At 41.4% G+C, this 43,466-nt stretch carries 34 protein-coding genes; 12 read left to right on the forward strand and 22 right to left on the reverse strand.

Annotated features, from left to right (window positions below):
* Positions 1-419: 419 nt before the first annotated feature.
* The 11 genes from ACEYW6_RS20525 to ACEYW6_RS20575 form a co-directional block, all read right to left on the reverse strand.
* On the reverse strand, positions 420-881 hold the full coding sequence (locus tag ACEYW6_RS20525; RefSeq protein ID WP_412981192.1) for a tRNA (cytidine(34)-2'-O)-methyltransferase: 462 nt from the start codon (positions 879-881) through the stop codon (positions 420-422).
* 339 nt (positions 882-1,220) lie between these two features.
* On the reverse strand, positions 1,221-2,360 hold the full coding sequence (gshA, locus tag ACEYW6_RS20530; RefSeq protein WP_412981193.1) for a glutamate--cysteine ligase: 1,140 nt from the start codon (positions 2,358-2,360) through the stop codon (positions 1,221-1,223).
* A gap of 257 nt (positions 2,361-2,617) precedes the next feature.
* Complete coding sequence (locus ACEYW6_RS20535) at positions 2,618-4,450, reverse strand: phospholipase D-like domain-containing protein (RefSeq protein WP_412981194.1); 1,833 nt, start codon at positions 4,448-4,450, stop codon at positions 2,618-2,620.
* A 298-nt stretch (positions 4,451-4,748) separates the two neighbouring features.
* A complete protein-coding gene (locus tag ACEYW6_RS20540; RefSeq protein WP_190889702.1) occupies positions 4,749-5,267 on the reverse strand; it encodes an META domain-containing protein in 519 nt (172 codons plus the stop codon).
* Positions 5,268-5,729: 462 nt separating this feature from the next.
* On the reverse strand, positions 5,730-6,968 hold the full coding sequence (locus ACEYW6_RS20545) for a trypsin-like serine peptidase (RefSeq protein WP_412981195.1): 1,239 nt from the start codon (positions 6,966-6,968) through the stop codon (positions 5,730-5,732).
* Positions 6,969-7,242: 274 nt separating this feature from the next.
* A complete protein-coding gene (locus tag ACEYW6_RS20550; RefSeq protein ID WP_412981196.1) occupies positions 7,243-7,452 on the reverse strand; it encodes a hypothetical protein in 210 nt (69 codons plus the stop codon).
* A 399-nt stretch (positions 7,453-7,851) separates the two neighbouring features.
* Entirely contained in the window at positions 7,852-8,730 is an 879-nt protein-coding gene (locus ACEYW6_RS20555) for a bile acid:sodium symporter family protein (protein ID WP_412981197.1), read from the reverse strand.
* A gap of 55 nt (positions 8,731-8,785) precedes the next feature.
* Complete coding sequence (locus ACEYW6_RS20560; RefSeq protein WP_412981198.1) at positions 8,786-11,422, reverse strand: carboxypeptidase-like regulatory domain-containing protein; 2,637 nt, start codon at positions 11,420-11,422, stop codon at positions 8,786-8,788.
* A gap of 212 nt (positions 11,423-11,634) precedes the next feature.
* Entirely contained in the window at positions 11,635-12,462 is an 828-nt protein-coding gene (locus ACEYW6_RS20565) for a P pilus assembly protein, chaperone PapD (RefSeq protein ID WP_412981199.1), read from the reverse strand.
* Positions 12,463-12,643: 181 nt separating this feature from the next.
* Positions 12,644-13,117, reverse strand: a complete 474-nt coding sequence (locus ACEYW6_RS20570; protein ID WP_412981200.1) for a hypothetical protein — start codon at positions 13,115-13,117, stop codon at positions 12,644-12,646.
* A 41-nt stretch (positions 13,118-13,158) separates the two neighbouring features.
* Positions 13,159-13,653 (reverse strand): hypothetical protein, encoded by a 495-nt coding sequence (locus ACEYW6_RS20575; protein WP_412981201.1) that lies wholly within the window; start codon positions 13,651-13,653, stop codon positions 13,159-13,161.
* A gap of 559 nt (positions 13,654-14,212) precedes the next feature.
* Here ACEYW6_RS20575 and ACEYW6_RS20580 point away from each other — a divergent pair.
* Entirely contained in the window at positions 14,213-15,091 is an 879-nt protein-coding gene (locus ACEYW6_RS20580) for an N-acetylmuramoyl-L-alanine amidase (RefSeq protein ID WP_190889682.1), read from the forward strand.
* 61 nt (positions 15,092-15,152) lie between these two features.
* Here ACEYW6_RS20580 and ribBA read toward each other — a convergent pair whose 3' ends face one another.
* Positions 15,153-16,826, reverse strand: coding sequence for a bifunctional 3,4-dihydroxy-2-butanone-4-phosphate synthase/GTP cyclohydrolase II (ribBA, locus tag ACEYW6_RS20585; RefSeq protein WP_412981202.1), 1,674 nt, complete (start codon positions 16,824-16,826; stop codon positions 15,153-15,155).
* A gap of 321 nt (positions 16,827-17,147) precedes the next feature.
* On the opposite strand from ribBA, the gene argC reads away from it, so the two are divergent.
* The gene (gene argC, locus ACEYW6_RS20590; protein WP_190889677.1) at positions 17,148-18,206 is read left to right on the forward strand and encodes an N-acetyl-gamma-glutamyl-phosphate reductase; all 1,059 of its coding nucleotides are present in this window, start codon (positions 17,148-17,150) and stop codon (positions 18,204-18,206) included.
* A gap of 86 nt (positions 18,207-18,292) precedes the next feature.
* On the opposite strand, the gene eno is transcribed toward argC, so the two are convergent.
* Positions 18,293-19,582: a phosphopyruvate hydratase gene (gene eno / locus ACEYW6_RS20595; protein ID WP_196514015.1), complete on the reverse strand. Its 1,290-nt coding sequence runs from the start codon at positions 19,580-19,582 to the stop codon at positions 18,293-18,295.
* Positions 19,583-19,854: 272 nt separating this feature from the next.
* Here eno and gloA point away from each other — a divergent pair, with 272 nt between their 5' ends.
* Positions 19,855-20,289: a lactoylglutathione lyase gene (gene gloA, locus ACEYW6_RS20600; RefSeq protein ID WP_196514013.1), complete on the forward strand. Its 435-nt coding sequence runs from the start codon at positions 19,855-19,857 to the stop codon at positions 20,287-20,289.
* 624 nt (positions 20,290-20,913) lie between these two features.
* The gene (gene clpB, locus ACEYW6_RS20605; RefSeq protein WP_412981203.1) at positions 20,914-23,556 is read left to right on the forward strand and encodes an ATP-dependent chaperone ClpB; all 2,643 of its coding nucleotides are present in this window, start codon (positions 20,914-20,916) and stop codon (positions 23,554-23,556) included.
* Positions 23,557-23,736: 180 nt separating this feature from the next.
* Here clpB and ACEYW6_RS20610 read toward each other — a convergent pair whose 3' ends face one another.
* The 3 genes from ACEYW6_RS20610 to ACEYW6_RS20620 all read right to left on the reverse strand — a co-directional run bounded on the left by ACEYW6_RS20610 (position 23,737) and on the right by ACEYW6_RS20620 (position 27,221).
* Positions 23,737-24,039 (reverse strand): hypothetical protein, encoded by a 303-nt coding sequence (locus ACEYW6_RS20610; RefSeq protein WP_412981204.1) that lies wholly within the window; start codon positions 24,037-24,039, stop codon positions 23,737-23,739.
* Between the two features lie 93 nt (positions 24,040-24,132).
* Entirely contained in the window at positions 24,133-25,899 is a 1,767-nt protein-coding gene (locus ACEYW6_RS20615) for a tetratricopeptide repeat protein (protein WP_412981205.1), read from the reverse strand.
* Positions 25,896-27,221 carry an ATP-binding protein gene (locus tag ACEYW6_RS20620; protein ID WP_412981206.1) on the reverse strand — a complete coding sequence of 442 codons (1,326 nt, stop codon included), beginning with the start codon at positions 27,219-27,221 and terminating at the stop codon, positions 25,896-25,898. The genes ACEYW6_RS20615 and ACEYW6_RS20620 overlap by 4 nt, the downstream gene beginning before the upstream one ends.
* A 213-nt stretch (positions 27,222-27,434) precedes the next feature.
* Here ACEYW6_RS20620 and ACEYW6_RS20625 point away from each other — a divergent pair, with 213 nt between their 5' ends.
* The 3 genes from ACEYW6_RS20625 to rpmB all read left to right on the forward strand — a co-directional run bounded on the left by ACEYW6_RS20625 (position 27,435) and on the right by rpmB (position 30,671).
* Positions 27,435-28,076: a class I SAM-dependent methyltransferase gene (locus tag ACEYW6_RS20625; protein ID WP_412981207.1), complete on the forward strand. Its 642-nt coding sequence runs from the start codon at positions 27,435-27,437 to the stop codon at positions 28,074-28,076.
* Between the two features lie 236 nt (positions 28,077-28,312).
* Positions 28,313-30,301: a molecular chaperone HtpG gene (htpG, locus tag ACEYW6_RS20630; RefSeq protein ID WP_412981208.1), complete on the forward strand. Its 1,989-nt coding sequence runs from the start codon at positions 28,313-28,315 to the stop codon at positions 30,299-30,301.
* Between the two features lie 133 nt (positions 30,302-30,434).
* Positions 30,435-30,671 carry a 50S ribosomal protein L28 gene (gene rpmB / locus ACEYW6_RS20635; RefSeq protein ID WP_100900070.1) on the forward strand — a complete coding sequence of 79 codons (237 nt, stop codon included), beginning with the start codon at positions 30,435-30,437 and terminating at the stop codon, positions 30,669-30,671.
* A 505-nt stretch (positions 30,672-31,176) separates the two neighbouring features.
* Here rpmB and ACEYW6_RS20640 read toward each other — a convergent pair.
* Entirely contained in the window at positions 31,177-31,362 is a 186-nt protein-coding gene (locus tag ACEYW6_RS20640) for a hypothetical protein (RefSeq protein ID WP_412981209.1), read from the reverse strand.
* A 1,232-nt stretch (positions 31,363-32,594) separates the two neighbouring features.
* On the opposite strand from ACEYW6_RS20640, the gene ACEYW6_RS20645 reads away from it, so the two are divergent.
* From ACEYW6_RS20645 to ACEYW6_RS20665, 5 genes are all read left to right on the forward strand, one after another.
* Positions 32,595-33,194 (forward strand): helix-turn-helix domain-containing protein, encoded by a 600-nt coding sequence (locus ACEYW6_RS20645; protein WP_190890099.1) that lies wholly within the window; start codon positions 32,595-32,597, stop codon positions 33,192-33,194.
* Positions 33,195-33,215: 21 nt separating this feature from the next.
* The gene (locus ACEYW6_RS20650; RefSeq protein ID WP_412981210.1) at positions 33,216-36,290 is read left to right on the forward strand and encodes a peptidase domain-containing ABC transporter; all 3,075 of its coding nucleotides are present in this window, start codon (positions 33,216-33,218) and stop codon (positions 36,288-36,290) included.
* A 20-nt stretch (positions 36,291-36,310) separates the two neighbouring features.
* Entirely contained in the window at positions 36,311-36,478 is a 168-nt protein-coding gene (locus ACEYW6_RS20655; RefSeq protein WP_412981211.1) for a hypothetical protein, read from the forward strand.
* A gap of 74 nt (positions 36,479-36,552) precedes the next feature.
* Positions 36,553-38,100 (forward strand): HlyD family efflux transporter periplasmic adaptor subunit, encoded by a 1,548-nt coding sequence (locus ACEYW6_RS20660; RefSeq protein WP_412981212.1) that lies wholly within the window; start codon positions 36,553-36,555, stop codon positions 38,098-38,100.
* A gap of 532 nt (positions 38,101-38,632) precedes the next feature.
* Positions 38,633-39,415: a peptidylprolyl isomerase gene (locus tag ACEYW6_RS20665; RefSeq protein WP_412981213.1), complete on the forward strand. Its 783-nt coding sequence runs from the start codon at positions 38,633-38,635 to the stop codon at positions 39,413-39,415.
* Positions 39,416-39,757: 342 nt separating this feature from the next.
* On the opposite strand, the gene ACEYW6_RS20670 is transcribed toward ACEYW6_RS20665, so the two are convergent.
* From ACEYW6_RS20670 to ACEYW6_RS20690, 5 genes are all read right to left on the reverse strand, one after another.
* A complete protein-coding gene (locus tag ACEYW6_RS20670) occupies positions 39,758-40,060 on the reverse strand; it encodes a HetP family heterocyst commitment protein (RefSeq protein ID WP_412981214.1) in 303 nt (100 codons plus the stop codon).
* Positions 40,061-40,124: 64 nt separating this feature from the next.
* Complete coding sequence (locus ACEYW6_RS20675) at positions 40,125-41,216, reverse strand: T3SS effector HopA1 family protein (protein ID WP_412981215.1); 1,092 nt, start codon at positions 41,214-41,216, stop codon at positions 40,125-40,127.
* Between the two features lie 78 nt (positions 41,217-41,294).
* Complete coding sequence (locus ACEYW6_RS20680) at positions 41,295-42,485, reverse strand: phosphotransferase family protein (RefSeq protein ID WP_412981216.1); 1,191 nt, start codon at positions 42,483-42,485, stop codon at positions 41,295-41,297.
* Between the two features lie 202 nt (positions 42,486-42,687).
* On the reverse strand, positions 42,688-42,900 hold the full coding sequence (locus ACEYW6_RS20685; protein ID WP_412981217.1) for a hypothetical protein: 213 nt from the start codon (positions 42,898-42,900) through the stop codon (positions 42,688-42,690).
* A gap of 317 nt (positions 42,901-43,217) precedes the next feature.
* A partial coding sequence (locus ACEYW6_RS20690; RefSeq protein ID WP_412981218.1) for a hypothetical protein occupies positions 43,218-43,466 on the reverse strand: 249 nt, incomplete at its 5' end.

A 43,466-nucleotide genomic window follows, 5' to 3' on the forward strand; every position in this document is an offset into this window, starting at 1 on the left:
TCTACCCAATCAGCCTTCTCAACACGAGACTTTACGTTGATTATTCCCTAAAAAACAACCGTATGAACTATTGGCTACTTTGGGGTTGCTTTCTAGAGTTCATTGAGTTGAAATCGCTCAAATTCATGACATGACAGGATTATAGCGGTTTTTACCCCCAATTTAGGATGTTTCAAATTCATCAAAATCTATCATTCAAATTTGGCAATATTCCAAGTTTTATATACAAATTTCTTATAATAACCTTCCTCTCCTTGTAAGTATCTTCCACTACAATTTAGGAAAAAAAACAATTTTAGGTATATTGTTTTACATATTATTGCAGTAATCAAGAAATTTTTTGCTGCCATAAATCATTCGTCTAATAGATATCTGGAGATACAATAAGTATATTTACTTATAACTGTGAAGGTAAACAACTATTGTAGATAGCCTAACTGACGACGGGTTTCAAATAATCCAATTGCTACACTCACTGACAGATTCAAGCTGCGAACCCCCGGTTGGCTCATGGGAATATACAGAGTAGCATCGCAATCAGACAGAATTTCTGGTGGTAAGCCCGTGGTTTCACTACCAAACAGCAGCCAATCATCAGATTGAAACTGAAAGCTTACATAATTACAATTTCCACCAACAGTAAAACCTAACCATCTGCCTCCACGCTCCTGATGTACGTTTTTAAAGGCTTCTAGCGATTTGTGATAGTGTAGCTTGACATAAGGCCAGTAATCCAAGCCAGCTCTTTTGAGGTAGCGATCGCTAATTTCAAATCCTAAAGGCCCCACCAAATGCAACTCTGTACCCGTAGCTGCACAAGTACGGGCAATATTACCTGTATTAGGAGGAATTTGCGGGTTAACTAAAACTACCTGAGGCATTGTCCGTATAATTTACGTATGGTATAAAAAAAATTATTGTCAATGTTAAATCTACCAAAAGGTAGAGGCTATTCATAGGTTTTGTTAATAATAATCAAGCATCCTCCATCGATTAGATTTTTAAAACGAAGCGTAAACCCTCCCAGAGCAATGCCTGAGAAGATATTTGGCTAAAATTGGAAAATATTAAGTTTTATGTAGAAAAAGTAAGTGTTTGTGTCTTTTAGGGGTGGTAGCATCTCCAAGAAAATTGTCTAAAGACGGGAGATGTGGGTAGGGGAGGGAGACTGGGCATTAATTTTTCTCCTTCACCCTCCCCTACCTTTCTGCTCCTTAAGACTATGCCAGTAGGAACGAACACAATTTGTCTTCGAGTTCGATTTCGCGCTCTTGAGTAGCGACAATAGCTTGAGTGATAACGCGCTGGCTGTCAAAACCGACTGCGTGTAATTGCAACCACTGTTGAGCTTCATTGCCTTCGCGGAGGATTTTGTGCAAGGGGGAGAGGAAACAGCCAAAACCTCGTTGTTTAGCGATCGCCCAAACATCTTGGTACATTTCAGAAATCCAATCTCTGGCTAGGATACTTCTACCATCTTGCCAATGCCTCAGATGAGCATCGAGACTACCAGCAGCAACAGCAGCTTCGTTGTCAGCAGTCAGGGTAACGAGTTCTTCAGCAGAGAAAGTACTTTGGGTTAATGGATCGATGCTTGGATTTTCGATTATTTGCAATAAACGCGCTTCTAATAAGGCAGTAATGGCTAGCAAGGCAATGGGATCTGTGACTAAATCGCAAATTCGCAATTCTAGGCGATTCAAGTCATAGGGACGGCGATCGCCATTTGGTCGCACTGATGCCCATAAATGCCGCACGTTTTGCATGGTTCCTGCAACGAGTTGAGCTTCCACCCACTGGATATGATCTGCGTGGCTGGCAAATAACGGTACATGGCTAGGCGTTTGCGGAAATACGCCCCAACGGGTGGAGTGATAGCCAGTAGCTTTGCCATCGAGGAAGGGAGATGAGGCGCTGAGGGCGAGAAATAGAGGTGCTTCCATACGGATCACCCGACATGCCCGCATTAATACTTCTGGGTCGCTGATGCCTACATTGATGTGTACGCTGGCGGTGACTACTTTTGTCCCGTAGGTGTTTTCAATGTAGTCATGATAGGGGTTTGCTGGATCGGAACGCAGAAAGCGATCGCCTCCACCCAAAGATAAAGTACTCCCCGGTATCAAGGTATAATCGCCCAAACGATTGAGGTAGTTTCGCAACTCCCGCCGGGGACGCAGCAAGGCACACAATAAATTCTCGTAATTATGGGATGGTTGGGTTATATATTCGACGTTGCGGCTATCTGGCTCTCGCATAAATCCATCCAAAGCCGCAACGATTTTGTCGGAGAGACCGACGATTTCACCTTGAGGTGTGCCAGTGTACATCTCAATCTCAAAGCCTTTTAATAAGACCACCTTGTTCTCCTCGGCTCTCTCTACCTATAAATTGTATCGAATAAGACGAATCTCTGGATCTATCTTTAAGTCAATCAAAGGTTAAGAATCATTTAATTGATAATTCATACCAAATCAGGACGACGAATTTATTGGCTATCTTTCGGATAATTATTAATACTGAAGCTAAAAAATACACTAGTTGAATTTACGCACTGTATAGTTCGGCAAAAAGAGCTAATTTAAACTGAAAAGCTCCGTACTGGGTTTGTTTTATTTTAGGTATATTGCGAAATAAAATTCTCAGGTGAATCACTCTTTTGGGCAATATTGAGGCGTAGAAACTGCGCCCATACTTCATCACTAAGTAAGTGTAAAGCAGTTTTGGGATTGTTAATTGCGATCGCGCCGATAACTTTACACCATCCCTGCTGCAATAACTCAATAAATTCCTCTTCAGTAGAAACTTGACTCAGCAACGAAAGTGCACTTTTAAAACTTGCTGAATCACATGATAAGTTTTTCGATTTCAATCCCTGTAGTGCTACATTTAACCATACAGGCAGAAGCTCAAACCATTTATTTTTCTGTATTTCTTTGAGTGCAATATCTTCCATACCTAGCACACCCCACACACATAAAGACTCTATAGCCAGTTTAGAGTCGCGGTTTTCTAGAGCATTTTTCCATAATTTTTGAGCATGATTTTGGAAGCGATTAGCGAGAAATTCATAAGCTTCCTGGACTTGATGCGGAATTGTAACTTTATAAACTGACTCGCCTTGTGGTAGATAATCGCCGCGATAAGATAGCCAGTTATGAGATCCGCAAAGATAGATTTCTTTATCAACTATTACTTCTTTGACATGGGAATCTCCCAACCAAAAAACCTGTGCAGATGGTAAACCATGAGGTGTTTTGATCGCTCGAAGTTTTTTCCCTACTTCTGGTGGAATTGGTTTATCTTCATCTTCTTGTAGCCGTGCAATTCCATATCCAATTAAAATCCGAACTCCACGATTAGCTAATTTCTGTAATAAATTTAGAAATTTTTCATTGACAACTGCCTGATTAACCAAAGGAGAATAGATTAGAATCTGACTTTTAGCTGAATTTAAAACTTCTGAAAAAACTAGGCTAATTTGTCCATCGCGTAACTGTACAGCTTCACCTAATGCTTTATAGTTATCTACTTTTTCACCAGCTTTTGTGGCAGATTCTAGCGCCTTTTGGCGAATCTTTTCGAGTCTAGCTTCTATTTCAGTATTTTTCTGCTTGAGAATGGCTTCACATTGAAAATTGATGGTTTCGATTGACAATTTGCATAATGTTTGCAAGGATATTTTACCTTCAGCATGTAACAGTTCTAAGCAATTTGATGCTGGCTCTAAAATTTGCTTTCCATTTTTTATTTGAATGCTCAATTTATCTTCAAGAGAATCGAAGATAATGAAAAGCGATATTTTTCTCCAAATTTTTTGAGTCGAAGCTAGTACCTTACAGGAAGTGACGATTTTTCCCTCTTCTGGGATATGAAGTGCTAAACCTGAAGTTTGAATACTTTTTTGGATTTCCTCAAGCGGTAAGGAAGCAATATCAGCAATTGTATTATCAATAGTTATAAAGTCTGCCAAATCAGGCAAATTTATCACTGTCTCATTTAAGGATTCAGATTGAAATGTGATTTTGTCGCTTAAGGGGTCTGTAATAGCATTAATTTGTACAGCATATGGCGGCTGTGGTACAGACCCTTTTTCATAAAATGAGCGGCCTTCAGAAGTGACTGTAATTGGCGATGTTGCTGATAGAGTTTGTAATGAACGAAGAGTTGCAGTAGTAGTTTTAATAAATACAGAATCAAGCCCAAGTACAGAGGCTAATTCATCCTCTGTTGGTGGTGGTTGAAATTCAATCGCAGCGCGGATGATAAATTCTTCGAGGACGTTAAACTGGCGTGGTTCCTTAATATTTATTTCTACAGGAGTTTGACGTAAGCTATAGCGAAATTGACGCGCTGCTAAAACTGACAAACTAGGACTTTGCGCTTCAATTTCGTCTACAAAATTCTTAAGGTTGTCATCAATTGGTTTAGCAGAAGAAGCGAGAAACATCAACGAAATCTCCATGTAGATGCACTATGTTGGAAACATTGGAGTACATACTCCCGATTTGTCCACGCTGCTGAGTAAATAGCGAATGAGAGCTACCCTGCTTTTGTTATTAACCGAGAAGTATTGCCTTTCAGATCAGAACTATAGATGCAGGCGTTTCATAGTGTATCAACATTCTTACCCGTAAAAATCTCCGAAACTTAGCAATGTGTAGAGGTTATGATGAATGCGTAGGCGTAGCCTGCCGCAGACATCGCAAGACTTGTGACAAATGCGAGTTAAGCTGTCGTTTGTGAGCCTACTTCATAGGGACAAAATACAGCACTCCCTCATCTGCATTCAGTGCATAAAACAATACCAGACGACCCGAAGCATCTGAGTCAATGCGACGTACCGATTGGAGGGCGGATAAGAATTGGACTTCTTGATTCATCACGACTGGATCACAACCCTTTTGAGTTGCATCTAATGTTCCTAAGGAAAGTTGGTCATCAACCAGCTTAAAGGAGCCACCGAAACGATTACATCCCCCAAACCCATTCACCTGATTGTCCTCAAAATGCAGAGACACTTCTGTTTGGGGCACAAGTGCAACAGCAGAGCCTTTACGCTCCCAACGCTCAAGTCGCCAAGAAGAATTTTTCAAAGCAACACGAGACTGCGGAGGGCGTTCGGAGGACATAGTAGGTAATTGAGTTGAAGAAGACTTTGTACAGGCCAATAAAGCAAGGTTGAAGGTCAGGGCAACCCCCACAATGCTTAAAACAAAACCCACCTGAATTAAGATAACTTTGAGCGAAACCATCTTCGTTTGCATAATGTGTAATCGCTTACTCTAGATGGATCAGGAAATGTTATGAACATTATTATAGTGAAATTAATATTTTCACGGGCAATCTGAGGCATTCTTTTATAAACTTAGAAACCCGCACTCGTCTTACAGAGGTTACGATGTATACACAAGTCAAGTCTTTGGTGAGGCCATTTACGGTTAAGTCTCATAGCCCCTGATATACCTCACCCTGGTTTTACTACGTCAAATCTGTCCGTATCCTTAGTAAGGAGAGGGATTAAAGATAGGATAGGGTAAGGTTTTGGAGGACTTTTGGGTAATTCTATGGTTAACTTGACAGTTTTAGAAATCGATTTATCTTGGTGCCTTTGTGCTTTAAGGGTAAAAAATTCTTTCTTCAACACTTAGACACCAAGAGGACAATAGCTTTATCTGCTACAATTCTAGTTCGCTTTCTACTTACCTGAATGAGGGTAGCCTAACTACTTATCTGCAACGCCCCTTACTTTGAAGTTTCCAAGCGCTTAATGCAGGGTTATCGCAAGCGTCATAAACTAGTTTTCCAATGTTGCCCGCTCCACGCGTACCATAAGCAGCGTTGGGAAATTGTTGGTTTTGTCCAAACCAAGACGAACCCATTCGCTGCTCGTCATTACCATAGCTTGTAACTCCGACAACAGCATTACGGACGTTTGAAGAGCCATAATTTCCTCCTACCGCATCGGCACCAAAGTTGACAAGCCAAGGACCACCGCTAGATCCGCCAGTCATAGCTGAACCTAACCAAGTATTCTTTAGATTGCCGGTAGCGTAGTATGCGCCATAGGCAGTGTTGATTTGCATCCTCAAACCTGAGTCAAAAGAGGCAGGATATCCGAGCTGAGTGATAGACGCAAATAGCTTATTGCCGAAGACGCCTTGATAGGCTGCGGCTGGCACAGTATAACTGTAGCCATTCCAGGCATAACCGAAGTAACCGGTAAGATTGCCTGCCTGTTGTCCTGAACTATTATTGTTTAGTGCAACAAGCGCAATGTCATTGTTGCAAACAACGCCAGTCTGTGTACAGGTATCAGTTCCATTAAAGTAGGCGGTAGGAATCAGGTACTGTGTGCTTTCAAATGATAGATAGGGTTCAGAAGAGTTGTTTTTTGCAGGAACAAACTTCACCTTTTTCGCCCAGCCGTTGCTTCCTTTTCCATAATCATGGACACAGTGTGCAGCCGTAATCAGAAGACTTTTCCCAATCATTGAAGCTGAACAAACACTGTTGTAAGTGGTTCCCCCAAAAGCCATATATAACTTTCCGGCTCGACGGTATGTATCGGCCTGGGCAGGATTAGTAGTGCCCCCTAAAACACGGGAAGTAGAGTAAGGTACTTTAGAAGTTCCAAAAGATAATGGGGAATCTATTGGTAAATCTAGTTGCTCATTTGTGTTGGAGTTACTTGGATCTGAAGCTGAAGGTCTTACTGCACCCGATGTACCACTGATAATACCCGTGCTGAAAGCAGCGTTAGCTGGAGCCTTAACCGAATCTCTTGGCATCCGCGATTTAAGGTCTTTTTCAGGTAGAGTCTTGAACTGTTGAGTTCTGTATGACTGATTGACGCTATCAGATGAGACGGTTAAAGAGCGATTTTGCGCGATCGCCTCATAACTTTGTAAACTCAGTAAAAATCCAGTCGAGACAATAGCTAATGACTGTCTAACAAATACTTGCATTTGGTTCCTCTTTGGTGTGCGAAATTATTGGGTTATCTGCTTGCTGAAACTTTTGTAAATACATCAATACAAGTATTTGCGAGATGGCTAGACAAGCAGCAAAAATACAGCCTATTAACACATAAATAGACTAATGCATACTGTAAATCTGCCTGTTAAAGCAAGTTTGCCTTATACTTGTAATTTCAAGTAGTATGCGGGTTTTTATGTAGATTAATTATGAAGTAATTAATAAGATGTGAGGTTATTTTGTTAAATTTATATTAACCTATTCTTAATCTATTTTTTTAAGTACTAAAAACAAAAAATCAACAATTTTGCCGTATAATGGCGAATTTTTGACCGTATAAGCCCCTGCTTTTAGGCGCTCAATATTAATGCGTAGGCGTAGTCTGTCGTAGACATCGCTAAAAAATAGACCTAAAAATTTAGCTGAAAAAAGGTGTTTTAGCTTATTTAATATAATTCCCTTTTTGTCAATCATTATTACTTGACCGACTTTCTAGCATTCCCAAATGCTGGCAAGGAACAACATTTTTAAATTCTGCTACTTTGCTGATTTTGGGTAGTATTGCCACCAATAATAAAATTCCCGACTTATTAGAGAAGTTGGGAATTTAAGCCTTTCAATTTTCACAAATCAAATAGAATTGCTATATAGTCTGTGTTATAAATACTACACAGTCACTCAAAACCGAAATTTTACAACGAAAAATGTCAGCTTTAGTGATCGCTAATTTGCCAAGTATATCGCCTCAATTAGTCTACAAAACTATTAAGATTATCATCAATCGGTTTAGCATGAGAGGCGAGAAACATCAACAACACAAGATTGAATAATTGAATTTGTACAAATACTTTTAACCGATGAGGCAAATTATCTTTATGCTTTCAACAAGCCTTGACGACGACTAGCCCACCAAGCAAATCCAGCACCAGTCACAAACATTAGCAGACCATAAATTGCCCCAGGAATGGCCATTGTGGGAGTATTCAGCAGTGTAGGCGTAGAAGCGATCGCGATCGCCAGTGTCCCATTTTGAATTCCTACTTCTACTGTAATTGCCGTAACGCGTTTTTCTCCTAATCGGGTTAAAGTAGCGATCGCAAAACCTAAAGCCATTGCAACCACATTCAAAACCAGAGTTGCCAAGCCCACATCTATTACGTAAGAAACAAAATTATTCCGTTCTCGCAGCAGCACTCCAGTAATTACCACCGCCAGGAAAAATAAAGACAGCCACTTCACAGGTTTATCTGCCTTGTCTGCCAATCCGGGTGCATACCGCTTGGCTATCATCCCAATTGCTATAGGTAGAAGTGTAATCACCGCAATCTGCAAAACAGTGTTTAAGAAAGGTAACTGTAGCGTTGTTCCTTCCCCCAAAAATCTCTGCATTGACAAATTTACTACCAGAGGAATCGTAAAAACCGTAATAAAACTACTAATAGCTGTTAGCGTCACAGAAAGAGCAACATCACCCCCGGCCAAAAACGTAATCATATTAGAAGTAGCGCCGCCGGGACAGGCTGCTAAAATCATCACACCTACTGCTAATTGTGGGTCAAGGGGAAACACCGACGCAATGCCAAAGCCCACAATCGGCAACATGATCAACTGCGCCACCAAGCCAATCACCACTGCTTTGGGATAGATTACAACTCGCTTAAAGTCTTCTAAGGTCAAGGTTAAACCCATGCCTAGCATGATTATAAATAGAGCTAGGGGCAGAAAAACAGCCGTCAGAAAATTTGCTTCCATCCTTAACCCGCGTTGGTAACAATAAAAGTGCCTTTGGATTGTACCGTGTTTCCCCTTAGGGAATTGATGGCTGTTGCAAATTAAGCTCTTGAAATGGTTCAGAAGACTCTTCTAATTTCAAGCTACCAGCAGATTTACCGTTGATTTGTAGAGTATATTTTCCCTGTGGTAAGCCTTCTAAATAATAGACTCCAGCACCGTTGGTAACAGAAAAACGCCGAGTTCCTTGATCTGGTTGTATGGCTTCTACCCGTGCGCCTGCGATCGCTTGGCCTTGAGCATCCGTGACTACCCCCGATCGCGTGTAAGAACGAATTAGCGGAATCATCACAGGGGTATAACTCCCAGCAATCACATCAACAGCTAAGGATTCAGCCGCAGCCTGCCAATCAGGAGGTAAACCTGCTGGATCGAGGTCAAGGCGATAAACGCCAGGAGACATCCTTACCAAAGTGTGATTGCCCTGGATTTGTGGTAAAAATGACTTAAGCGGTTTATTGTTCAAAGTCAACAATAAATCAGCGTTATCTGTATAAGATTCTTTCTCTCCATCCAGTTTGCCGTTATTGTTCCCGTCAAAAAATGGCTTAATCAAAAGTCCGCCTTGTGTACGGAAGTAATTAGAACGGCGATCGCCTGGACTAATACCCCCTTGTAAATTCAGGCTAGAAGCTAAATCTATGCTGAAAGTTGCTTCATCGGAACTCGGCGATACTCCTTGATAACGCGCCCGTAATAGCAAACCCGGTAAAACTGTTGTTGATAATGTGGCTAGTAGTCCGCTACCCTGAGAACCAATACCATAGCCCAACTGTGCTTCCCACTGATAGCTACCATCAATCGCCTGTTGTTGTGAACGATACCGCCAACTCACACTTAGCAAGCTGTCGCTACGATTTTGATTCTGTGTTTCATAATTTAACAGCAGTGTGCTGCCACTATTAGAAAAGCTATTTTTAGAAAATTTGTAAGTCAGTTCCGACAAACTGCCAATTTCGTTACCGCGTTGCGTTAATTCTAGTCTCCCAAGACGTTGCAACAAATTCCAGCGCAGGCGGTTTTTAGTATCTAAGCTGACACGGGCAAAGGTAAAGGCATCTTTGCCACTCAAGTTAATTTGCATTCCGCCAGATGTCGCATCAGCTGTGTCAGTACTAGTGAATAAAGTGAATTGAGGCAAAACTCGCCAATCTAGATTAAAACGGCTAGACAAGCGATCGCTTGTAAATGCAGCACTCAAGCTGGAAGATGGATTATAGCGAATATCTGTATTCACATCCCACTTATTACCCGTCAGTGCTGAAACTGCTACCTGCAAAGGTAAGCTTCCAGGACGCCAAAATAATTCTGCTAAGGCTCTAGGCGATTCGTCGTACACTCCACCTAAGCCTACTGTCAGATTTTCCGATAAACCCCAACGCCCTGCAATTCCGCCCCGAAAGTCAGAAAAGTTGCCCAACAGACTTTGATTCCCCAAAGAATTCCGTCGTAAGCCACCAGAAACGATAAATGCTGAAGCACTTGCTGGTAATTGTCCTAATACTGTCGAAAAAGTAGCCTCTTGAATTTCTGGTTGGGCGGTGAGTCGTCCTTGGGGATAAAGCAAGACGCGATAATTGTTGCCTAAAAATTGATTTTGGCTTTTAATATTTTCAAAGCGGTAAATGCCAGACGAATCAACTAAAATTTCGGCAATTACGCGATCGCCAAAACCTTGTACTAATCGCGCTAATGTACCTGGTTCAGTCTTACCAGAAATTGTGCGTCCAATAGCATCTGCTTGTAAACGTTGGCGAGGATCGGAAGAACCGCCACCGAAGGGTTGAGGTGGTACAAACCCCTGTCGTTTAATGGATGTAAAACCCCAATAGTCTCCTGTTCCTTGAGTCTGCCAAAACGTTGGCTGGGAACCTACAAAATAATCAGCTGAATTAGTTTGTCGCAGAAACTGCGCTTCGGCAATATTCAAAGTTTGTAGATTTTCTAGATTTGGTTGATCGGTGCGGATGAACCACGAACCACCAAAAGCACTACCAACAGCAAGAAAATCACCTCTATAGTTTGTCGATCTGGTAGCACTACCGCTAGCATTTACCTTCTGTTCAATTGCGGCGATACTAAACTTTTGAGGTGCAACGTGTGGTAATCCTTCTAGTTGAATCGGAGTTTCCGTTTCTGCTAGTTTGCCAGTAGATTGATCTAGGACTGGAACATCTAAAACTATGGCGTATTCATTGATATCAAATTTCGCGGTTACGCCAAAGAGAGTTTGTAAATCTTGGATTGTAAAGACTAATCCTAATTCTGAATCGGTGCGAAGTTTTTTTGGGTCGATGCGAGTCACAACACTAGGCGATCGCACTTCTAATTGACCATCAGGTAAAGTAGTAATATTTAATTTCAACCCTTGAATTACAGCATCATAGGGTAACAGCCAATTTGCAAAATCAATTGCTTCAGAACCATCTTCTTGACCACGCACTAAAATGCTAGGATTGACATTGCGGTTCCCTACATTCAATCCTACGGGAAAAACTTTAAATTCGGAATCCTTCGCTAATTGGATAGTTGTGGGCGTTTGGGAATTTGAAATCGCAGGTGTATCTGCCTTCGCAGGGGTGATAATAATTTGACAGATCAGAGCGATCGCAGCTAGCAGACATTTGCCTCTATTTACTAACCGAAGTTGCACAAATTTTTCATTTCTCAGGAAATTTATTTATAAAAATAGAGACATTGCATTGTAATGTCTCTACAAACATATAATTCCCACGCATCAGGCAAAATTATCGATATTAATGCTGTCTTTTACAGCAAGACTAATTCTCCCAAATCTGGCATCTGTAGCCTGATTTAATTTGAATTTATTAATTACGAATTACGAATTACGAATTGTTACACAAGCTATTTTTTTCGTGACGCAGCCGTTTGTGTAGGAATAGTAATATTTAGATTGAAGGGCAACTTACTTTTATTACTGTCTTCACCCCAGAACAACTCACCACTTAGCTGATATTGACCAGGATTCAGGGCTGGTTGGTCTTTGTTGGGGTAACTTAATAAGAAATTGCGATCGCTATTTGCCACCACAGCATTAGCATCTACCCGCCCAGTTTTGACAACAGTTTGCCCTTGACGTAAAGTCCAATTTACACTAGGGAGAACAGTTGCTTGACCGCTATTCCGAACTAAGAGTTGAATTTGTTTTTGCTCTGGATTAAAGCTGGCACTATCAATTGCTAGTTTGGGAGAAAGGTTGCCTTTTCTGACATATAATGTCACGCCAATTCGTGCCACCAAAGTAACATTATTACCAGCGGCATCTTTTGTTTCAGTGAGAGTTTCATTAAACACTACCGCTCGATATTCCCCATCAGGTAAATTAGGAGCCAAGCGGCTGATGAGGCGCACCCGCCGGACTTCTCCTGGTTTGACAGTCAACTCACGCGGTGAAAATTGCAGATATTTTGTCAAGTCACTGGGACTAGAGGATAAGGTTTGAAATCCTGCATCGCGGCTATATGTGAAAGGTTGAGCATAGATCCGAATACGAGAAGGGGTCTTACTGGTATTAGAAATCGTGATCATTCCTTGGGCTTGTCCGCGTTCCGCCTTGGTTTCAATCACGAGAGGAGAAACGCTCATTTGTGCTTTAGCAGCACCAGGAAACAAAATTAGGGCGAATAAGCCAGCACTAACAGCAGCTAGAGAGCGCCAATTATTATTGAACATATTTATAACTATGGCAGAATTGTAAATTTAATTCCTGATTTATAGTTCCCTAAAGCAGACTTATTTTATCTATGGATCATGAGAAAAATATCTTGCCACTTAAAGATTTAGTCTCTAGCGACAAGATATTCAGCAACTATTTTTCTCAATCAATCTGAAGGGAAACTGGAAAAATTTTAGACTATGGCACGATAGTCAACGTTGTTACATAGCTGTAGTTTCCAGGAACAAGGGGACTGCCCTTATCTACTATCATATTTATATCCAAAGGCAAACCGCCACCAGGAGGCAGCGGCAGAGAACCACCACCTTGAGAACTCGTACTGCCAAAAGGTGAATTGATCTCCCCGACAGAGAACATAGGTGTAAACCCAGGACCTCCGGTCTGCTGTGGTTGAGATATACTCACTCTGGCACCTTGGTTACAGCTAACAATAACCTTACCAAATACCCCTCCAGGAAACATTGCCGCTAGTGCAGTTGGGTTAGTCTGCTGGTTGAGTCCCAATTTACCAGGGGTAATTTGGTCGAAGTTACAGACACCAGCGACATTTCCCGTAAACGGAACATCAGCGGTTTGTGCCATTGTTTTGGGTGCAAGAGCAGCAGAACCAACAATTATCAAAGCAGCGGTTAATAAAGAACGACGAATCATTTTTAAATCCTTTTAAAATAGATAAAAGTTGGAGAAAACAGTTATGGTGCGATCGTTAAGGTAACAACGTAGGTATAAATTCCCGGCGTAAATGCTACCGGTCGCTCTACCAATAAACCCACCTCTAGATTGGTGTTACCTGCCGGCAAAGTTGCGCTTCCACTACCAACATCACTGCGAACATTGGTCGAACCAAATTTTAAAAACCCAATGTGCGTTGTGCCAGATGGATCGGCACTAGGGCCAGATGCAAGCCTGGGGGGAGAAACAGAGATAGTGGCAGATGTGCTGCTTTGTACACCGATAGTGGCAGGACTTTCTGATTCAAACTTTGTCGGAATTCCGCCAGAATCGCTAGCAATAGTTGGTTCAGCAGTGCCAGAGGCAGGAGAACTAAAGCTAGCTTCAATTGGTACTGTTCCACTGAACGGAACATCTGCATTTTGAGCTAGCACAGCTTGATCTAGAGCGAATGCCTGCACACTTAATGCACTTGCCAGCACCAGGCTAGAGGTTAACGCTAGACGGTAAAGCATAAAGAAGTTAACTGATTACTCAGCTTTGTCCTGTATCAGTGTCTTGTTCTTATGCTAGCCATCAAAAATTACTATATCTGCCGTAACAACACTTAATTTTCATCCCTGAGATCAAATTCCGTTAAGATACTTAGCCCAAGTTACAGTTTATGAAATTTAGGTTTTTTGTATCAGGACTTACGCAAAAATTGCTAAAAAGCTTAATTTATCGAACCGCCAAGAACGCCAAAGTTTTGTATAGTCTGCATAAGTCGTATGTATGTGTCGATTCGGGCGGTGCCTGCGGAGGGTTACACCTACGCACAGCAGGGGTGTGGGCAAAACATCCTTATTAAGAGGGCTAGGCGATAAAGACTTTGATACCCACGGCATTGAAATTAAATGGCTTGTAATAGAACTATTTCAGGGATTCAAAACGTATATTTAACTAGAATTAAGGTATTGTAGCGATTCTAGTTTGGATACCATAAGCGATAGGGGCGTACAAAAGTGCGCCTCTACCAAGGACAAGCGAGTTTAGCTATAAGTTAATATCTACCGTTTTACGGGTATTAGAAAAATGAGGTTTAAAGACTGGGCGACTAGGGTGCTACTAATCTCGCTGATGTTCATCGCTTTAATTGTAGTGTTGCTAATTGGACGAGCGACAAAATTACAAAATAATCCGACAACATCCCGTACATCAAATCCACAGGTTACAGCCTGGAGTCAATATCCCCAAGCACAATTACAATCAGCGAAAGAGCCAGAGAAGAAATCTCAAGATGTTATTAAGTCCCCAGTCAAGGCTAAAAAGCCTATAGCAAGGTACATAACCACTCAAGCTTTTGCACAGTACAGGCCTAATTATGAAGTTGTTTTAGTTAACCCAACGAACTATGGAGAACGGTACGCCCAAGATGTTAACGGCGTTCCTCTCAACAACCAACCAATTATCGTCCTCCATGAAACTGGTTATTCTGCTTCCAGCGCCATTAATTTCTTTCAAGTAGCCCATGATGATGAAAGTGTGCAAGCAAGTTACCACGCCTTAATTAAGTTAGACGGAACGGTGGTTTATCTAGTACCGCCAGAAAAGCGGGCTTTTGGTGCAGCTAACTCAGTATTTGATAGTCCTGATGGAGTGGAAACTGTGAAGACTAATCCAAATTTGCCCCCGTCTGTGAATAATTTTGCTTATCATGTTTCTTTGGAAACACCGCCAGATGGTTATGACGCTAGCAGCAAACAATCCCATAGTGGCTACACGGAGGCTCAATATAATTCTCTTGCTTGGTTAGTTGCTCAAAGTCAAGTCCCAGACGATCGCATCACTACGCACCATCTAGTAGACCGTTCTGGTAAAAAAGTTGACCCGATAAATTTTGATGGTAATAAATTTCTGAGCTTACTTAATACTTATCGTCAGGTTAGACCAATCTATAGAGTAAATAAATAAAAAGTGGTGCGTTATGCTACGCGATAACACACCCTTGTATCTTAGAAGAAAATCATCCAAGCTATTTGCTAAAGCTATAAATTTGCTGCGTCTCAAGGCGATCGCTAATCGATGAAGGCAGTGTACCATCTGAAAATGTCTGTCGATCCAGTTGGACTTGTAAATTACTCAAAGGATCGCAACCAGAGGAAATCATAAATTCTAGTTTCTGGATGTAAGGCAAAGTTGCTAGGTTGTCCAGAATTTGGAAGATAGCCTGTATATAAGGATGACCACTTTGTTGATACCAATCAGAACTAGCAACTTTTGGCTGATCAAAACCCAAGTGTACTGTTAAAGATGGCTCGTCAAATATAGCGATCGCTAAGGGACGCGCTTCTTCCTGCAATAATAAATCATTACTTTTTGCTAAGTGTCGCAGTTTCTCCAAGCGTTCATAACGTTCCGTCACAGCTTCCGGGTCATCTTGCCAATGAATTGCTACTGTTACCAGATAAGTCTGTAACAGCATGTGACCAAGCTTTTTCGCCTTTGTCGCCAGGTAATAGGAATTGTAGTCGGTTGCTTCAATCAATAACGGCAAGCGATCAACTACTTCCAACCCATAGCCCTTGACTCCAGCAATTTTCCGGGGATTATTGGTAATCAGACGTATTTTTTTGATGCCCAAATCCATGAGCATTTGTGCCCCCATGCCGTAGTCTCGCAAGTCAGCGGGAAATCCCAAGCGCTCATTTGCCTCTACTGTATCCAGTCCCATATCCTGCAATGAGTAGGCTTTCAGCTTGTTAATCAAGCCGATTCCCCGTCCTTCTTGACGCAGGTATACAACGACACCTTGACCCGCAGCCTCAATCATTTTTAGTGCAGCTTGTAACTGCATTCGACAGTCGCAGCGCAAGGAACCCAAAGCGTCACCAGTTAAGCATTCTGAGTGCATCCGCACCATTACAGGCTCATCTTTAAAGTTAGCTGGATCGCCCTTGACAATTGCAACGTGTTCAGTATTATCCAGAGTGTGGCGGTAGGCGTAAATTTCAAACTGGCCAAATTGACTAGGCAGCTTGGTAATCACCTCACGGTACACTAAGCGATCGTGCTGTAGACGATAACTGATTAAATCCGCAATACTAATAATTTTTAAATTGTGACGTTTAGCATATTCAATTAACTGCTGCAACCGCGCCATTGAACCATCGGAGTTTTGAATTTCACAAATTACCCCTGCTGGGTATAGCCCTGCTAGTCGAGCTAAGTCCACAGCTGCTTCCGTATGTCCTGCGCGTTTGAGTACGCCTCCAGCCTTAGCCCGAATGGGAAAAATATGTCCAGGACGACGTAAATCGGTAGGTTTTGTGGCTGGATTGAGAGTAACCTGGATAGTGCGGGCGCGGTCTTCTGCTGAGATGCCAGTGGTCACGCCCAATTCTGGCCCGGCATCAATACTGACAGTGAAGGCAGTTTGGTTAGTATCTGTAATGTTGCTTACCATCAAGGGTAAGTCTAGCTCGTCTAAGCGATCGCCTGTCATTGCCAAACAAATCAGCCCTCTAGCTTCCACCGCCATGAAATTAATCATGTCGGGTGTGGCAAATTGGGCAGCACAGATTAAATCGCCTTCATTTTCTCTATTTTCATCATCTACCACTACAATGACGCGACCAGATTTTAGGTCTGCTAAAGCGGCATCAATCGAATCAAATTTAAAAGCTTGGGTAGTATTAGGCTGTGACACAGAAAGATTTCCAGCTACCAACGTAAATTTTTTTAACAATTTCTTCTTTTAGATTGTAGCTCCTTTATAAGGCAGAGAAGTAGACTAGCAATGATTTGATAACGTGGCAAAAATTTCTGCCATTAAAAGTGGGGATAAAGTGCAGTGATAGTAAAAGATGAACAGGACGCGGGGACATGGAGATTTATTTTTCCGCATCCTCTTCCCTGTTGTCCGAAAAACTAGAGGGGTTTCAGGCGTTTTGTACGCTGTGCGTCTAGTCGCTGATATTGTTGATAGCTGATAACGAATTCACCATTCATGGGATAAGGATTTCAGATCATGGGCAAATTTAGACGCGTACCCGTTGGGATTGTTGGCGCGTCGGGCTATGGCGGAGTACAGTTAGTACGACTACTGATGGATCATCCAGAAGTCGAACTGGTTTATTTAGGCGGTGAGAGCAGTATCGGCAAATCTTTTGGGGATCTCTACCCGCATCTGGCTCATGCAACTAACCTGCCAATAGAGGCGGTAGAACCAGAAATAATTGCTTATCGCTGTGAAGTAGTTTTCTTGTCTTTACCAAATGGTCTGGCTTGCCAAATCGCGCCCAAACTGTTGGAAAAAGGATGTAAAGTACTAGATTTGAGTGCAGACTATCGGTTCAGTGATTTGACAACTTATACAAATTGGTATGGTACAGAGAGAAGCGATCGCACAATTGCAGCTACAGCAGTTTATGGATTACCAGAACTTTATCGCGATCGCATTGCCGAAGCTGAACTCATTGGTTGTCCTGGTTCATATCCCACTGCTAGTCTCCTTGCACTTTCGCCACTCTTAAAGCAAGGCTTAATCGTCCCAGAAACAGCTATTATCGATGCCAAGTCTGGCACATCTAGCAGTGGACGACAACCTCAAACAAACTTATTACTAGCTGAAGCAGACAACTCCATAGCAGCTTTCAATATCGGCCGTCACCGTCATACCCCAGAAATTGAGCAAATTTGCAGTGACTTAGCTGGTCACGAACTCATGATCCAATTTACACCCCACCTTATCCCAATGGTGCGCGGTATTTTGGCAACGGTATATGCCACAATGCGCGATCCTGGTCTAGTGCGAGATGATTTAATCACAATTTTCTCAGCCTTCTACCGCAACTCTCCTTGGGTGAAAGTCTGCGGTAGCGGCGTTTACCCCCAAACCAAATGGGCTAACGGCAGCAATCTTTGTTACATCGGTGTAGAAGTTGACCCACGCACAGGTCGCGTGATTGTCATGTCAGCAATTGACAATTTAATTAAAGGACAGGCGGGTCAAGCGATTCAGTGTCTGAACCTGATGATGGGCTGGGATGAAACCTTGGGGTTGCCCAAGCTGGGGTTTTATCCTTGATTAGGGGACAGGGGACAGGGGACAGGGGACAGGGGACAGGGGACAGGGGACAGGAAAACTATTCCCTATTCCCTATTCCCTATTCCCTACTTAGGCCCTAACCCGACAGCACCAGCATAAACGGCGCGATCGCCTAGTTCATCTTCAATTCGCAGTAAGCGATTGTATTTTGCTACCCGTTCGCTGCGACAAAGGGAGCCTGTTTTGATTTGACCGGCACGGGTTGCTACGGCTAAATCAGCGATCGTTGTGTCTTCTGTTTCACCAGAACGATGGCTAATTACTGAACGGATACTGTTACGAGTCGCCAAATCAATTGTTTCCAAGGTTTCGGTGAGAGAACCAATTTGATTGAGTTTAATCAAAATGGCATTAGCAGCTTTTTCCTGGATGCCTCTTTGCAAGCGAGTGGCGTTAGTCACAAACAAGTCATCCCCTACCAATTGCACCCGCGAACCTAATTTCTGGGTGAGCAATTGCCAACTTTGCCAATCTTCTTCGTGTAAACCATCTTCAATTGACACAATTGGGTATTGATCAACTAGTTGTCCTAAATAATCAATAAACTCTGCTGGGGCGTGAGGTTTACCATCGTAAACATACTGGCCATTCTTGTAAAATTCGCTAGCCGCCACATCCAATGCCAAAGCTACTTCTTCCCCTGGTTTGTAGCCAGCTTTCTTAATAGCAGCAACCAGCAATTCTAAAGCCACCTGATTAGATTCTAGGTTAGGGGCAAAACCGCCTTCATCGCCCACGCCAGTCAGCAAACCCTTCTCATCTAATACTTGGCTGAGGGTAGCAAACACTTCTGCACCCCAGCGCAACGCTTCCCGGAAGGAAGTTGCGCCAATTGGGACAATCATAAACTCTTGAAAATCCACGTTGTTTGATGCGTGTGCGCCACCGTTAATCACATTCATCAACGGCACTGGGAGCAAATTCGCTAAAGGGCCACCCAAATAGCGATATAGGGGAATTTCCAGAGATTCAGCACCAGCTTTAGCAGCTGCTAGGGAAACTCCCAAAATCGCATTAGCTCCCAAATTGGATTTGTTAGGAGAACCATCTATGGCGATCATCGTGCGGTCTAGGAGTTCTTGGTTGAGGGCATCCAAGCCTAGTAATTTTGGTGCAAGTGCTTCTTTGACGTTTTGTACTGCTTTGAGTACGCCTTTGCCCCCATAACGGCTTTTATCGCCATCACGCAGTTCGTGAGCCTCAAAAGTGCCAGTAGAAGCACCACTGGGAACTTGTGCCAGTCCTACAACACCGTTGGCTAAATGCACTTCGGCTTCAATTGTTGGTCTACCGCGTGAATCAAGAATTTCACGGGCTGCGATCGCTTCAATGGCAGTATCTAGAAATTTACTCATCTGTACTTTATCCTTTGTTCGAGTGTGTTACGCATACAGTCCATCTGCCTAACCCAATCGCTAGCATAGGCGTTTAAGAGACTTTATTGGCTGAGATTAAAGAAGATTTCCATTGTATGGATAGGGATCAATGCCAAAAATGGGTAAGAGAATGTTTATCCTGTCCTTTACCTTTTAATTCTTTCCCTGATGGTATTTCTACCTTCAGACTTTGAGCTAGGTAAAATATTGGCAGAGAATAACACTAAATCAATTACAGAGAAAAGGTCAATATGCGATTACTACACACAATGCTACGGGTAGGCAACCTTGAAGAATCCTTAAAGTTCTACTGTGAAGTTCTAGGAATGAAATTACTGCGCCGAAAAGATTATCCAGGGGGAGAATTTACGTTGGCTTTTGTTGGCTACGGTGATGAAAGCGACAACACGGTAATAGAACTAACCTACAACTGGGGGGTGGAAAAGTACGAATTAGGTAATGCTTACGGTCACATTGCCCTTGGTGTTGATGATATTTACGCTACGTGTGAGGAAATCCGCAATCATGGCAGTAAAGTTGTGCGCGAACCAGGCCCAATGAAACATGGATCGACAGTAATTGCTTTTGTGGAAGATCCAGATGGGTATAAAATTGAACTCATTCAACTTGGAACTCAAGGGTCAGCAGTCAAACAGAAATCACAAGAGCAACTTGTGAGTCAGTAATTCTGATAATCAAGAATATTAGTATGTAGCAGTTTCTCGTTTGAATGCAATACATGGTAGAGGCACACCAATGAGCAATGCTGTGCCTCTACGAGTCCTCATTATTCCATGCAATTGAGAACCGTTATAGCTCTATCGCAGACAATAAAGCTGTAAGAAAATCCGCACCGATGTCTTGAAAAGGTGAACCAGATACGGGAAAATTGATTTTTTACCTAGACAGGTGCATCGCGCTCCTGTTAATCGAACACGCGAGACTTTTCGCTTTTTACCTCCCCTTTTTAGGCGGGTTAGGGGATCTTCTCTGCGTAAATCCTATTAGTATTACGTCCATACTGTCGTTGATGAGCAACACTAATCGCGTAGGCGTAGCCCTTCGTAGACATCGCTCCAATAGCAGTATCGGGCAAAGTCCGCTCAGAACAGTATTTTCGTTTTAAATTAGGAAATAGGTAATTGATTAAACTATCACCAATTGCCAATCCAAAATTGCCACCGGAGATACACGCGGATATACGCTGAGAATGTTTGGATAATTGGAGATTATGGACTAGAGACTAATTCTCTTCCCAATTCCCAATCCCCAAGCCCTAAACTAAAAATCAAAATTCCAAAATTATAAAGATGCAACCTACAGATCCGAATAAATTTACTGATAAAGCCTGGGAAGCAATTGTTAAATCTCAGGATATAGTCCGTGCCTATCAACAACAGCAACTAGATGTTGAACATTTAATTATTGCCCTGTTAGAAGAACCCACTAGTCTAGCAATACGTGTCCTGGCTCGATCTGAGGTCGATCCAATCCGCTTCCAACAGCAGCTAGAAGCCTTTACCCAACGTCAGCCCAAAGTTGGTAAAAGTGATCAGCTCTACCTTAGCCGCAGTTTAGATGTTTTACTAGACCGAGCCGAGGAAGCTAGAGTCAGAATGAAAGACTCCTACATTTCTGTGGAACACATACTTTTGGCCTTTGCTGAAGACGATCGCGTTGGACGAAAGATACTCAAAGGCTTTAGTGTGGATGCAGCTAAATTAGAAGCTACTATCAAAACCATTCGCGGTAGCCAAAAGGTGACTGATCAAAGCCCAGAATCCCGCTATGAAGCTTTACAAAAATTTGGCAGAGATTTGACAGAACAGGCAAAATCTGGAAAACTCGACCCAGTGATTGGGCGGGATGACGAAATTCGGCGGGTAATTCAAGTATTGTCTCGTCGTAGCAAAAATAACCCAGTCTTGATTGGTGAACCTGGGGTAGGTAAAACTGCGATCGCAGAAGCTTTAGCACAGCGGATGGTCAATGGTGACGTTCCCGAATCTCTGAAAAACCGTCAACTCATCTCTTTAGATATGGGGAGTTTGATTGCTGGGGCGAAATATCGGGGTGAATTTGAAGACCGTCTCAAATCTGTACTCCGGGAAGTTACTGAATCTAACGGTCAAATCGTCCTATTTATTGACGAACTGCATACCGTAGTTGGCACCGGTTCCAATCAACAAGGGGCAATGGATGCCGGAAATCTACTTAAACCAATGCTGGCGCGGGGAGAACTGCGTTGCATTGGCGCTACTACTCTCGACGAGTTCCGCAAACACATTGAGAAAGATGCTGCCCTAGAACGCCGCTTTCAACAAGTATTTGTCGATCAGCCAACTGTGGAAAATACTATTTCCATTCTGCGGGGGTTGAAAGAACGCTATGAAGTGCATCACAATGTCAAAATTTCTGACTCGGCTTTAGTAGCAGCAGCAACACTGTCAGCACGTTATATTAGCGATCGCTTCTTACCAGATAAAGCCATTGATTTGGTGGATGAAGCAGCAGCACAGTTAAAGATGGAGATTACCTCCAAACCAGCAGAATTGGAAACCATTGATCGCCGCCTCATGCAGTTAGAAATGGAAAAGCTGTCATTAGCTGGCGAAGAAAAGGGTACTCCCCAAACGAAAGAACGTTTGGAACGTATTGAGCAAGAAATTGCCGATTTAACGGAAAAACAGCAAATATTTAATGAGCAATGGCAAGGTGAAAAGCAGATATTGGAGGCGATAAGCGCCTTAAAGAAAGAAGAAGATGCCTTGCGAGTGCAAATTGAACAGGCAGAACGTGCTTATGACCTAAATAAAGCTGCTCAACTGAAGTATGGCAAATTGGAGGGAGTACAGCACGAGCGCGAAGCCAAAGAAGCGAGCCTTTTAGAAATTCAAAACCAAGGTTCTACCTTGCTGCGAGAGCAAGTCACTGAAGCCGATATTGCCGAAATCGTCGCTAAATGGACAGGAATCCCTGTCAATCGCCTATTGGAATCAGAACGGCAAAAATTGCTGCAACTAGAAAGTCATTTGCATCAACGAGTCATTGGGCAAGAAGAGGCTGTCGAAGCGGTAGCAGCAGCGATTCGCCGCGCCCGTGCGGGGATGAAAGATCCCTCGCGTCCCATTGGTTCATTTTTGTTCATGGGCCCCACAGGTGTGGGTAAAACCGAACTCGCGCGCGCTTTAGCTCAGTTTCTCTTTGATTCTGATGATGCTTTGGTGCGCTTGGATATGTCTGAGTATATGGAAAAACACTCAGTTTCTCGGTTAGTGGGAGCGCCTCCAGGATACGTAGGCTATGAAGAAGGCGGTCAACTTTCCGAGGCAGTTCGCCGCCGTCCTTACTCAGTGGTGCTGTTGGATGAAGTGGAAAAGGCGCACCCCGATGTGTTCAATATTTTATTGCAGGTGTTGGATGATGGGAGAATTACTGACTCTCAGGGAAGGACGGTAGATTTTCGCAACAGCGTTATTGTGATGACCAGTAACATTGGGAGCGAACATATTTTGGATGTATCTGGTGATGATTCCAAGTATGAAACGATGCGGGTTAGGGTAATGGAAGCCTTGCGATCGCATTTCCGCCCCGAATTTCTCAACCGCGTTGATGATATTATTCTCTTCCATGCCCTCAGTCGCACGGAAATGCGGCATATCATCCGTATTCAACTCAAGCGGGTAGAAAATCTCCTGCGCGAGCAAAAAATATTCTTTGAGATATCCCAAGCAGCTTGCGATCACCTTGTCGAATCAGGCTATGACCCAGTTTATGGTGCGCGTCCACTCAAACGCGCAATTCAGCGAGAAGTAGAAAACCCCCTCGCCACCAAGTTATTGGAGAATACTTTTATCTCTGGAGACACGATTATTATTGACAAAAATGAAAATGGTCTGTCTTTTAGCAAAAAAGTGCTGGTGAAGGTGTCAGTACCACAGATTGCTACATAGTCGCAGAAGGCGATTAGAATTCGCGGCTACACAGATAAAACCCACCTATGTGGGTTTATTTTTTTATTCTCTATGAAATGCTGTGCGATCGCAGAAGCGGTAAAGTGAGAAAGCGATCGCTTTTAATTTAACCTGCTTAAAATTGAAGATTAGTATACATACAAATTTCATGCTTTTTTTTTAAGCACTTTGGTTCTGATTTGCATAGTCATCATAAAGCCCTTCATCTTCTAAAGTATAGCCATTCAAAAAGGCATCATGGTTACGGATGTTTTTAAGTTCTTCCAGATGAATTATGTTTTTATTCTCATTTTCCCAGTCTTCACTATCCAAAACTGAGAATTCTGTTAATTCTGGGTCATTCAAAAAATCTGCGGCTGTGTCGGTGATAAAAGGTTCTAGTATTTTGTGACGTTCTGCCAAAGATAGACTAGTAATTTCTTGGAGAGATAGCTGTTTTTGCTCATGAAGGTTTTCTGACATTTTATTTACGTTCCTGAAAATGGGTTAAGTTTAATTTAGTAATGTATGAGCATTACTTTTAATTTCAGAGGCTTAACATTATTTCTATATCTTTTATTGAATTAAAGTTTGGAAGCGCTCATCTTCTCTAATACTATCCAAATTCAAGTCATTTTTTGCCATTTCACGATATTCGTCAGGATTTAGGTTAATAGCCTGCTGTAGATTTTTAATCGCTAATTCGATATTGCTCTGTGAAGCATAACAGCAAGCCTTGTTGTACCAAGCGGTATGATTATCAAGTTTAATCTCTATAACTTTATCAAAACTGGCAATAGCTTGTTCATAGCGCTCTAACTTCATTAGTGCAAAACCTTTATTAGACCATGCAACGTAGTCATCATATTTAAATTCAAGGGCTTTGTTGCAACTTTCTATAGCCTCTTCATATCTACCTAAGTAATAAAGCGCAAAACCTCGATTTGCCCAGGTTAGCTCAAAATCGGGTTTAATTTCAAGGACTTTTTCAAAGTTGTTAAAAGCCTCTTCGCAGTATTCTACTTCAGATAATAGAGGATTTTTTTTGTTAAGAAAATCTGGGAAGATAAAACTAATTTCTAACGCTTTTTCATAAACAGGACTCATTCCTTCACAAGAGTATTTTTTAAGCAATAAATAGCCTCGGTTGTTCCAGCATTGGTAGTTATCAGGTTCAATTTTCAGCACATTGTCAAAACTAGAAATAGCTTCGGAGTAACGACCTAAGTGATATAAAGCATAGCCTCGCTCCTCCCAGGTATAGTGAGAATCAGGTTTAATTTTCAGTGCTTGGTCGTAGGCAGTGATCGCTTCTTCATCGCGTCCTAAATTCTTTAGCACATCACCTTTTCTGTCCCAAGCATAGTGATAATCAGGTTTAATTTTCAGTGCTTGGTCGTAGGCTGCGATCGCTTCTTCATTGCGTCCTAAATTCTTTAGTGCATCACCTTTCATATCCCAAGCATAGTGAGAATCAGATTTAAATTCCAGTGCTTGGTTATAGGCTGTGATCGCTTCTTCATTGCGTCCTAAATTCTTTAGTGCATTACCTTTCCTGTACCAAGCATAGTGAGAATCAGGTTTAATTTTCAGTGATTGTTCGTAGGATACCAGCGCCGCTTCATGTTCCTTAGCAGCATATAGTATATTTCCTAGTTCGACTAGTAAGCTTGGCTTCTGATTCTCTGACTGATGTTTTTCGGTCAGCAAGTCTTGAATTTCTATAATTTTCTCAATTTTTTGTTCAGGGGTGAGTTTCAAATATTCTCCATAGTCTCCTTCTAATAGCAGACGTGTTGACTCTTGTTCTACTAAATCTGGTGTTGTGGGTAATTCAAACACGCCAGAACGCCAATCAAAAAAATCTGGGGCGCGATGAATAAAATAGTTGATCGAAAATGAACGCAAAAGAAAAACAAAGCTAATTGGAAAATCATCTCTAAAGCGTTCTCGCTGTTGATTTAAGTGATTTAAAATATGCGGAACACTGGTTAAATTGCTAAATTGACCTTCAGTAATTTCTCCAAAACTTCTCTTTTCATATTTATATAAAGAATATTCCAGACCTTTAATCAATAAAATATCAACTTGCTTGTCTTTAACAAACTCAACTACTCGCTCATATAAATTATCAATCGCCTCAACCAACCGCAAAACTGCAATCTTCTTCTGCGGAATCTCCTGCGGAAGTTTGATAATCAAATTGTCTGCTTCCACAGGTGTACATTGGACAAAAAACAAACCAAATCCTGATTTCCGCCTCAGTGCGCGAAGCAAATCTTGATAAGCTTCTTCTGGTTCTGGGGGTAAATCATCATCCCAATCGCTTAAATTTGGGTTCATGGAAGTTTCGCTACGGCTTCTTTAAATTCTGGGATTCCTTGAATCAATGGATGAATATCATACCAACGCTGCATTTCTCCATCATCATCCAAATAGCGGTATTCTAAAAGACAACGGTTGTACATCAAACTGCGATACAAGTCATCATTAATAATGCGCTTAGAACAAGATACTTCTGCTAACAGACACCATTGATGATTTTCCACAGCGCGGCGATAAGTATCTCTGGCTTGAGTAATTGCTCGTCGCACCGCCTTTTCTGAAACAGGTAACTCTTCAGTGCGTCCAAAGGCATCTTGAGTTAACAATAGCAAATTTCTCACATGACCTCCACTCATTAAACAAAGTCTGTCTAAGGTTTGGGGACTGTCGAAAATTTCTGTTTCTAGTGATAGTTCGGGTGCAATTTGCCGGACTCGCTTGTTAATTACTTCTTTAACTTTCTTGAGTCCTGGCTGATAAATGTCTCCTTTGAGAGTGTTTACCATAATCATCGGCAAAATTTGGGGGTCGCCGTAGATATCTCTGAGGTCTGTTGCCCTGGTAGAATAGACCATTGAAATGGGGACAGTGTAAATCAAATGGCAATCTAAAGCTTGGAGTTGTTCGCTACGATCTAAAAAGACTTCCTCATAGTTGGTGCGTTCTCCGTCTTTGACTAACACCATTCGGTCTAAGTTATCGACAATTACCGCCAGTTTCTTGTAGCCATTAGGTAAGTGCTGTTTTGCATCCACCAGAAACTCATTTAACACCTGAATTAAAGTGACGGTGTAAGGATCAATTTTTTGGCGAATCTTCTGGCGTAATTCAGGAACAGCCCTTAAATTTGCAGTCAACTTAGCGAATTGAGTTAGCTGTGCTTCCACTCCCAGACTTTCAAATTCTATGGGAGTCTGCGCCAAATCTTTCAAATCTTCCCAACGACCTTTTAACCAGTCGAGTATAGGACGAGGACTAGCAATTTCTTTTAAATCTTTGAGCAAACGGCGGGTACAGGCGAGGAGAATATCTGTATATTGGGCATCTTCTGAATCGATATCTTCTTCATCAGCCGCAAAATACACCACATAAAATTCCCGATTTTCTAAATATTTCTTTAACCTGAGTAATTCTGTAGACTTCCCCGCACCCCGATGACCAGAATACAATTGACAAGTATTTGTATCTGCCAATCGCATCCGATTTCCCAACTCTTGCTCAATATCCGCATCTCCGCGCACATCCTGACAATCTACATATTTTGGATCACCTGCGGGTAAGGGTTCAAAGGGGTTAAAGGCATTGTAGAGCTTTGCGAGTAAGTCAGAACTATTAACCATAGGTAAAAAATATTGCAATGATGCTCATAATAATGGAGATTATAGAGAATTGAGGTGTTTCGCAAAAGAAGAAATCAGTAACAAGTAAAACACAACACCAGTATTCTTCCAACCGTCGAGGCAAGGTGCTGTTATTTTCACTAGTTTTGCGGGAATCCTGTAGTTGTATACCCACCAAATTAGTCATTCCGTCAGGTTAGGTAGGAATTATTTATGCAACTCATCACTTCGTTAGATATTAGAAATTCGGAATATTTATCAAAAAATCGGCTCATCAGTTATCACCACCAGTTGCGTCTAATTTTTTCGCTGGGTCATGAGGTAAAAAACGTTCTGGAAATTGGGATTTTTAATTCCCTATTAACAGACCTTCTGAAAAACAATGGATACAATGTCTTCACCGCTGATGTTGACCCCAACCTCAAGCCAGAAATGATTTTGGATTTGACAACAGATTTTTCATTGCCAAAAGATAAATTTGATGCAATCGTCCTGTTTCAAGTGCTGGAACACTTCCCTTACGAACAGTCAGAAGAAGCACTGAAAAAACTTGCCGAAGCAACCAAGAAATTTTTGGTAATTTCGATTCCTTATTGCACTCAATACTTGTCATTTCAGATCAAAACCTCTTTTTCAGGCAGACCAAGGCATTTATTACTCAATGTGCCAAAATTCTGGAATACAAAGCCAATATGTGACGAACACTACTGGGAAATGGGTTTAAAAGGATATCCGAAAAAACGGATTTTAAACTCCGTTGCCAACGCTGGGTTAACTGTTAAGCAAGAATTTATCGATCCTACTTACCCGTACCACTACTTTTTAGTGTTAGAAAAAACTGGTAGTATTACTTAGGCGAGTGTCTCAACTAGGCTAATAAAGCTGCGGTCAAAATCGGGAGTAGGGAAATCCGAATCATACAATGGGGGCAAACAACGCTCAAAAAAGGAGCGATCGCCTAAGCTATGCTTTTAAAATCCTAATTGGTATCATGCTCTCCTGTGTTCTCCGGGTTTATCCTTGAAAACAGAGGGCTAGGCTGTATTAGCCACTATCATCATTTCAGATACTAACATCGAAAATTACCAATTATGCTAGAACAAGGCACTATCAGTATTCATACTGAGAATATTTTCCCGATCATCAAGAAGTCGCTTTACTCAGATCACCAAATCTTCTTGCGGGAACTGGTATCCAATGCTGTAGACGCTATCCAAAAGCTGAAAATGGTATCCCGCGCCGGAGACTATGCTGGAGACATCGGCGAACCGGAAATTGAAATTGCCATTGACAAAGATAAGAAGACTCTCTCCATCTCCGATAACGGTATCGGGATGACCGCAGATGAAGTTAAGAAATATATCAATCAGGTTGCCTTCTCTAGTGCTGAAGAATTTATTCATAAATATGAAGGCAAATCAGATCAACCGATTATTGGTCACTTCGGTCTTGGTTTCTACTCTTCCTTCATGGTGGCGCAAAAGGTAGAAATTGATACCCTCTCCTATCAAGAAGGAGCGCAGGCGGTTCACTGGACTTGTGATGGTTCCCCAGCTTTTACTCTAGAAGAATCGCCCAAGACAACTCGCGGTACTACTATTACTCTCAGCCTACAAGGAGAGGAGGAGGAATTTCTAGAGTCAGCACGGATTAAGAATCTTGTCAAGACTTACTGCGACTTCTTGCCAGTACCAATAAAACTAGAAGGTGAAGTATTAAATAAGCAAAAAGCACCGTGGCGAGAGTCTCCGAGTAATCTGAGTCAAGAAGATTATTTAGAGTTTTACCGCTACCTGTATCCTTTTCAAGAAGAACCTCTGTTATGGGTACATTTAAATACAGACTATCCCTTTATCATCAACGGGATTCTGTATTTCCCCAAAATGCGGCCGGATGTAGATGTTACGAAAGGGCAGATCAAGCTATTTTGCAATCAAGTTTTTGTTAGCGACAACTGCGAAGAAATAATCCCGCAATTTCTGATGCCGATGCGGGGTGTGATTGATAGCACCGATATTCCCCTAAACGTATCGCGCAGTGCCTTGCAAGGCGATCGCACCGTGAAGCGAATTGGTGATTACATTGCCAAAAAAGTAGGCGATCGCCTCAAAGAACTTTTCCGCGATAATCGTGAACAATACATTAGTGCTTGGAAAGACCTCGGCACCTTTGTTAAATTCGGCGTTCTCAACGACGAGAAATTCAAAAAACAAATCGAAGATATCATCGTCTTCCGCACTACCGCCAAGCTGACAGAAAAAGTTGCTGCTGAAACTCCAGTGGTTGAAGTCCAGTCTTCAGACGGGGATGCTTGGCAAGATGTCACTCCTTCACCCAGCGCTGAGAACTCAACCCCCAGCGCTCCCTATACTACGCTGAAAGAATATCTAGAACGCAACAAAGAACGTAACGAAAACCGAGTTTTCTACAGCACTGATGAAACAACCCAAGCTACATACATAGAACTACACAAAAATCAAGGCTTGGAAGTCCTGTTTATGGACTCCTTCATCGACACTCACTTTATCAACTTCCTAGAGCGAGAATATCAGGATGTTAAGTTTACGCGAGTAGACTCAGATTTAGATAATACTCTGCTGGAACAAGATAAAGATAAGGAAATTGTCGATCCTAAGACGAACAAAACCCGCAGTGAGACTATTAAAGAGTTATTTGAGAAATCTCTCAACAAACCCAAACTCAACATCCGTACCGAAGCGTTGAAATCAGACGATCCTCAAGGTACACCACCTGCGATCGTTCTTCTACCAGAGATTCTGCGCCGCCTGCGAGAAATGAATGCCATGATGCAGCAGGGGACAGCAGAGTTTCCCGATGATCACATTTTGCTGGTGAATACTGCTCACCCGCTAATTCAAAATCTGGCCAATCTTAACCAAGGTAGTATTATTCAAGGTGACGGTCAATCGGCTAACGATCAGTTAGTTAACTTGATTTGCCAACACGTCTATGATTTAGCGTTGATGTCTCAGAAAGGATTTGACGCTGAGGGAATGAAATCCTTCGTCGAGCGATCGAATGAGGTACTCACTAAGCTGACGGAACAAGCTAGTAAATAGTGCTGAGTTAGGAGTTGGGAGTTGGGAGTTGGGAGTTGGGAGTTATTTCTGCCGCCACTCCCTACTCCACTTCTGTTGCCTAAGACATAGAATGGAAAGGCTGTATTAAAATAAGGATCTGGAGATAGTTGCTATGTCTCGTCGCTGTGAACTAACTGGTAAGAAGGCAAATAATGCCTTTGCTGTTTCCCACTCTCACCGCCGTACTAAACGCCTTCAGCACGCTAATCTGCAAAGCAAGCGTGTTTGGTGGGAAGGCGGAAATCGCTGGGTGAAGTTAAAGCTATCTACCAAAGCAATCAAAACCCTACAAATTAATGGGTTAGAAGCAATGGCAAAAGAAGCTGGCATTAATCTGAATCATTACTAAGTAATGTAGATTTTATAATCTGAGACTTTTGTCAGGTGGAATACAGGTAATTCGTAGGGGCGTACAGCTAGCTAGCTGTACGCCCCTAACGCTTATCACCAAGGCGGCGGAAAGCCCACTTGCTTTTTGAGGTGTCCGGGATAGCCGCCCCACCGCCGTTAACTGTTGACTGTTGACTGATGACGGTTAATCATCAGTATGCACGTGTTATTCCATCCCTTTTTAGGGGTGGGATGAGCTTAAATATTGAGTAGTAGGCTTTGTATATTTTGAATACTGTTGGTGGCAAGAGAGAAATATGTATTGATTACACCACGGTTAAAAATGGGTGTCTTTGAATACAGATGCTTATCAGTCTTTTATGTTTCAGAACTCCTACATAGAAAACCGTAGAGTGAAGAAAAAACCTCTGGAGTCACCAGAGGTTTTGGTTCCTGATTTAGTTTCTACTAGTTACTACAACTTGTCCTGAGTCATTTCCCGATAATGAACGAAATTATTTAACTCATCCCACCCCTTGAAGGGATGGGGAGACAATTTCCCCTTGTCTCCCCATCCACCTGTTCTTTGGACTTGGTGGTAAAAAATAATCAAATTCAGATATCCCCGAACCATTATCTGCGATCGCATCAACAACACTCGTTAATAAAGTCAAAAGCGTTGAATCATCCGTGAGTATTGCAATTCTCACAAATAAAATAGCATTTATATATATATTGAATTCGCTATCAAGTAAATTTTATCTGACTTCTTCTAAGGGTCTTCGCGCAAAATACCAAGTGTCCATAGTCTTTAGATATTTTCAAAATTAGGAACTAATTTTATTGGCTTAATTTTAGTAAAACCTATCTTTAGCTAGAATCAATTCGTTGCAAACGCATCTATAAATAGTTTTACGCTAAACTAGATTATTTTCATACTATAGATAGATATCCACATAGCGAATATGGCAGATAGTAATGTATGTAGTTTTCCTACTATGGGCAGATGTAGACTTTCTATGAATTTATGAAAATACTGTGTTTGTTAGCAACTAATAAGTTAGGTATTCTGAGGTTTGGCTCAACAAGTAATTTTAAATTAGCAATTATTATTAAAACAAAAATTTTAATTAGTAACCTATTATTTTTCCAAATCAAATGATTTGTAAAATTTTAGTAAACTATTTATCAAGGTTTGATAAATATTTATTATTTTTTCTAAAAACTATTGACTAGATGTAAGATTATTCTTAAATAAAGAATAGTGGATTACGGAAAAGATTGAGTAGCTGTCACTTTTGGGTTGAATTTTTATTCTAGATAGTTTAAAGTTTATGACTATCTGCTGATGAGAAAGTAGTTAGTTTTAGGATAGTCTAAGAAGTAGATTTGCACTCATACCTGACCTTGACTCTTTTTAGATTCCAATTAACGGAACAAGATTCAACCTCTTGTTGATAATGAACATTAAACCTACTAATGTTTAGGTAGGTTAATCTCTGAAACCGTATTGTAGAATTCAGTAAAATCATCAATATAAGGGCTACCCGAAGGCTGGAAAGTGTTTGCCTATTACCATCAACTAGGGGCGAATGGTCTTAACCAATACCATTATTGCACCGGGCTTCAGGAAAGTCTGTCAAATTCTAGCGGCTAGCCAGTGAGCAGTTTACTGGTTTTAAGTATTTTTATTCCAAGTGAAAACCATTAACGCCGATTTTCGATTTATTAAAATCTGAGTCAGCGCAGTAATATCCCTCCTAAATTATCAGAATATTAGGGGGAAATTCTTAGCCTTATTTGCACACTACGTCAATCTTTAATCAACGTTCTAGAACTCATTAATTTTGCATTTGTGTATCCTGATAAATCAGGATTTTAACAACAGCTGCAAAAGACAAATTTGATCACATTTGACAGTTGGCGGCAACTGATAAAAATTATGTCAGAATACTTCAGTCAAGAGAAAGCTTTTGAATGCTACGACATGCACGAAAGCAAATTTTTAACGCCTTTTCAGAGGAAGGCACTGTTGAAAAATTTGCAAGCTAATTTACAGCCAGAATATCGTCGGCGGATTGAAATTATGTTGCTGGCGGATATGAGTAAATCTCAAAGTCAAATCTGTGAAATATTAGGTTGTTCGCAGGAAATGGCACGGTACTGGATTGGCATAGCAGAGGCGGGACTAGCGCACAAATGGAATGAGCGACCAATAGGTAGACCCAAGACTGTTAACGATCAATATATTCAACGTTTGAAAGAATTGGTAAGTAATAGTCCCCGTGAATATGGCTATGCATTTAGCTACTGGACGGCCCAATGGTTGAGCAAACATTTAGCAAATGAATTTGGCATTGCAATTACCGATCGCCATGTTAATCGCCTGCTAAAAAAAATGGGACTTTCTACTAAGCGCAAAAACTCTTGCCCACCAGAAACTGACCAGAATAAGGATGCTGGCATTACAATCTGCGACTTGCAATCTAACTCCGAACCGAGTTTGCATTGGTCATTTAATCTAATTCAGACCAATAACTAATACTGTTTTGGAGGTCAGAAAATGCCATCAGCGTTTTCCCAGCAATATTTAGCTGAACAAATCACCCAAACCTTGGGTAAGTCGCTGTCAAAGGAAGAACTTGACACATGTCTCAGAGGGCTGGAAATTGTTGAACCACAAGTAGCAAAGCAGTTTTGGCAAGCAACTACAGCCGAACCAGGAATTTATATTGTCCTGAGTGGTAAAGTCAGACTGCTGGATAGCTCTAACAACTTAATCACCACCCTCTTGTCTGGAGCATCATTTGGCGATCTGACTCTATTTCCAGAAAAGGAACTCCGTCCTTATGTTGCTAGAGCTTCGGTAAACTTAAAGCTTTGCTATATCAACCGAGAGACTTTACAAGAGCTAATTCGCATATCGTTTAGCATCCGCGATCGCCTTTTAAGACGCGCAGAAGTTTGGGATTTGCTGCTGTTATGCTGCCACAACTCCTTAATTGGGCATAATGGCTCTGTTGAGGAGATGTTCAAAGCCTTATCCCTATTTGAGCGGCACAATCTGGAGAGTGGTTCCTTGAGTGGTAACGTCACCAAAGATATCAAGCTTTGGTTACTACATCGGGGAGAACTGCTACATTCTAACGGGCGAAGATTGACACCTGGAAACATCTACGTGAATCCAAAACAAGGAAGTTGGCAGGTAGCACAACCAGCGATCGCTTACAGTTTGAGCAATGCTGATTGGCAAACAGCATTACAACATTGGCCGCAATTAGCAGATTTAATAGACTTCCAAGAGCATCAAGCTGGGCTAGGTATAGAGGACAGAGGACAGGAGATAAGGGACAGTGTTTCTCAAAACCCAATTCCCAATTCCCAATCCCCAATCTCCAGCGTCGAGCCAAAACAAAAGCAAAAAAGACAACGGGCGTACTTTCCTAGCCCAAGACTGAGGGCGGGGCATTGGTTGGGACGCTTAACTAAACGGTATCCGTTCTTTGAACAACAAAGCGCCTCTGACTGTGGGGCATCTTGTTTAGTGATGATTAGTCGCTATTGGGGTAAGCGCTTTAATGTCAACCGCATACGGGATTTAACCAACATCAGCCGTAGCGGGGCATCAATGCGGGGTTTAACAGCCGCCGCAGAAAGTATCGGCTTTGCAACCCGTCCGGTGAAAGCTAGCTTTGATAAATTAGCACAACAACCTCTACCTGCGATCGCTCACTGGGAAGGTAAGCACTACGTTGTCCTCTATGAAGTCAATAAAAAACGTGTGATTATTGGCGACCCGGCCATCGGTCAACGCACCCTTACCCCTAGCGAATTTAAAGCCGGTTGGACTGGTTATGCGTTGTTACTACAACCCACAGACGTACTTAAAGCAACCCAGGAAGCAGTTACACCATTTTGGCAGTTTTTTGATTTAGTCAAACCTCACTCACAAGTACTGCTAGAAGTCTTTATGGCTTCGGTGTTGATTCAGTTATTTGGACTAATTACACCTTTATTTACTCAGCTGTTGTTAGACCGAGTAATTGTGCAAGGTAGCACCCTAACTTTAAACGCCGTTGGTTTAGGGTTGCTAATTTTTGGCTTTTTCCGCGTTGCTCTTAATGGATTGCGGCAATATCTACTAGATCACACGGCGAATCGCCTGGCAGTAACACTGCTTGTCGGTTTTATTAAACATACCTTTCGCTTGCCTTTAGCCTTTTTTGAGTCGCGCTACGTTGGCGATATTGTGTCTCGCGTCCAAGAAAATCAAAAGATTCAGCGCTTTCTAACTGGAGAAGCACTATCAATTGGTTTGGATTTAATGACAGTGTTTGTCTATGTGGGATTGATGTTTTGGTATAGCTGGCAAATGGCATTGTTTAGTTTAGCGATCGTGCCGCCTTTTGTACTATTAGCACTGATAGCTACACCGTTCTTGCGTCGCATTAGCCGCGAAGTTTTTAATGCTTCAGCTACAGAAAATAGTTATCTGATCCAATCCCTTACAGGTATTCGCTCAGTTCGCTCTATGGCAATTGAGCAAACAGTCCGTTGGCATTGGGAAGAACTGTTGAATAATGTCATTAAAAAGACCTTTAGCGGCCAGATAATTAGTAACCAACTCCAAATTTTCAGTTCTAGTATCGAAACACTGGTAACCACAGGATTACTTTGGTTTGGTGCATGGCAGGTAATTCAAAACCAACTGACCATTGGACAATTAATTGCATTCAATATGTTGTTAGGAAATGTCATCCGACCTTTCCAACGACTCGTTGTACTGTGGAATCAATTGCAAGAGGTGATTATTTCCACTGAGCGGATTAATGATGTCTTAGAAGCTGAACCAGAAGAAGATTTACAATATCAACCCCGCCAGTCCTTAGGTAATTTACGTGGTCATATTATATTTGAGAATGTGACTTTTCGTTATCACCCAGAAAGCGATATTAACGTCTTAGAAAATCTCAGTTTTGAAATCAAACCTGAGCAAACTATAGCGGTTGTTGGGCGTAGCGGTTCTGGGAAAACTACTCTCTCCAAATTGATTTTAGGACTTTATCTGCCGACGGATGGCAAAGTGTTGATTGATGGTCAAGATATGACCAATATTTCTCTGCGATCGCTCCGCTCACAAATTGGTGTTGTAGATCAAGATACATTTTTGTTTGGCGGTACGATTCGAGAAAATATCAGCATTGCTCATCCAGAAGTTTCCCCAGAAGAAATTATTGAAGCGGCGCGTCTAGCAGGAGCAGATGAGTTTATTAAGCAAATGCCAATGGGCTACGAAACCCAAATTGGTGAAGGTGGGGGTATGTTATCCGGTGGACAACGCCAACGCCTAGCGATCGCTCGTGCTTTGTTAGGAAATCCCTGCTTCTTGGTATTCGATGAAGCAACCAGTCACTTAGATGCTGAATCTGAGCGGATTATTCAGAACAACCTCAAAAAGATTCTTCAAGGACGCACAAGTTTAATCATTGCTCATCGTCTCTCCACCGTGCGTCATGCTGACTTGATTTTAGTTTTAGATCGGGGCATTTTGGTCGAAAGCGGTACTCACGATCAATTAATCGCCAAGAAAGGTCATTATTTCTATCTCAACCAGCAACAACTAGCGCAAACAGGTTGAAAGGGGCTGGGGGATGAGGAATGGAGGGACAAGGAGGACAAGGAGAATTAGAGACTCATTCATCTACCTTTGATACTCATTCATCTACCTTTGATACTCATTCATCTACCTTTGATACTCATTCATCCACCTTTGATACTTGTTCATCCACCTTTAATACTTGTTCATCCACCTCAAAGGCTCATTAATGGAGTTCAAAGACTCATTAATGAAGCTCAGAAACTCAAATCTATCAATCCCCCATGCCTAATCCCCAATTATTATGCCAAACCCATCTAATAATTCATCATCCGCCTTTGCTATACCAAAGCAGGCTGAATTTCACCTGGTTGAAGACGCAAGCGCCATTCTTCATCCTCAGACACAAAAAACATCTGAAGCAAACGATTGGTTTTATGGCACCGAGGAACTGCTAGATGCCTTACCAAGGATCTGGACGCGCTCCATGTTGTATTTACTGATAGGCTTTGCTGGGATCATTTTACCTTGGGCAATGCTTTCTAAAGTTGATGAAACAGGAAGTGCTAGAGGGCGAATGGAACCTGAAGGAGCAACCCAACAATTGGATAGTCCAGTTACTGGTAGCGTTACTGCTGTCAACGTCAAAGAAGGCACAACTGTAAAAGCAGGACAGGTTTTGCTTGAATTGGAGTCTGATGTGCTGCGAACGGAATTGCAGCAGGTGCAGACAAAACTAGAAGGTTTATTAAATCGGCGATCGCAACTGGATCTCCTAAAAAACCAAATTCTGCTGACGATTAACATTCAAGAACAACAAAATAAATCCCAAGAATTAGAAAAAATTTCCCAAGTTAGTCAGGCGCAGCAAAACTTTGATGCAAAACAGAGTACTTATAACTTACAACGACTGGAAAAACTGGCTCTAGTGGAACAGGCTAGCCAAAATATCAGTTCTACCCAGATTGCTCAAAAGTTAGCCAAGAGTCGTTTAAGCCGAGATTTAACAGAAGTTGCACGTTATCGCCAGCTTTTGCGACAAGGCGCGATTCCCCAAACCAAAGTTGTGGAACTAGAAAAGATCGCAGAAGAAAGCCAACGTTTGCAGGAACAAGCAAAATCTGATATCACACAAGCCCAGTTGCGCTTAAAAGAAGAACTGAATCGTTATCAGTCGCTAATGAGTCAAGCTACCTCAGATATTCAGCAGGCAAAACTTCGCCTGCAAGAGCAGCAAAGCAGCTACCGCAGTGTGGTGCAAGCAGGTAGACTGGCGGTGCTAAAAAATCAGGAACAGCTTAAAGACTTACAAACACAAATTACTAGCCTGCAATCCGAAATTGCTCAAACCGGAAGCCAAATCACATCCTTACAGCTACAGATGCAACAACGAGTAGTGCGATCGCCTATTGATGGCACAATTTTTGAGTTGCCTATCCAAAAACCAGGCTCAGTAGTAGAACCGGGACAAATGATTGCCCAAATTGCGCCCGAAAATGCTTCCTTGATTCTAAAAGCGCAAATGCCCAACCAAGAAAGTGGTTTTTTAAAGGTGGGAATGCCAGTTAAAATCAAATTTGATGCCTATCCCTTCCAAGATTATGGGGTAGTAGAAGGGCGCGTCACTTGGATTTCACCTAACTCGAAAGTTCAAACGACTAATCAAGGTAGCATCGAAACCTATGAGTTGGAAATCTCCCTAGTTCAGCCCTATATTCAAACTGCCAACAAACGTATTCCTCTAACACCAGGTCAAACAGCAAGCGCAGAGGTGGTTATCCGTCAACGCCGGGTGATTGACTTTATCCTAGATCCGTTTAAGAAGTTGCAAGAAGGTGGTTTGGAGCTTTAGTAATTACACCCCTTGTAGGGGTTCACAGATGTGCGTCCCTACAAGGGGTTGTGGTTCAAATAAATGAAAAAAGCTGTAAGCCAGATATGGCAAGGAAATTTTAGAGTTATCCTCTGTCGTTGATCGTCTATGCGATCGCACAAATTATTGCCTTTAAAGTAAATCAACTATAGCCCTACTTAATCATTCGTGAATAACGAGATCCCCGATTTCTTAGAGAAGTCGGGGATCTGAGGCTTGCAATTTAATTTGTATAAAGCATGACTAGCTTGCAGTAGTATCAATATTGTATTTTGATTGTTTACTTTTAGATATTAGTTTTTTCAATTACTCTACTTTTATCAAATAATAAAAATCATTAATCACTTCAAAATTCTTTTATTGTTGCACAAGATAAAATATTTAGGTTACTATTAACCAAAGGCAATAATAAATAATTAAATCTAAAAGCCATTATAGATATAATTAATATTGTCTGAATAACACTAATAACGTCCTATTAATTTAGGTTAGCAATTGGAGGAATTAGATTATGTCAAATGTATTGACTGTTTCTCCTGAGGATATTCTTGACCACATAAAGCTTGCTTGCCAAATCCCTAGTATATTGGAGGCGATCGCAACTCGAAAAATTGTTGAATATGAAGCGAAAAAGGCAGGTATTCAAATTGGTTTAGAAGAACTGCAACAGGCCGCAGATAGCCTGCGTTTAGCCAACCGACTTATCAAAGCAGAAGATACCTGGGAATGGTTAGAAAAATATCATCTTTCTTTAGACGACTTTGAAGCAATAGCCGAAACTAAGCTACTGTCTGCCAAATTAGCCAATCATTTATTTGCAGACAAAGTTGAACCATTTTTTTATGCACACCAACTAGATTACGTTGGAGCAGTAACTTATGAAGTTATATTGGATGATGAAGATTTAGCTCTCGAACTGTTTTATGCACTGCAAGAAGGTGAAATTAGTTTTCAAGAAATTGCCCGCCAATACATTCAAAATACTGAAATACGCCGGGCTGGAGGATATCAAGGAATACGTCTCCGCACCGATTTTAGACCGGAGATCGCAGCAGCCATCTTTGCTGCTAATCCCCCACAAATTCTCAAGCCAATAACTACTCCAAAAGGAGTGCACATAATTGCCGTTGAGGAAATCATTAAACCTCAATTAGACGAACAGCGACAGTTGAAAATTATCGAAGACTTGTTTGCTAATTGGTTAAAGACACAAATTGCCACTATGGAAATAGTGACAAAATTCACAAAGGATGTCAGTCCTCAAGTATCCAAAGATGTGTTAATACAGGCTTAATTCTGCTTCTAAAAATGCTTAACAGTAAGTTGTGGCGGAAGTTTGCCTATCTTGAATAAACAAGGGGTTTAAGCCCCTTGTTACGCCCCAAGTCTTGTTCAGGACTTACGCAAAATACTTCTCAAACTCCTATTCCTCCGTGTTCTCTGTGCCTCTGTGGTAGCCTGCGGCAAGCCGCTTCTCTACGAGAGGCTTCGCGAATGCGTCTACGATTTTCCGTTACCTGTTCGTCAGTCCTATTGTTAATTGAGATAATAACGCCAGTTGCTCATGGGGGAAACCCTCATGAGCAACTGGCGTGCGAATTTTATGAGACTGATGCTATTCTTTTAATATTTAGTTTTAACGACGTTTATCACTACGCCCTTGAATCCAGGCTGACTCTAGTTTAAAAAGTCCTAAATTCCCAGAATCAGTTTGATCACAGTTTGCTTTGCGAAATCGGCAGTTATTTTTGATTAATCGAATGTAGGTACGCGAGGGTATGTATTTGAGAGGATTGTAGCCACCAAAACGTAGGATTAAAACACAAGCCCAGGAATACTTTCCAGCAGAAACAGCTTTGACTATCTGTTCCAATTCTTCATTAGTAAAGTTAAAATTGTGATCTAATTGTTCATTAGACTCGGAAAATTCTTGAGTCATATAATTACCTCGTCAGCGAAAATATGATCTTAAATCAGGAATCAGGAGTATCACGTCCAGCGGTTCAGAGATTCAAGGAGGTGTAGATATCATCCGAGTTGGCATTGAGATAAGGACGTTTCAATTCAATTTCCCATAATGAGAAATGTCGCAGTATTGCTGACATCCTATCTGCTGGCGTATTATTACCTAGTTGCCAAGCCTCAACCAAACCATTAGCGACAATTTGGCAGCGGTGTGTACCAAAACTTTCTTGGTCACCAAACTTGCGGTCTGGTTCTTCAGCGATCGCTAACCCTGGTGCTATAAACTTGGTAAATAAAGGTACTTGCTCCTGAAAATGCAATTGATTTTCTCTATATACTCTCTCTAAGACTGGACGAACAAGTTCATAGTCTTTTTTGTCAAAATAAAGCACTGCTGAGTCGTAACGCCCATAATCGGAAGGGTTGTACAATGCTTTAAATGAGAAAGCAATAGATATAGCATTGAGTTGGGTAGTCAAATCCTTCATGACTGCAACTGAACCTTCTGGGGTCAAGTTGAAGTACACACGTACCAAAGTTTGATAATTTCGAGCCATAGCTGCATTAGCAACTGCCATATAAAATCCGTTTTGTACCAGATTATTAGGCATTCTGATTGCTACCGAGTCACCGATATTAGCAGCTTGTTGTAAGCTATCAGGTTCAATGTGTAGCCTCAAACCATTCTTATGCACCACCAAACTACCATCTGTGTCTTCTTTGACAACCAGCCAATCATGATTCCAGTAGCCTACACCTCTGTTATTTTCATGTAAGCGATCGTAAAAAGCTATATCTACGCCGTATAATGTATTGTTTTCGAGATTTTGGTTCACAGCCAAATTCGTTGCTTCAGCGTTGGATGACAAAAGACTTTTCGATGAGCCGTTGTAGTAGAGAGCGTAAAGAAAACTACGTAGTTGATGACTCAAAAACTTATTTTGGAAATCTAAAGATAATTGCTGAAAGTGAGGGACTATTGATTCTGGTACTTCCACCGGGTCAAAGTCTGGATGTTTAATACAATGGTAGGACTGGATTTCAACCTTATGAACGATATCTTGTAGTGATATCTGCAATGACTCTGGAATATCTGACAGTTGATTTGCCAGCGAATCTAATAGTTGCATAAAACCTTGCCTGTCAATGATGTGGAGAGATAGGGACAGACAAACAAAAATGTTTGCGTCCCCTTGTTGACTTTGAATTTATTTTGAAGCGGGAGATAAGTTAATCGGAGAGAGGGCTGATGCATCTACACCAAAAATTGTTGATATCGATGCTTCTGGACGGCATAATAAACTCTTAGCAACCTGGAGTATGCAAATACCTTTATTACCAAAGGTTTTTTCGTGCTGGAGTTTGGCTTGAATAGCTTTAATCAAAGCAAAACCGCAAAACTGCATAACCCTCTGCAAGAAATCAGGACGATGTTCTAAAATTTCAGGGAAAGCAGTAAGATAAGCAGTTATTAACTCTCTAATAGAAGGTTGGAGCAGATGTAGAGGAGTTGTTGCTAGGCGTAAAGACTCTTGAATCGCCATTGTTTTACTAGTCATCATGCTATGTAGCCAAAGTTGTAAGTAGCTGGCTATCAGTGTTCCTAAATCACTAGCAGGATCTCCCCAAGCGCCGCGTTCCCAATCAATCAATCGAATAATACTCTCATCTGAAGACGATTGATCAAAAGCAGCTTCTTCCCAACTCAGAGATAGGAGAATATTGTTCAGTTTCAGATCATTATGGGTTAAACAACACGGCGTGAAAGTATTAGTCAACTCTGCGATCGCCTCTCCTAAACTATCATAACGTTGATAAAGAGACAAAAATTTCAGTCCATCAGTGGGCAACTTGCCAAAAACTGCCGGGGTAACTCTATCCATTCCAAGATTCAGGTTAGGAGTTCCTTGGTTAAATGTATTCTTATTTTGAAAAAACTCCTGATAGTCTTGACGGTTAATAGATAGGCGATGGACTGATGCCAAGGTGGTTCCAACTACCCTGGCAATTTCTATAGGAAAGAATTTCAATTTCTTTTCGATATAAAAATCCATCAAATCCCGATAGTTAGTTAGATAATTGAAAACAATGATGGAATTCTTGGCATCAAAATGTACTGCCTCCGAAAAATATGAACGAATATCGCTTAGTTCTGGGAAGGTTCGCAAAAAATTGTGAACTCGCCATTCTTTCAAAAACTCACCAGCTGTATTTCCCTCTCGTTTATAAGGTTCTTGCTTAATTAGGAGTTTCCGCTCATCTGGCAAGCTGATTAATAAGTTAAAGTTTTTAGCAGGTTTTAGCTCGATTTTGCTTAAAGACTTTTCATCTTGAGTACATAATCCATGAAGAATCAGGTAATCAAAAGCATTTTGAGAACTCAATAGAAATGATGCCATAGCTTCACGTCGGGGTCAAGATTAACAACTAAAAATTTTTGCACATTTAGAAGACATTGGTAATAGATGAAAAACTATTATGTCCACCTAATTATGTCTACAATAATCATACAATTCCTACTATTATCTTCGGCTGTATGAATAAATAATCAAGAGAATGTTAAAACAAGTCTAGAAATGTTTAACCTTTTGACTGGATGTACTATTGACTATTGAATGATTTTGCTAACTCTGTAACTCCATAGATACTAAATGCCAACAACGCAAACTGAAGATTTTTCACACTATAGTTAAGAATTTGAGCAAGAGCGTCATCTGCACCAGCATATATAGATATATAATCTACGTTGCTCACGCCTATGAAAAAATTTTCTGAATTAGATGTATGCAGATCAGAAATGGTGATTTTTGACATGGATTTCGATTCCCAGAAGACATTGATCAATTAGTCAAGGTGAGCCAAGTTAAGTATTAATTACTTAATACTCTCGCTCGGTAGTCAGGAAAAAACTAATAAAATTGATCAACTGCTCTAATTGAGCTTGATGAAGCTGTAAATTGCTTAATCTAATCGGCTATCCTGGTTTTTGGTAATCAAGAAAGCTGATTCTTGAAATGTTGTCCTACAAATAATTGTCACAGTTGAGAAGATTTGGTAGCGATTAAGCAATACATACATAGCTTAATCGCTAATTAAAAAAGTCCCAAAGAGCAATGTAGCTCAGTAGTAAATTACAAGAAAGTATCAGATTCGCTATATGACTTGATGATGTGTGCAGTCAAGCTAGCTCCAAAGGCTAACAATCCGAACTCTTGTCCCTTAATGCCGTAAGCTAATAGTGGCTCTAGTCCGTCAGCAACATTGGAAACTTCACTACCACCACCACCACCACCATAAATAGTGATGGAATCTACATTGTTCAGGTCGTTGAGGAAGCTTTCAGAATCTTGGAACAGTTCAGAACCAGTGGTATTTAGTTG

Origin of the sequence: Nostoc sp. UIC 10607 (assembly GCF_047228265.1) — a bacterium.
GTDB lineage: Bacteria > Cyanobacteriota > Cyanobacteriia > Cyanobacteriales > Nostocaceae > Nostoc > Nostoc foliaceum_A.

Coding starts and splice junctions, on each gene's coding strand:
- ACEYW6_RS20580 (WP_190889682.1), top strand. CDS start 14,213: ATGAGGTTTAAAGACTGGGCGACTAGGGTGCTACTAATCTCGCTGATG.
- clpB (WP_412981203.1), top strand. CDS start 20,914: ATGCAACCTACAGATCCGAATAAATTTACTGATAAAGCCTGGGAAGCA.
- ACEYW6_RS20535 (WP_412981194.1), bottom strand. CDS start 4,450: ATGTTTCTCGCTTCTTCTGCTAAACCAATTGATGACAACCTTAAGAAT.
- ACEYW6_RS20575 (WP_412981201.1), bottom strand. CDS start 13,653: ATGCTTTACCGTCTAGCGTTAACCTCTAGCCTGGTGCTGGCAAGTGCA.
- ACEYW6_RS20650 (WP_412981210.1), top strand. CDS start 33,216: ATGCCATCAGCGTTTTCCCAGCAATATTTAGCTGAACAAATCACCCAA.
- ACEYW6_RS20655 (WP_412981211.1), top strand. CDS start 36,311: ATGGAGGGACAAGGAGGACAAGGAGAATTAGAGACTCATTCATCTACC.
- ACEYW6_RS20675 (WP_412981215.1), bottom strand. CDS start 41,216: ATGCAACTATTAGATTCGCTGGCAAATCAACTGTCAGATATTCCAGAG.
- ACEYW6_RS20570 (WP_412981200.1), bottom strand. CDS start 13,117: ATGATTCGTCGTTCTTTATTAACCGCTGCTTTGATAATTGTTGGTTCT.
- ACEYW6_RS20645 (WP_190890099.1), top strand. CDS start 32,595: ATGTCAGAATACTTCAGTCAAGAGAAAGCTTTTGAATGCTACGACATG.
- ACEYW6_RS20620 (WP_412981206.1), bottom strand. CDS start 27,221: ATGGTTAATAGTTCTGACTTACTCGCAAAGCTCTACAATGCCTTTAAC.
- ACEYW6_RS20610 (WP_412981204.1), bottom strand. CDS start 24,039: ATGTCAGAAAACCTTCATGAGCAAAAACAGCTATCTCTCCAAGAAATT.
- ACEYW6_RS20545 (WP_412981195.1), bottom strand. CDS start 6,968: ATGCAAGTATTTGTTAGACAGTCATTAGCTATTGTCTCGACTGGATTT.
- argC (WP_190889677.1), top strand. CDS start 17,148: ATGGGCAAATTTAGACGCGTACCCGTTGGGATTGTTGGCGCGTCGGGC.
- htpG (WP_412981208.1), top strand. CDS start 28,313: ATGCTAGAACAAGGCACTATCAGTATTCATACTGAGAATATTTTCCCG.
- gloA (WP_196514013.1), top strand. CDS start 19,855: ATGCGATTACTACACACAATGCTACGGGTAGGCAACCTTGAAGAATCC.
- ACEYW6_RS20680 (WP_412981216.1), bottom strand. CDS start 42,485: ATGGCATCATTTCTATTGAGTTCTCAAAATGCTTTTGATTACCTGATT.
- ACEYW6_RS20615 (WP_412981205.1), bottom strand. CDS start 25,899: ATGAACCCAAATTTAAGCGATTGGGATGATGATTTACCCCCAGAACCA.
- ACEYW6_RS20670 (WP_412981214.1), bottom strand. CDS start 40,060: ATGACTCAAGAATTTTCCGAGTCTAATGAACAATTAGATCACAATTTT.
- ACEYW6_RS20565 (WP_412981199.1), bottom strand. CDS start 12,462: ATGTTCAATAATAATTGGCGCTCTCTAGCTGCTGTTAGTGCTGGCTTA.
- ACEYW6_RS20555 (WP_412981197.1), bottom strand. CDS start 8,730: ATGGAAGCAAATTTTCTGACGGCTGTTTTTCTGCCCCTAGCTCTATTT.
- ACEYW6_RS20685 (WP_412981217.1), bottom strand. CDS start 42,900: ATGTCAAAAATCACCATTTCTGATCTGCATACATCTAATTCAGAAAAT.
- ACEYW6_RS20540 (WP_190889702.1), bottom strand. CDS start 5,267: ATGCAAACGAAGATGGTTTCGCTCAAAGTTATCTTAATTCAGGTGGGT.
- ACEYW6_RS20550 (WP_412981196.1), bottom strand. CDS start 7,452: ATGATTGACAAAAAGGGAATTATATTAAATAAGCTAAAACACCTTTTT.
- rpmB (WP_100900070.1), top strand. CDS start 30,435: ATGTCTCGTCGCTGTGAACTAACTGGTAAGAAGGCAAATAATGCCTTT.
- ACEYW6_RS20625 (WP_412981207.1), top strand. CDS start 27,435: ATGCAACTCATCACTTCGTTAGATATTAGAAATTCGGAATATTTATCA.
- eno (WP_196514015.1), bottom strand. CDS start 19,582: ATGAGTAAATTTCTAGATACTGCCATTGAAGCGATCGCAGCCCGTGAA.
- ACEYW6_RS20660 (WP_412981212.1), top strand. CDS start 36,553: ATGCCAAACCCATCTAATAATTCATCATCCGCCTTTGCTATACCAAAG.
- ACEYW6_RS20665 (WP_412981213.1), top strand. CDS start 38,633: ATGTCAAATGTATTGACTGTTTCTCCTGAGGATATTCTTGACCACATA.
- ACEYW6_RS20525 (WP_412981192.1), bottom strand. CDS start 881: ATGCCTCAGGTAGTTTTAGTTAACCCGCAAATTCCTCCTAATACAGGT.